Annotated in this window: 53 protein-coding genes (1 of these 53 running past the window's edge); 22 read left to right on the top strand and 31 right to left on the bottom strand. The window is 33.0% G+C overall.

The features are described from left to right. Positions 1-505, bottom strand: partial view of an ABC transporter ATP-binding protein gene (locus tag LPB88_RS18320; RefSeq protein ID WP_230717091.1) — the start only. 1,274 nt of this gene lie to the left of the window's left edge; the window shows 505 of its 1,779 coding nt (coding positions 1-505); it begins with the start codon at positions 503-505; its stop codon lies off the left edge, out of view. Between the two features lie 203 nt (positions 506-708). Between LPB88_RS18320 and LPB88_RS18315 the strand changes: the two genes are divergently transcribed. The 3 genes from LPB88_RS18315 (at position 709) to yajC (ending at position 3,338) form a co-directional block, all read left to right on the top strand. Continuing rightward, positions 709-1,815, top strand: a complete 1,107-nt coding sequence (locus LPB88_RS18315; protein WP_305070314.1) for a Glu/Leu/Phe/Val dehydrogenase — start codon at positions 709-711, stop codon at positions 1,813-1,815. Between the two features lie 253 nt (positions 1,816-2,068). Next, positions 2,069-2,980 carry a transcription antitermination factor NusB gene (nusB, locus tag LPB88_RS18310; RefSeq protein ID WP_230717089.1) on the top strand — a complete coding sequence of 304 codons (912 nt, stop codon included), beginning with the start codon at positions 2,069-2,071 and terminating at the stop codon, positions 2,978-2,980. 82 nt (positions 2,981-3,062) lie between these two features. Next, entirely contained in the window at positions 3,063-3,338 is a 276-nt protein-coding gene (yajC, locus tag LPB88_RS18305) for a preprotein translocase subunit YajC (RefSeq protein ID WP_089353841.1), read from the top strand. A gap of 380 nt (positions 3,339-3,718) precedes the next feature. Here yajC and LPB88_RS18300 read toward each other — a convergent pair whose 3' ends face one another. The 5 genes from LPB88_RS18300 to LPB88_RS18280 form a co-directional block, all read right to left on the bottom strand. Beyond that, positions 3,719-4,312 carry a YdeI family protein gene (locus tag LPB88_RS18300; protein WP_230717088.1) on the bottom strand — a complete coding sequence of 198 codons (594 nt, stop codon included), beginning with the start codon at positions 4,310-4,312 and terminating at the stop codon, positions 3,719-3,721. 1 nt (position 4,313) lies between these two features. Then, entirely contained in the window at positions 4,314-5,591 is a 1,278-nt protein-coding gene (gene pepT / locus LPB88_RS18295) for a peptidase T (protein WP_230717087.1), read from the bottom strand. A gap of 301 nt (positions 5,592-5,892) precedes the next feature. Beyond that, complete coding sequence (locus LPB88_RS18290; protein WP_230717086.1) at positions 5,893-7,026, bottom strand: formylglycine-generating enzyme family protein; 1,134 nt, start codon at positions 7,024-7,026, stop codon at positions 5,893-5,895. A 97-nt stretch (positions 7,027-7,123) separates the two neighbouring features. Beyond that, positions 7,124-8,068 (bottom strand): DUF6515 family protein, encoded by a 945-nt coding sequence (locus LPB88_RS18285; protein WP_230717085.1) that lies wholly within the window; start codon positions 8,066-8,068, stop codon positions 7,124-7,126. Between the two features lie 162 nt (positions 8,069-8,230). Further along, positions 8,231-9,451, bottom strand: a complete 1,221-nt coding sequence (locus LPB88_RS18280; protein ID WP_230717084.1) for an OprO/OprP family phosphate-selective porin — start codon at positions 9,449-9,451, stop codon at positions 8,231-8,233. A gap of 462 nt (positions 9,452-9,913) precedes the next feature. Between LPB88_RS18280 and LPB88_RS18275 the strand changes: the two genes are divergently transcribed. Next, on the top strand, positions 9,914-10,948 hold the full coding sequence (locus LPB88_RS18275) for a quinone-dependent dihydroorotate dehydrogenase (protein ID WP_230717083.1): 1,035 nt from the start codon (positions 9,914-9,916) through the stop codon (positions 10,946-10,948). Here LPB88_RS18275 and LPB88_RS18270 read toward each other — a convergent pair. Further along, complete coding sequence (locus LPB88_RS18270) at positions 10,934-11,650, bottom strand: DUF3307 domain-containing protein (RefSeq protein WP_230717082.1); 717 nt, start codon at positions 11,648-11,650, stop codon at positions 10,934-10,936. The genes LPB88_RS18275 and LPB88_RS18270 overlap by 15 nt on opposite strands. Further along, entirely contained in the window at positions 11,647-12,261 is a 615-nt protein-coding gene (locus LPB88_RS18265; protein ID WP_230717081.1) for a SatD family protein, read from the bottom strand. The genes LPB88_RS18270 and LPB88_RS18265 overlap by 4 nt, the downstream gene beginning before the upstream one ends. A 215-nt stretch (positions 12,262-12,476) precedes the next feature. Here LPB88_RS18265 and LPB88_RS18260 point away from each other — a divergent pair, with 215 nt between their 5' ends. The 4 genes from LPB88_RS18260 to guaB all read left to right on the top strand — a co-directional run bounded on the left by LPB88_RS18260 (position 12,477) and on the right by guaB (position 17,090). Beyond that, entirely contained in the window at positions 12,477-13,343 is an 867-nt protein-coding gene (locus tag LPB88_RS18260; RefSeq protein ID WP_230717080.1) for a hydroxymethylglutaryl-CoA lyase, read from the top strand. 81 nt (positions 13,344-13,424) lie between these two features. Continuing rightward, positions 13,425-13,976: a hypothetical protein gene (locus tag LPB88_RS18255; protein WP_230717079.1), complete on the top strand. Its 552-nt coding sequence runs from the start codon at positions 13,425-13,427 to the stop codon at positions 13,974-13,976. Next, the gene (locus LPB88_RS18250; protein ID WP_230717078.1) at positions 13,973-15,373 is read left to right on the top strand and encodes a DUF5723 family protein; all 1,401 of its coding nucleotides are present in this window, start codon (positions 13,973-13,975) and stop codon (positions 15,371-15,373) included. The genes LPB88_RS18255 and LPB88_RS18250 overlap by 4 nt, the downstream gene beginning before the upstream one ends. 244 nt (positions 15,374-15,617) lie before the next feature. Continuing rightward, positions 15,618-17,090: an IMP dehydrogenase gene (guaB, locus tag LPB88_RS18245; protein ID WP_230717077.1), complete on the top strand. Its 1,473-nt coding sequence runs from the start codon at positions 15,618-15,620 to the stop codon at positions 17,088-17,090. Positions 17,091-17,149: 59 nt separating this feature from the next. On the opposite strand, the gene LPB88_RS18240 is transcribed toward guaB, so the two are convergent. The 20 genes from LPB88_RS18240 to LPB88_RS18145 all read right to left on the bottom strand — a co-directional run bounded on the left by LPB88_RS18240 (position 17,150) and on the right by LPB88_RS18145 (position 38,248). Next, positions 17,150-17,446 carry a DNA-directed RNA polymerase subunit alpha C-terminal domain-containing protein gene (locus tag LPB88_RS18240; protein ID WP_230717076.1) on the bottom strand — a complete coding sequence of 99 codons (297 nt, stop codon included), beginning with the start codon at positions 17,444-17,446 and terminating at the stop codon, positions 17,150-17,152. Positions 17,447-17,493: 47 nt separating this feature from the next. Beyond that, complete coding sequence (locus tag LPB88_RS18235) at positions 17,494-18,639, bottom strand: NAD(P)/FAD-dependent oxidoreductase (RefSeq protein WP_230717075.1); 1,146 nt, start codon at positions 18,637-18,639, stop codon at positions 17,494-17,496. Positions 18,640-18,711: 72 nt separating this feature from the next. Continuing rightward, positions 18,712-19,302, bottom strand: coding sequence for a TetR/AcrR family transcriptional regulator (locus LPB88_RS18230; protein WP_230717074.1), 591 nt, complete (start codon positions 19,300-19,302; stop codon positions 18,712-18,714). Between the two features lie 356 nt (positions 19,303-19,658). Beyond that, positions 19,659-20,528 carry a L,D-transpeptidase gene (locus LPB88_RS18225; protein WP_230717073.1) on the bottom strand — a complete coding sequence of 290 codons (870 nt, stop codon included), beginning with the start codon at positions 20,526-20,528 and terminating at the stop codon, positions 19,659-19,661. Between the two features lie 106 nt (positions 20,529-20,634). Continuing rightward, positions 20,635-21,540, bottom strand: coding sequence for an amidohydrolase family protein (locus tag LPB88_RS18220; RefSeq protein WP_230717072.1), 906 nt, complete (start codon positions 21,538-21,540; stop codon positions 20,635-20,637). An 81-nt stretch (positions 21,541-21,621) separates the two neighbouring features. Further along, on the bottom strand, positions 21,622-22,203 hold the full coding sequence (locus LPB88_RS18215) for an NUDIX domain-containing protein (protein ID WP_230717071.1): 582 nt from the start codon (positions 22,201-22,203) through the stop codon (positions 21,622-21,624). A gap of 56 nt (positions 22,204-22,259) precedes the next feature. Further along, complete coding sequence (locus tag LPB88_RS18210) at positions 22,260-23,531, bottom strand: adenylosuccinate synthase (protein ID WP_230717070.1); 1,272 nt, start codon at positions 23,529-23,531, stop codon at positions 22,260-22,262. Between the two features lie 95 nt (positions 23,532-23,626). Next, positions 23,627-24,085: a Fur family transcriptional regulator gene (locus LPB88_RS18205; RefSeq protein WP_026981862.1), complete on the bottom strand. Its 459-nt coding sequence runs from the start codon at positions 24,083-24,085 to the stop codon at positions 23,627-23,629. 184 nt (positions 24,086-24,269) lie between these two features. Then, complete coding sequence (locus LPB88_RS18200; protein WP_230717069.1) at positions 24,270-24,812, bottom strand: hypothetical protein; 543 nt, start codon at positions 24,810-24,812, stop codon at positions 24,270-24,272. Positions 24,813-24,850: 38 nt separating this feature from the next. Beyond that, a complete protein-coding gene (locus LPB88_RS18195) occupies positions 24,851-27,073 on the bottom strand; it encodes a bifunctional (p)ppGpp synthetase/guanosine-3',5'-bis(diphosphate) 3'-pyrophosphohydrolase (RefSeq protein WP_230717068.1) in 2,223 nt (740 codons plus the stop codon). A gap of 334 nt (positions 27,074-27,407) precedes the next feature. Continuing rightward, entirely contained in the window at positions 27,408-28,946 is a 1,539-nt protein-coding gene (locus LPB88_RS18190) for a serine hydrolase (protein WP_230717067.1), read from the bottom strand. Positions 28,947-28,961: 15 nt separating this feature from the next. Beyond that, on the bottom strand, positions 28,962-29,753 hold the full coding sequence (locus LPB88_RS18185) for an RNA methyltransferase (protein WP_230717066.1): 792 nt from the start codon (positions 29,751-29,753) through the stop codon (positions 28,962-28,964). Between the two features lie 215 nt (positions 29,754-29,968). Continuing rightward, positions 29,969-31,054 (bottom strand): phosphoglyceromutase, encoded by a 1,086-nt coding sequence (locus tag LPB88_RS18180; protein WP_230717065.1) that lies wholly within the window; start codon positions 31,052-31,054, stop codon positions 29,969-29,971. A 130-nt stretch (positions 31,055-31,184) separates the two neighbouring features. Beyond that, positions 31,185-32,516 carry a DUF58 domain-containing protein gene (locus LPB88_RS18175; protein ID WP_230717064.1) on the bottom strand — a complete coding sequence of 444 codons (1,332 nt, stop codon included), beginning with the start codon at positions 32,514-32,516 and terminating at the stop codon, positions 31,185-31,187. A gap of 33 nt (positions 32,517-32,549) precedes the next feature. Beyond that, positions 32,550-33,158, bottom strand: a complete 609-nt coding sequence (locus tag LPB88_RS18170; RefSeq protein WP_230717063.1) for a hypothetical protein — start codon at positions 33,156-33,158, stop codon at positions 32,550-32,552. A 63-nt stretch (positions 33,159-33,221) separates the two neighbouring features. Further along, positions 33,222-34,235 carry a MoxR family ATPase gene (locus LPB88_RS18165; RefSeq protein WP_230717062.1) on the bottom strand — a complete coding sequence of 338 codons (1,014 nt, stop codon included), beginning with the start codon at positions 34,233-34,235 and terminating at the stop codon, positions 33,222-33,224. Between the two features lie 121 nt (positions 34,236-34,356). Next, positions 34,357-35,577 (bottom strand): DUF4350 domain-containing protein, encoded by a 1,221-nt coding sequence (locus LPB88_RS18160; protein ID WP_230717061.1) that lies wholly within the window; start codon positions 35,575-35,577, stop codon positions 34,357-34,359. Further along, on the bottom strand, positions 35,570-36,343 hold the full coding sequence (locus LPB88_RS18155) for a DUF4129 domain-containing protein (RefSeq protein WP_230717060.1): 774 nt from the start codon (positions 36,341-36,343) through the stop codon (positions 35,570-35,572). Before LPB88_RS18155 ends, LPB88_RS18160 begins: the two co-directional genes overlap by 8 nt. Next, the gene (locus tag LPB88_RS18150) at positions 36,336-37,283 is read right to left on the bottom strand and encodes a hypothetical protein (RefSeq protein WP_230717059.1); all 948 of its coding nucleotides are present in this window, start codon (positions 37,281-37,283) and stop codon (positions 36,336-36,338) included. The genes LPB88_RS18155 and LPB88_RS18150 overlap by 8 nt, the downstream gene beginning before the upstream one ends. Continuing rightward, positions 37,283-38,248, bottom strand: a complete 966-nt coding sequence (locus LPB88_RS18145; protein WP_230717058.1) for a stage II sporulation protein M — start codon at positions 38,246-38,248, stop codon at positions 37,283-37,285. The genes LPB88_RS18150 and LPB88_RS18145 overlap by 1 nt, the downstream gene beginning before the upstream one ends. Positions 38,249-38,268: 20 nt before the next feature. Between LPB88_RS18145 and LPB88_RS18140 the strand changes: the two genes are divergently transcribed. The 7 genes from LPB88_RS18140 to LPB88_RS18110 all read left to right on the top strand — a co-directional run bounded on the left by LPB88_RS18140 (position 38,269) and on the right by LPB88_RS18110 (position 45,339). Next, a complete protein-coding gene (locus tag LPB88_RS18140; RefSeq protein ID WP_230717057.1) occupies positions 38,269-39,012 on the top strand; it encodes an RDD family protein in 744 nt (247 codons plus the stop codon). A 139-nt stretch (positions 39,013-39,151) separates the two neighbouring features. Further along, positions 39,152-40,015, top strand: coding sequence for a hypothetical protein (locus tag LPB88_RS18135; protein ID WP_230717056.1), 864 nt, complete (start codon positions 39,152-39,154; stop codon positions 40,013-40,015). Positions 40,016-40,065: 50 nt separating this feature from the next. Further along, entirely contained in the window at positions 40,066-40,668 is a 603-nt protein-coding gene (locus tag LPB88_RS18130; protein ID WP_230717055.1) for a trimeric intracellular cation channel family protein, read from the top strand. A 132-nt stretch (positions 40,669-40,800) separates the two neighbouring features. Continuing rightward, positions 40,801-41,751, top strand: a complete 951-nt coding sequence (locus tag LPB88_RS18125; protein ID WP_230717054.1) for a GNAT family N-acetyltransferase — start codon at positions 40,801-40,803, stop codon at positions 41,749-41,751. 194 nt (positions 41,752-41,945) lie between these two features. Then, positions 41,946-43,103, top strand: coding sequence for a DegT/DnrJ/EryC1/StrS aminotransferase family protein (locus LPB88_RS18120; RefSeq protein WP_230717053.1), 1,158 nt, complete (start codon positions 41,946-41,948; stop codon positions 43,101-43,103). 3 nt (positions 43,104-43,106) lie between these two features. After that, positions 43,107-44,600, top strand: coding sequence for an oligosaccharide flippase family protein (locus LPB88_RS18115; RefSeq protein ID WP_230717052.1), 1,494 nt, complete (start codon positions 43,107-43,109; stop codon positions 44,598-44,600). After that, positions 44,593-45,339: a transferase gene (locus LPB88_RS18110; protein ID WP_230717051.1), complete on the top strand. Its 747-nt coding sequence runs from the start codon at positions 44,593-44,595 to the stop codon at positions 45,337-45,339. The genes LPB88_RS18115 and LPB88_RS18110 overlap by 8 nt, the downstream gene beginning before the upstream one ends. A gap of 120 nt (positions 45,340-45,459) precedes the next feature. Here the strand turns inward: LPB88_RS18110 and LPB88_RS18105 are convergent, their stop codons facing one another. Continuing rightward, on the bottom strand, positions 45,460-46,365 hold the full coding sequence (locus LPB88_RS18105) for a glycosyltransferase (RefSeq protein ID WP_230717050.1): 906 nt from the start codon (positions 46,363-46,365) through the stop codon (positions 45,460-45,462). A 48-nt stretch (positions 46,366-46,413) separates the two neighbouring features. Here LPB88_RS18105 and LPB88_RS18100 point away from each other — a divergent pair, with 48 nt between their 5' ends. From LPB88_RS18100 to LPB88_RS18090, 3 genes are read left to right on the top strand one after another with little or no spacing between them, the layout of a single operon-like run. Then, complete coding sequence (locus LPB88_RS18100; protein ID WP_230717049.1) at positions 46,414-47,511, top strand: glycosyltransferase; 1,098 nt, start codon at positions 46,414-46,416, stop codon at positions 47,509-47,511. A 4-nt stretch (positions 47,512-47,515) separates the two neighbouring features. Then, positions 47,516-47,920, top strand: a complete 405-nt coding sequence (locus LPB88_RS18095; RefSeq protein ID WP_230717048.1) for an FdtA/QdtA family cupin domain-containing protein — start codon at positions 47,516-47,518, stop codon at positions 47,918-47,920. Next, positions 47,917-49,011, top strand: coding sequence for a glycosyltransferase family 4 protein (locus LPB88_RS18090; RefSeq protein ID WP_230717047.1), 1,095 nt, complete (start codon positions 47,917-47,919; stop codon positions 49,009-49,011). Before LPB88_RS18095 ends, LPB88_RS18090 begins: the two co-directional genes overlap by 4 nt. 118 nt (positions 49,012-49,129) lie before the next feature. Here the strand turns inward: LPB88_RS18090 and LPB88_RS18085 are convergent, their stop codons facing one another. Both LPB88_RS18085 and LPB88_RS18080 read right to left on the bottom strand, forming a co-directional pair. Next, the gene (locus tag LPB88_RS18085) at positions 49,130-49,987 is read right to left on the bottom strand and encodes a glycosyltransferase (protein ID WP_230717046.1); all 858 of its coding nucleotides are present in this window, start codon (positions 49,985-49,987) and stop codon (positions 49,130-49,132) included. After that, positions 49,987-50,670, bottom strand: a complete 684-nt coding sequence (locus tag LPB88_RS18080) for a cell division ATP-binding protein FtsE (RefSeq protein ID WP_230717045.1) — start codon at positions 50,668-50,670, stop codon at positions 49,987-49,989. Before LPB88_RS18080 ends, LPB88_RS18085 begins: the two co-directional genes overlap by 1 nt. Before the next feature lie 311 nt (positions 50,671-50,981). Here LPB88_RS18080 and LPB88_RS18075 point away from each other — a divergent pair, with 311 nt between their 5' ends. The 4 genes from LPB88_RS18075 to LPB88_RS18060 all read left to right on the top strand — a co-directional run bounded on the left by LPB88_RS18075 (position 50,982) and on the right by LPB88_RS18060 (position 57,472). Then, a complete protein-coding gene (locus LPB88_RS18075) occupies positions 50,982-53,996 on the top strand; it encodes a tetratricopeptide repeat protein (RefSeq protein WP_230717044.1) in 3,015 nt (1,004 codons plus the stop codon). A gap of 83 nt (positions 53,997-54,079) precedes the next feature. Next, positions 54,080-54,943: a PhzF family phenazine biosynthesis protein gene (locus tag LPB88_RS18070; RefSeq protein ID WP_230717043.1), complete on the top strand. Its 864-nt coding sequence runs from the start codon at positions 54,080-54,082 to the stop codon at positions 54,941-54,943. Between the two features lie 148 nt (positions 54,944-55,091). Continuing rightward, the gene (locus LPB88_RS18065) at positions 55,092-56,843 is read left to right on the top strand and encodes a TonB-dependent receptor (RefSeq protein ID WP_230717042.1); all 1,752 of its coding nucleotides are present in this window, start codon (positions 55,092-55,094) and stop codon (positions 56,841-56,843) included. A 179-nt stretch (positions 56,844-57,022) separates the two neighbouring features. After that, positions 57,023-57,472, top strand: a complete 450-nt coding sequence (locus LPB88_RS18060) for a GreA/GreB family elongation factor (RefSeq protein ID WP_230717041.1) — start codon at positions 57,023-57,025, stop codon at positions 57,470-57,472. Positions 57,473-57,671: the final 199 nt, after the last annotated feature.

The raw sequence follows: 57,671 nt of genomic DNA, 5'->3' as shown, positions 1-57,671 counted from the left end.
CATTATACATATATATAATAACAATGGCAAAACGGATAAAAGTATTAATGGTGTACATAACCGCCGGGCCAACATACATGCGGACTTTTGAAACGTCTTCGCTGATACGGTTCATTAAATCTCCAGTACGATTTTGTTTGTAGAAATTCTGCGAAAGATTTTCGTATTGCTTGAAAACTTCATTTTTCAAATCAAATTCAATATGACGCGACATTACGATTAAAGTCTGGCGCATTAAAAATGTTAGGAAACCCGCTACGATCGTAGTAGCTATGATTAGCAGTACGTTATGAATTAAACCTTCACGATAAGTATCAATAATCACCTGCGATGTCTGATCTGATTTTGGTAGTTTATCAAACCTTTCGATCGCGTTTAAAGACTTGCTAATGAGCTTTGGAGTAAATAAAGAGAAGATTTGTGCGATTATGGTGATTAAAATTCCTAATGAGAAACTATATTTATATTTGATGAAATATTTGTTTAAATAGCTTAATTCTTTCATTTTTTTAAGAGATTCAATGTTGAATTGTTTTGATTTTGTAAATTATTATCAATTAAAAGTAATGGAATATATAATTTTGTCAGAACAAATTGATTGTTATATTGTTATTTTAAAGATAAAAAATTAGCACATGTGTATTTTTTATTTAAGTTTGAGAAGTCTTTTTGACAAATTCATAATTTTAACTAACAAATACTATCGCTATGGATGCAACTTTCGCAACTGGAAAGGAACTTCAAAAAATGGATCCTGTTTTTGGTCAATTATCTTTTGACGATCACGAACAAATTGTTTTTTGCAATGACAAAGATACAGGTTTAAAAGCAATTATTGGTATTCATAATTCGGTTATGGGGCCAGCTTTGGGAGGTACTAGAATGTGGAATTATAATACTGAATGGGAAGCATTAAACGATGTTTTGCGTCTTTCAAGAGGTATGACATACAAATCTGCAATTACCGGACTTAATATTGGTGGTGGTAAAGCAGTAATTATTGGTGATGCAAAAACGCAAAAAACTCCTGAGTTAATGCGTAAGTTTGGTGAGTTTGTTCACTCTTTGGGCGGTAGATATATCACTGCAGAAGATGTTGGAATGGAAACTAAAGACATGGACACTGTTAGAGACGTAACGCCTTATGTTACGGGTATCTCTGAAGAAAGAGGTGGTTCTGGAAATCCTTCTCCAATAACGGCTTACGGTGTTTATTTAGGAATGAAAGCTGCTGCTAAAAGTCAGTTTGGTACTGATGTTTTAGACGGTAAAAAAGTTTTGGTTCAGGGTATTGGTCACGTTGGTGAAGCTTTGGTTGAGTATTTGACTAAAGAAGGAGCGATCGTTACAATTACTGATATCAACGAAGAAAAATTATATCAGGTAGCTCAAAAATACAATGCAACGATTTATACAGGTGAAGATTTGTATACTGCAGATGTTGATATCTATGCGCCATGTGCAATGGGAGCAATCATTAATGATGATACAGTAAACAAAATTAAAGCTAAAGTTATTGCAGGTGCTGCCAACAATCAATTAGCTGATGAAAATGTTCACGGTCAGAGATTACAGGAAAGAGGTATTTTATATGCTCCGGATTTCTTAATCAACGCTGGTGGAATCATCAATGTTTATGCTGAATTAGAGCATTATGGTAAAGCTGAAATCATGTCTAAAACAGAAAATATCTATAATACTACTTTAGAAATTATTGATTATGCTGTGAAAAACGGAATGACAACGCATAAAGCTGCTCTTACAATTGCTCAAAATCGTATTGATTTGAGAAAAATTGAAAACAGCAAAAAATAATATTTGTTATTCTTATAAAAAAGCCTGATAATTCAGGTTAGTTTTAAGTCAGAAAATATTCAAAATCACAATAAAAGGCCTGAAAAATCTATAAAAGTATTTTTCAGGCTTTTTTAATTGTAAAAACTTATCAAATTGATATACTTTTTATCACTTTAAATTTTATTATCACCTGTTAAATTCTTATTTTTGCAGACTAATTTTTAAATGTTCTTACAAGGTGGTAAATAGAAGACACATACGCGTTAAAGTAATGCAATCCATTTATGCAATGCATCAAAGCGGTTCTGATAATATGGAAAAAGAAGAGAAATTTCTTTTTTACAGTATTGATAATATTCAGGACTTATATCTTATAATGCTTTCTTCATTGATTGAAATTTGTAAAAAAGAATCTGTTTTTTTACACCTTTCAAGTAAAAAACATCTTGCAACTGCTGCAGAACGTAATCCGAATGAAAAGTTTGTCAAAAACAAAATTTTTCAACTTCTTGCCGAAAGTAATTCTCTAAGTATTGCTTTAGAAAATCGTAAAATCAACAACTGGTCTTTAAATGATGATTATATCATTTTGCTATTAAATGATATTAAAGCAAGCGACTTGTATGTAAAATACATGAGCACTACCACAAATACTTTTGAAGAAGACAGACAATTTGTAATTGATTTGTTCGCCGAAGTAATTGTTCCCAACGAAAAATTATATGAGTATTTAGAAGACGATAAATTAACTTGGGTTGATGATATTCCGGTTGTAAATACACATATTATCAAACAATTGAAAGCAATCAAAACTGAAGATCCTGACGATTTTAGAGTGCCAAAATTGTATAAAGATGTTGAAGATAAAGATTTTGCTAAAGACTTGTTCAGAAGAACCGTTTTAAACGAATCTATTTTAGCAAAAGAATACGATGATAAAACTCCAAATTGGGACAGCGAAAGGATTGCTGAGATTGATACTATTATCTTGAAAATGGCAATTTGCGAATTTTTAAAATTCCCTTCGATTCCAGTAAAAGTAACTCTTAACGAATATTTAGAAATTGCTAAAGAGTATTCTACACCAAAAAGTAGTATTTTTATCAACGGAATTTTAGATAATCTTGTTAAAGAGCTTACTGCTAATAAAAAGATGATTAAAGTTGGACGTGGATTAATGTAATTGGGTAGAAATTCTAATTTTTTTAAATTCCAAATTCCAAAGAAAACATAAATATTAATAACAAAAATAAAAACTGAATACTATGCAAGATTTATTAAAATTTGCCCCTTATTTACTAATGTTTGTCGTGTTGTATTTCTTTATGATCAGACCACAACAAAAAAGAGCAAAAAACGAAAAAGAATTTGAAAGCGGCCTAAAAGTAGGTGATAAGATAATTACAAAAAGTGGTTTTCACGGTAAAATTGTTGAGCTTGCTGAAACTAGTGCAGTAATCGAAACAATGTCTGGAAAATTAAAAATCGAACGTTCAGCTATTTCTATGGAAATGAGCGCAGCTTTGGCTAAAAAAGCGTAATTTTTTTTAGAAATTCCAATAAAATATAAATTCCAAATTCCAATGTATAATTGGAGTTTGGGATTTTTTTTGTTTTGAAATTAGGCGCATTGTGTGTCTTTGCCTTTACTTTGGATTAGTTTTAAAAAAGAGTAAATTTATTCAAAGGAAAGCAGAGGTGAACTATAAAGTAACCCCAAAGTATGTCATCCCAAGGAACGAGGGATCTCCGCAAGAAACTCTGTATAGTAATTCTTCAATCTTTGTCGAGTTACTTCGTGAGATTGCTTCGTTCCTCGCAATGACGCGCTTTGTGTAATAAAAAACCTTTGTCAAAGTTTTAAACTTTGACAAAGGTTTGTGTCCAGAATTGGAATTTGGAATTTAATAGATTGGAATTTCTAATTCTTCCTATATTTATCATTCAATCCAATATTCTCTAAAATCATCGGAATCACTTTTTCGATTCTCGTTAGTTTAGTTTTTTCTTGTTTGGCAGTTTCAATATATTCCAGAAACTCATATTGTTTATATGGAGCGAATTTTTGAAAAGCTTCTGCTAAAGCTGGGTTTTGATCCATTTCTTTTTGAAGAAGTTCAGAAACTATTGCTTCTTTTTTAGTCGGTTTTATGATTTTTCCCTGCTTTTCGTTTTCAATTGCTTCATTGATATATGCTAAAACTTCTTTTTCGTTTACTTCTTCTTTTGAAGTAAAACGCCATTGGCGCAAGGATTTTGTTTTGTCTTCCTGAGCGTTTACGAGTTTCTTTTTCTCATCTTTCAGAAAAACACCATTGAAGAACCAGATCGTAAAATAATCTTTAAAACCACCAATTCCGATAACATTTTTGTTGTTGAAAACATAAACCGGGCCGCCCCATTTTATAGTTTCAACCAGTTCCGTTTTGTCAATAATAGACTTAAGAAGAAGTAATTCTTCTTCCCATAAATGGTTGCTGTTCCAAAGGTATTTTTTATCAGAATTCGGTTCCAATTTATTTTTTTCTTTTAGGTTTTTCAGGTGCGTCAAAAATGCCTGGAATTGCTGTTAATTCTGCAATTTTTACAATAACATCAGTTGCTTTTTGAATACTTTCTGCAGGAACATATTCGTATTTTCCGTGAAAGTTATGTCCACCAGCAAATATATTCGGACAAGGTAATCCCATAAAAGATAATTGAGAGCCATCAGTTCCGCCGCGAATAGGTTTAATGATTGGTTTGATGTTTAATTCTCTCATTGCTTTTTCGGCAATATCAACAATATGTTTTACAGGAAGTACTTTTTCTTTCATATTGTAATACTGGTCTTTTACGACAGCAGTTACAATATCTTCGCCAAATTGTTTAGCGTATTTCTTGTTGATTTTCTTGGTAATTTTCCCAATTAAATCTTTTCTTTTTTCGAATTTAATCTTGTTATGATCGCGAATAATTAATTCTAAAACGGTTTCTTCGATGCTTCCGGTTAAGTGGTGAACGTGAAAGAATCCTTCGTAACCTTTAGTTTCCTGAGGAGTTTCTCCTTTAGGAAGTTCGTTGATAAAATCGTTGGCAATCAACATTGAATTGATCATTTTTCCTTTAGCATAACCTGGGTGAACGCTTTTTCCTTTGAAAGTAATTTTGGCTCCAGCCGCATTAAAATTTTCATATTCTAATTCACCAATCTGGCTTCCGTCCATTGTGTAAGCCCATTGTGCACCAAATTTTTCTACATCAAAATGGTGTGCCCCACGACCAATTTCTTCGTCAGGAGTAAAACCAATTCTGATTTTTCCGTGTTTAATTTCAGGATGCTGAACAAGATATTCCATTGCTGAAACAATCTCTGTAATTCCTGCTTTATCATCGGCACCTAATAGAGTAGTTCCGTCAGTTGTGATGATCGTTTGTCCTTTATATTGCAATAAATCTTTAAAGTAATTAGGAGACAAAATAATGTTTTTCTCAGCGTTCAAAACAATGTCTTTTCCGTCATAATTTTCAACGATTTGAGGTTTTACATTTGCTCCGCTAAAATCCGGCGAAGTATCAAAATGCGACACAAAACCAATTGTTGGTACTTCGTGAGCTACATTGCTTGGCAAAGTTGCCATGATGTAAGCTTTGTCGTCTATAGTAACGTCTTCTAAACCGATTGTTTTTAGTTCTTCGACTAATTTATTGGCAAGATTCCATTGTTTTTCAGTACTTGGTGTAGTTTGTGAATTTGGGTCTGATTCGGTATCAATTGTTACATAACTGATAAAACGATCTATAATATGTTGCATTTGTTTATTTTTTAGCAAATATAAACAATTATTTAGGCGCTTGAGCGATGTAAATTATGGAAATCGGAAAAAATATAGATTGAAAAGTTTGCCACGAATTAGAAGGTATTCTGAAAAAAAGTTTGCCACGAATTTCACTAATTTTCACTAATTGCTAAGTGTCTAAAAAAAATCCAATTTCACGAATTTACATTCATAAAATTGGATTTATAAGTTGTGAATAGTATATTTTAATTCGTGAAATTAGATTTTATGTTTTAAAATAATTCGTGCTAATTCGTGGAATTTGTGGCTAAAAAAATTATTGCTGTACACATCTAAAACCAATATGATTGGCTGGTGATTGGTAATCTCCTTTTCCTCTTGTACCAACCATATAGCGGGTACAATATTGATCTGTACATAAAAATGATCCACCACGTTGTACTTTTTTAGGTAAATTAGGTTCTCCCGGATCATAAGAAGATTCAGGTCCTTGAGGGTTTTTGACAACCTGTCCGTTTTCACTTATAACCGAATAATAATCTGCGGTGTACCAATCGTTTGTCCATTCCCAAACATTTCCGCCAACATCGTAAAGTCCATAAGAATTTGGTTCAAATTGAGCAGTAGGAGCGATGCCAATATAACCATCTTCACCGCTATCTCCTTTTTCTATAGGAAAGTGTCCCTGATAGATATTGGCCTGAAATTTTCCTTTAGGTTTTAAAGTGTTTCCCCAAGCGTATAACTGACCTGATTTTCCGCCGCGAGCTGCAAATTCCCATTCCGCTTCTGTTGGTAATCTTTTCCCTGCCCATTTTGCGTAAGCAGCGGCATCATCATAAGAAACTTGTACAACAGGATAATTGCCTCTTCCTTTTATAGAGCTTGTTGGGCCTTCAGGATGTCTCCAGTCAGCGCCACCAACATAACTCCACCATTGCATGTAGTTATTCAGATTTACGTTTGCCGGAGTAGGAGTAAACACAGCCGATCCTGCAATTAGGTTTTCTAATGGAGCATCAGGATAATCTTCATGTTTTGGTTTTTTTTCGGCGAATGTTACATAACCAGTAGCTTTTACGAAGGCTTCAAATTGGTCATTTGTAACTTCGGTTTGATCCATATAAAAACCATCTACATAAACTCTGTGTATTGGTGTGGCATCTTTTGTAACGCCTTTTATACTGCATAAACTTTCGTCTTCGACATTGCTTCCCATAGAGAATTCTCCACCGGGAATCCAAACCATTCCTTTAGGAGTTTTACCTGTGGGTTTGTTTTTGTTTTCAATTGTTGGTTTAAACAAAGAAGCTTCTGAAGCGTTTGGAGTTTCGGCACAATCCATTGCGGTCAATTTATCTTTTGGTACAATAAATTTTGTGTAGCCGTAAGCAATTGAAATAATGGAGATTGTGAGTATTGCAAAAATCCAGTACGTTTTATTTTTCATTATGGTTAATTTTAATCGGGTAGAGGTTATTAAATAAGGATAAAGTTAAAAAAATAACCTTATCAAATTCTATTTATTTGATAAGGTTACTATAGTTTTATTTATCTTCTTGAACATCAACAACTTCGTATTTATTTTTTCCGTCAACTTGAACTGGTTGGTAATAAGTTTCTCCAAATTTCACATATTTAGCATCTCCTATTGTAACTTCTTCACCACCTTCTGGTAAGTTGTCTACAAGAGTTCCTGCGGTTGGCGCAACTACTTTATACGAGCTTCCGTCTTTTTCATAATAGGTTCCTCCGTAATAATAATTATTGACGGTTCCGGTATTGACGGTTTCTGCCCCGCTTGGGATATTGTTTACGGTTCCTCCAACTGGTGCTGGTACAGCTGTATAACCTCCGCTTGTTCCGGTATACCAAACTCCCTGATCATAATGATATTGAGTGCTTTCTACACTTACTACAATTGCTGTTACGGCCAATGTTGCTACGAAAAATCCCCATGGATGCCAAACTGGTCCCCAGTAAAATGGGTGGTACGGACGTGGATAATAAGGATGGTAGCAGTTGTATCTGTAACCTCCATAACGGTAAGGAGGACGTGCATAAGGTCTTACTCCTGGTCTAACTACTGTGTTACGGTTGTTGCGAACATGTACACTATTGTTTACATTGATGTTCACGTTGTTTTTATTTCTGTTAACTGTATTACCACTAATATTGGTGTTTCTGTTGCCAACGTTATTTCTGTTTACAGTGTTTGTATTTCGGTTATTGACTGTTTTATCTCCAATTTTTGAATTTGTAGATGGTCTGGTAACTTTATTATTGGTTGTGGGTCTTGTAGAAGTAGTTGGTCTTTTAATTCCTGAACCACCAGATCCTGGTCTGCTGACTTTTGCAGCACCTCCACCTGCTCTGTGCCCGCCGCCACCTCCACCATGACGTTGTGCGATACTATCAATTGAAATCAAAAAAAATGATCCCATTAAACACATAAGTGCTAATTTTCTAAGAGTTTTTTTTATGCTTTTCATTTTCAGTGTTTTATGTTCATTAAAATTATTAAAAAAAAATAAGAATAGTAATAAAAAGTTAAAAACATTTAACTTCAAAAAGATCTATATACTGCAGTGATAATTTTCACAGAAATACGATACCTTATTTTGTAATTTGCTGTTTTTCAGTGTTTTTTTTTGTTATAATGAGATGTCCCATTGTACTCTAAATCGCCACCCTTGTTCTAGTGGTAAAGACTTATCCTGAAAGCTGAAATAGCTAAACTCTGAGGTAAGTTTGTTTTTATGTCCTTTAAAAAACCAGTTAAAAGCAATCGTTGTTTCGTCTTGCAAATTTTGTCTAATTGCATTATCAGGACGATATGCAGCATGTCTTGCTGCCATTTCTAAATGTTGTGGCCACCAGTCAAAAGCATTATGAAAAAAATACCCCGCCTGAACATAGTATCCTTTTAAGGTTGTTGTGTCGTTATTATTTAGTTTGTCTATAACATCTTTAGTATGCCACTCGCTTTGCCATGAAAATCCGCGATACATAAAAGCGCTTTCCAGATTCCATTGATTTACCCGATATTGTCCCGGAGCCCCATTTTCGTATCCTTCAAGAGAACCTCCGCCGGATTGCGAGAATCGGGTATAAGGACTTCGGTTTGTAAGTGCTGAAAAAGCAATAATAGGCGTTGGTTTTTCATGAAACTCTATATCACTGCCTTCAAAATCAAGGAATCTTCCCAAGAAATTCCACTGAGCCCTCCCAAAATACATTAAGTTATTATCGTCATTTGTAGTATTACCTCGTCCGGTTCCGGTAAGAGCGGCGGCCCAATAATTAAAATCAGCAATTCCTTTACCTTTAAGATGTCCGTAAACTTCAACACCCATTTGTCGGTCTGCCGTAAAAGGCCTATTGATTAAAGATCTGTCTACGGTTTGCTGTTCGCCTGAACTTATAAAACGTTCTCTGGTGTATTCTACTTTCCATTGTCCAACTTTAAAACTTAACCATTTCCATTTTTCAATCATAAGCCTAAAATCCAATAAATTAGATTGGCTCAATTCATATTCCCAATAATACTTCAGCCAAGGTTCAAAAGCATGGCCACCGACTTTTAATCTGGCACGATTGATTTTGAAAGTAGTTTCCTTTTTCTGGCTATAATCATCATAAGTCAATGGATCCTGATCGTTTGGGGTAGAAAAACGAAACTGTAAACGGCTTTGCAATTGAAAAAGAAACTTATTGTCTTTCGTTTTCAATTCGATCCCCTTATTGCCATAACTTATATTAATCAATTTGGTAGTGTCTTTTATTTGCTGCGCAGTAACAGATAAACCAATAAGAAAAAATAAAGGCAGGAACCAGTATTGTATAATAGGATTTATGATTTTGATTCTGTGCATAGGCTTTGTTGTAAATGAAATTTGTTTCCTGGTCAGCTTGATTATTTCCGCCAAAGTTTTTTGCAATTCCTAGTCCGATTCCCCAACTATCATAAGCATTCCATTTAAAATCAAACAATTCCGAATATTCCGAAACAAGAATTTTCTTAACATTCATTCAATAACTCAAAAATAAGTATTAAATGATCTAAAAAGCCTTCTGGAAGCCGTGACGTTGTTTCATTTTATAATTTGGAACGTTAAAAATTAGTTTTTGCGTAGGAGATTATATTTATAAATGCGCCAAGGTTTTTAAAGATTACTAAACTTGATTTTATAATCGTTTTATTTTTAGTGCTTTATAAGACTCCTAGATTTAGATACGTTGATTTAAGAGGCCTAATGATTTGTTTTTTGTAAAAATGATTCATTTACAAGTATTATAATTAAATTTGCAACCGAAAAAACAACAACACAACTCTTATGTATAAATTGATAATTCGTCCGATACTTTTTTGGTTTGATCCAGAAGAAGTACATTATTTTACTTTTTCATTTGTTAAATTCATTTCAAAAATTCCAGGAGTTTCATCAATAATCAAATCGATTTACGAAGTAAAAGACAGTCGTTTAGAGCGTGAAGTTTTCGGAATTAAGTTCAAAAATCCGGTTGGACTTGCAGCAGGATTCGATAAAGATGCAAAACTATACAAAGAGCTTTCTGATTTTGGTTTTGGATTCATAGAAATAGGAACCGTAACGCCCGTAGGTCAGGAAGGAAATCCTAAGAAACGATTATTCCGGTTAAAAGAAGATCAGGCGATTATTAACCGAATGGGTTTTAATAATGGTGGAGTTCTGGAAGCTGTAGAGCGTTTGAAAAAAAATTCAGGTGTTTTAATTGGAGGAAATATTGGGAAAAACAAAGTAACGCCAAACGAAAATGCGGTTGACGATTATATCATTTGCTTTGATGCTTTGTTTGATCATGTAGATTATTTTGTTGTGAATGTGAGTTCGCCAAACACTCCAAATTTAAGAGCTTTACAAGATAAAGAACCTCTGACAGCTTTGTTGCAAACGCTACAAAACAGAAATGTAGAAAAGCAGAAAACAAGTACTCAAAAAATAAAACCAATTCTTTTAAAAATTGCTCCGGATCTTACAGACGAGCAATTATTAGATATTATTGATATTGTAAAAACAACTCAAATTGCGGGTGTAATTGCAACCAACACAACGATTTCAAGAGCCGGATTACAATCTGTGAATCAATCTGAAATGGGTGGATTATCAGGAAAACCATTAACAAAACGTTCGACTGAAGTGATTCGTTTTCTTTCGGAAAAAAGCAACAAAGCATTCCCGATTATTGGAGTAGGAGGAATACATTCTGCAGATGATGCGATCGAAAAACTAAATGCAGGCGCAAGTTTAGTGCAATTGTATACCGGTTTTATTTATGAAGGTCCGGCTTTGATAAAAGCGATCAACAAAAAAGTTTTACAGCAATTGTAATAACAAAACCTGCACGATTAATCCCGTTGCAATAGCAGTCCCAAAACTTATCAGAGTACCAATTAAAACGTATTCGGTAAGTTTTCGGTCCTTGGCTTCTTTTAAATCTCCAAACCTAAAAATAGATTTGGCTGCCAATAAAAATCCGATAGCTTCAAAATGTCCTGTTAAGATAAAACAGAATACAAACAAACGTTCTAATACGCCAATGTAGTTTCCGGCCTTGGCAAGAGAATTGTCATCGTGGCTGTTTTGAGTTTCCGGATTCCAGATCGAAATAATCGTTTTAATGATAATAGAAGTTGGTTTTGTGATGAATAAAACTCCCGTTAGCAAAATCCAAAATTGATTATTGAACCAAAGAAAGTTTATCGTTTCGCCTTTATAAAGAAACACAACCCCAATTAAAACTAAAACATGCATCATTTGGTCTACAACAAACCAAGTGCGTTTTGTGTTTTCTTTCTGAAAATTTAGTTTGATTAAATCAATAATTCCGTGCGTCACGGCAATCAATATAGCATAAGGGATAAATTGAATTTCTCCAACCAAAATTGCGGCTAAAACGCCATGCAGAAGTATATGGAGATAGAGGTAAATACTTTTGTGTTTTTTGGCTTCTTTATCAGCCACCCAGGAATTAGGCTGCCAGATAAAATCTCCCAGTAAATGCGCTAAAACTAGTTTTATAAATAAAATCATGGGGCGGTAAGTTGTTTTATTTGTTTTCTAAAATAACGATCTAAATTCAGTACCAAATCAAACTGAGCTCGTTTTTGTCTTCGGCTTACAGCAGCTTGATTAACACCTAATTTTTGTCCTAATTCTTCTTGTGATAAAGTTGGATTTTCTATGGCAACAGCTACAAATTCTGCCGATTGTGCAAGCCAATTGTCCATAAATGTCAAAGCCAATTGTATCATCAAATTCAATTTCTCATCAATAGCAATATCACCGGTTCGCATGGCAAGAGTTACTTTTTGTTTTTTTAAAGTTTCAAAAAGCTCTCCCGAATGTATAAAAGCAGTGCCGTTACTTTCTGATATTTTTTCGGCATCGTGTGTTTTGTCTCCAAAACCAATACTCATTCTGGCATCTAATTTTATAGCTCTCAAATGTGCTTTTATCAAAATAGCAGACCATAAAGCATCTTCAGGATTTTTAATTTCAACTTGAAATTCGTCACCTCTGTAGACTTCCCATTGGCTTGGTGTTTCTCCAAAACGAGCTAAAATATTCTTCAAGCCTTCAACCCAATCTTTAGATTTTTGTTGTCTTGAGTCAATTATATCACCTGTAATTACGCTAGTCATAATAATTCAAATATAATTAAAAATAAATAAACTTAATATTACAAATATAGGTAATATTTTTTATTATTACGTTTTTTGGTAATAATTATGTTTATTACGTAATTAGGTAATAATTTAAGTATTTGATTTTTTTACTGATACAAAAATTAAAAGAAAATTATAACTTTTATTTCTTTAAAAAAGAAACTAACTTAGCCATTACAAAAGAATAAGCTTTGAACAAAGAAATCAAAATTATCGAATGTCCACGTGATGCTATGCAAGGCATTAAAACTTTTATTCCCACAAAAAACAAGGTCACATACATACAGGCTTTGCTTCGTGTAGGTTTTGATACCATTGATTTTGGAAGTTTTGTATCTCCAAAAGCTATTCCGCAAATGCACGATACGGCAGAGGTTTTGGCACAACTAGATCTTTCGCAAACCACTAGTAAATTGCTTGCTATAATTGCTAATACACAAGGAGCACAATTGGCAGCAGAGCATGAGCCTATTCAATATTTAGGATTTCCTTTCTCTATATCTGAAAATTTTCAGATGAGAAATACTCATAAAACCATCGCAGAATCATTGGTAACACTCGAAGAAATTCTTGAAATTGCCGATAAAAAAAATAAAGAAGTCGTAACCTATCTTTCAATGGGTTTCGGGAATCCTTACGGAGATCCTTGGAATGTTGAAATCGTAGGCGAATGGACCGAAAAACTTGCAGGAATGGGTGTAAAAATATTGTCACTCTCGGATACAGTTGGTAGTTCAACACCGGAAGTGATTACGTATCTTTTTTCGAATTTAATTCCCAAATATCCACAAATCGAGTTTGGAGCACATTTGCATACCACACCAAGTAGTTGGTTCGAAAAAATTGAAGCAGCATCAAATGCAGGCTGTACACGTTTTGACGGTGCTATTCAGGGATTTGGAGGCTGCCCAATGGCAACTGATAAATTGACGGGAAATATGCCAACAGAAAAATTGATTTCTTATTTTACAGCCAATAAAAAAGCAACAGGTTTAAATTCATTAAGTTTTGAAAGTGCTTATAACGAAGCATCAAAATTATTTGGTAAATTTCACTAGAAAAAACTTACATTTACTTATGAAAACAGATAATATGTAATTATAAAATAACGTTATTTATTATCCAAATATAACTTAGTCATGAAATTAAATTTCATCAGCACGATTTCTAAAATCTTAATTTTGGTACCTTTATTTTTTTCATGTTCAAGTGATTTAGATTTTGATCAGGTTAACGATCTCAAATTAAAACCCGTTTTTGTTGCAAATCTGGCTTACTTTAATGTTCCTGCAAATCAACTTATTAATGATGGAAGTATACAGCCGTATATTGATGTAACCGAATTTAATGCATTCAAAGACAAGTTTTTTAGAGGTAATCTGGTAAAAGCAGAGCTTAATTTTGAGGTTGAAAACACTATAATCAGGTCTTTTACAATACAAATAATGTTGTTGGATGCCAATGATCAGGTACTTGAAACCGATTCTTATATGGTTCCTGCTTATTCGGGTACTTCAAATATTATAAAATATCCAACCGAAGTTTTCGAAAATCAAAGATTAGATCTTTTAAAAAAAACAGCTAAACTCGGTTTTATTGTTACAATGGCGCCTGGACCTCCATTAGACGCAAGTAGTACAGGAAGTTTAAAATTTCGCTCAGGTGCAACCGTTTATATGGAAATAGAATGAGAAAAGTATATCTAATTGTAATGGTAGCTTTTCAGTTTTCCTGTTTTGCTCAAAATAAACAAGTGTTGTATAATTTTACATCAATCCCGCAATCGTCATTAGTAAATCCGGGAGCCGATGTTTCGTATAAATTCTATTTCGGAATCCCAATTTTATCCGGAGTTTCGGCAAATTTAGGTTCGAGTAGTTTCTCAGCCTATGATTTGTTTGCTAATAACGGAGTAGATTTCAATGATAAAGTTCGAAATGTAATCAATAATTCTTCCAATAGAGATAAAACTCAAGTCAATCAACAACTCGAGATTTTCTCAGGAGGATTTAGAGTAGGCGGGCGAGAAAGCCAGTCGTATATTTCGTTTGGAGCGTATCAGGAATTTGATTTCTTAATGTATTTCCCCAAAGATCTTGCTATTTTAACTGTTGATGGAAATCAAAAATATATAGGTAAATCATTCAATCTGGCCGATCTGAATCTTAGAGCCGAAGTGCTTTCGGTATTTCATGTGGGATTTCATAAAAAAGTTAGCGAAAAGCTGGTTTTGGGGGGACGAGCCAAGATTTATTCCAGTGGAGCCAATGCCACATCAACCCGAAATTCAGGATTTATTTACACAGGACAAAGTGTAGGGACGCCTAATCTTTACGAGCAGATAATTTCCTCAAATCTGGAATTAAGAACTTCCGGGCTTAGTAAGTTTACAAAAGACGAATACGAAGGCAGTGTCCCGAGTGATATAGCGCACAATACTTTTTTTAACGGAAGTTTAGGTTTGGGTTTTGATGCCGGAATTACCTATTATTTCAAAGAAAATCTGCAGTTTACAGCCAGTATAATTGATGTTGGTTTTATAAAACAGTCAAAAGACGTAGAAACCTTAACTTACAAAGGGACTTATAATTACAAGGGAGCAAATCCAAGTTTTAGTACCACAAACGAGCCGGAAGATGTTTTTGATGAATTTGATAAAGCGATTCCGCGTGACACATCATACAATAAATACACTACTTGGCGACCAACAAAATTTTACTCATCAATTCAATATTCTTTTGGAAAAACCCGACCTGATGACGGTTGTAATTGTAAAGGAAGCGTTAATGGAAGATATGTTAATGCAGTTGGCGCACAGTTGTTTGCTATGACAATGCCAAACGAACCCTTTGTAGCGCTGACAGCTTTTTACAAGCGAAGTATTTTAGAGAAATTAGATTTCAAAGCCACTTATACAATCGATCCATATTCGAATAAAAACGTTGGTTTGGGGCTTTCAGGAACCCTCGGAAAACTAAATATGTATGTCCTTGTTGACAATGTCTTTGAGTATAAAGACGTCTCCAAAGCCAATAGTTTAGCATTTCAATTTGGTTTCAACTTTGTTTTTCAGGATTCCGAAGATTAAATCTTGAAATTCCAATATTTTTAAAATTCAAAATTCCAATTTGAATATAATTAATTTATTTTTTTAGACTTTAAATTCAGTTAGAAACCTCCAGAGATTCCAATCTACATTGGAATTTGGGGCTTAAAAGTTGGAATTTACTTTTATAAGATCTTTCTTTTAAATACAAATTTATGAATAAGTTAGTATCCAAGTTTCCAATTTATTCACTATATTTGCACGCAATTCAACTAGAAATTGCACCATGATAGCACACAACTCCAAGATTATCGGCGAAGGTTTAACTTACGACGATGTATTATTAGTACCTAACTACTCGAATGTGCTTCCCCGCGAAGTGAGTATCAAATCAAAATTTTCACGAAATATAACGCTAAACGTTCCAATAGTATCAGCTGCTATGGATACCGTTACCGAAAGTGCAATGGCAATCGCTATGGCGCAAGAAGGCGGAATTGGTGTTTTACATAAAAACATGACCATCGAGCAACAAGCTGCGAAGGTACGAAGAGTAAAACGTGCTGAGTCTGGAATGATTATCGATCCGGTAACATTACCAATGAACTCAACTATTGCAGACGCAAAAAATGCAATGAAAGAATTCGGAATTGGCGGAATCCCAATCGTTGACGAAAACAAAATCCTAAAAGGAATCGTTACAAACCGTGACTTACGTTTCGAAAAAAACGGAGCAAGACCAATCGCTGAGGTAATGACAAGTACAAACTTAGTAACTGTTGCCGAAGGAACTTCATTAGAACAAGCCGAAGTAGTTTTACAAGGCCACAAAATCGAAAAATTACCAGTAGTAAATGCCAATTATGAATTAGTTGGTTTAATTACTTTCAGAGATATTACAAAACTGACTCAAAAACCAATCGCCAACAAAGATGTTTTTGGTCGTTTAAGAGTAGCTGCAGCCATTGGAGTTACCGGTGACGCAGTTCAAAGAGCAGAAGCATTAGTTGCTGCAGGAGTAGATGCAATTATCATCGATACCGCTCATGGACATACAGAAGGTGTTGTAAATACCTTAAAAGAAGTAAAATTAAAATTCCCGCAAATAGACGTAATTGTTGGAAACATTGCAACTCCGGAAGCTGCTAAATATTTAGTAGAAAATGGAGCAGATGGAGTAAAAGTAGGGATAGGGCCAGGTTCTATTTGTACAACTCGTATCGTTGCAGGTGTTGGTTTTCCACAATTCTCAGCAGTTCTTGAAGTAGCAGCAGCTATCAAAGGAACAGGAGTTCCGGTTATTGCAGATGGTGGAATTCGTTACACTGGAGATATTCCTAAAGCAATCGCAGCAGGAGCAGATTGTGTAATGCTAGGTTCATTATTAGCAGGAACAAAAGAATCTCCAGGAGAAACTATCATTTTTGAAGGAAGAAAATTCAAATCATACCGCGGAATGGGTTCTGTTGAAGCTATGCAAACAGGTTCAAAAGATCGTTATTTCCAGGATGTTGAAGACGATGTTAAAAAATTAGTTCCGGAAGGAATTGTTGGTCGTGTTCCTTACAAAGGAGAATTAAACGAAAGTATGCTTCAATTCATTGGAGGTCTTCGTGCAGGAATGGGATACTGTGGATCAAAAGATATTCCGACTTTACAAGAAACAGGACGTTTTGTTAGAATTACGTCAAGCGGAATTACTGAAAGTCATCCACACAATGTTACAATTACAAAAGAAGCTCCAAATTATTCAAGATAATTTTTAGTTTTCTACATAAAACAAAAGGCATAGGATTTAGTTTCTTATGCCTTTTTTATTTAATCTTCTCTGAAATTTATTTTCTTTTTTTCTAATTCTTCTAATAATTTAGGAATCGAACTGGGACCAATTCCGTGTAATGATAAAATTTCTTTTTTAGAATATTTTGATAAATCTGTTACAGATTGAATTCCTTTATTTTCTAAAGCGCGTCTTGCAGGAGCAGATAACGAAGCTAAAATCCCTGACTGAGGTTTTCTTTCCTTCTCGCATATTGGGCAAGTTGGGCACTCACTTGTTTTAAAATAAGAATGCCCTTTTTTACAAGTTCTACTATTTTTAGATGTTGAGGTCATTTCAAAAAATTTACTTTTAACTAAATTATAAAATTAATTCTTTATAATTAAACCCCACCGCGACTATTCAGGATTTTTTCAGTTGTAACATCTGAGTGTAATAATTCTTCCATTTGATAAGTTGTACGTTGCGCTTCTAAAGCATAACCAAACATTTTATTTTCGTAATCATCAATTGCATCCTGAAGACTCGTAAATTCTCCGTTAGTCAGATTCTCCGTTAATTGATAAGCATCCATCAATCCCATGTTGACACCTTCACCTGCAAATGGAGGCATTAAATGTGCTGCGTCGCCCACAAGTGTGATGTTTGTATGTTTTTTCCAGGGCTCTTCCAGAGAAAATAAACGTAATGGTAATCCTGAAAAATCTGTAGAAGCATTAAAAAACGCTTTATAGTCATCACTCCAATTTTCAAATTTTTTGTTTAGAAATGCTCGTATAGCATTATTATCTTCAAAATCGAGATCATTATTCAAAACCCAAACTTCATTTGCTTTAAACGAAACGCCAAAATGTATAGAACCATCGCGCAACGTATGAGTGTAAAACATCTTTTTTTCTCCCATTGCCATTACATTTCCGTTGCCATATTTAGGTTTAAATTCAGGATAATCATGCTCTGGATTTTCAATTTCCCCCTGAATAATATAAGTCCCTGAAAGTTGAGGTTCTTTATCAGTAACAAATTTTCTCGCATTAGATCTTCCACCATTTGCAACGATAACAAAATCAACAATTGTTTCAAAACCATTTTTAAATTCTAAATGATAATGTTCTCCAATTTTTTCGATTTCTGCTAGATGACTGTCCCAAACAACTGTATTTTCATGAAGGTTTTCCAGCATAATTTTTCTTAAATCATTTCGATCAATTTCGGGGCGTGAATAAGTATTTTCTTCAGTAGGTATTTCGCTGGACGTTATGTTTCCATGCATATCTGCCATTTTTTCGCCAGTTGGTCGTGCATATTTATAGAATTCGTCCATCAAATCAGCCTTTTCAATTGCTTTTTGTCCGGAATCTGAGTGAATATCTAATGTTCCGCCCGAAGTTCTGGCTTCTTTATTTAGGTCTCTTTCGTAAACTGTTACATCGGCACCATTAATTTGTAAAATTCTAGCTGTTGTCAATCCAACAGGACCACCGCCAATGATGGCGATCTTTTTGTTTTTTATAAGTGATGTATTCATTTGATTTTTATTTAATTGAAGTTGTTTTATATTTAAAATGATATTACAATTAGTATTGAACTCAGAGATTTGTTAAGGCGTTAAAGCTTTTATAACCAAATTAAATGCTTCATCTCTAATTTCATCAGTAAAGACAAAAGGTTTTCCGGACATTGATTTTCCTTCTCTGTGTAGTTCTATAAGAGAGTAAAGTGATCCATAAGCAATGCTCCAAAAGACTTCGAAAGTAACAGGAAGGAGTTCTTTTTTTTCGATGGCTTTGGTAATGAATTTTGTCATTTGATCTTTAAAATCAGAAGTGATTTCAGATAAAATGGCATCACCGTAACTAGAATGTTTTAAGAGTTCTAAACAGGTGGTTTGCAAAGAAAAATTGATTGCAAACCTGGAACGGTTTTCCCATTGTTTTTGCAAACCTTCTACAAAAGACATCCCTGAAGAAAATCCAACAAGCATTTCTTCAAAGAAATTTTTGCCAATTTCGATTCCAATTTTACGAATAAGATCTTCTTTGTCTGAATAGTAGATATATAATGTCGCTACAGAAACACCGCATTCTCTGGCTAATCTGTTCATTCCAAAACCTTCTACACCTTGTGAAACAAGCATTTCGATTGCTTTTTGTTTTACAATTTCTTCCTTGTTTGTATCTCTCGTTCTCATAATTTAAATTAATTATGGTACAAAGATATTAAAAATAAATGAACGTTCGCTTAGTTATTTTTTTAAGGTTCAAAGTTGCGGAGGTTCTGAGGTGCTAAGGTTTATTTTCTGACATGTAATTGTTTGTGTTTATTGTGAAGGTTTTGAGGTTTTTAACCTAGAGACGCACAGCAGTGCGTCTAACTTATGGTGTGTAATATTTAAATCTAAATTATTGAATAGCCTTCAGCTTTAGCTGGAGGTTTAAAAAGGTATTAATATTGGCTTTAGCCAAATTATCTTCAATAAAAAATCAGCTAAAACATGTTTAAATATGCTTTAGCTGATTTTATATATATATATATATATATATATTCTTAGGGAGTGGTCGTTTGCTTCGCTTCTCTGACTTTTTGATTGTCTAAAATCTTCTGTAAAAAAGGTTTTACTTGATTTTCAATTTCAGCTTCAGATATATCTAAAGCCTTTGGATCTTCAACTAATGCGAGCCAGGGTTTTGGACTATCAAAATTGTAACTTCCAAAAACAATTACCGGAGTTCCTTTTACTTTTACATTTTCACTGTCTTTCAAAATCCATTCATCGGCCCATTTATAAAGATATTTTGCATCTTTTTCTTGTAGTCGCAAGCAGGAATGTGAGGCGGGATAGCCTGGTAATTCGTATTGGTGAAAGCCAACGCCGAGTTTATTTTCAATATTAAAATTCCATTTTAAATCCCATTCGTCATTAAAAGTACTGGTTGTTTGTTCGGCTTTCCAATTGGTAAAAAATAATCCGGTTGGAGTAGGATCTTTTTTTCTTCCCATATTGGTTGGTCCTGTGTAAACCAATTGACCATTTTCGTAAGCTGCAAAAACCTGAGCGGGGTAGGAGAAAATTAAAACTTTTGAAACTTCTGCTAAAGCTGCGACATGCAACGGAAATGGAAGGTAATAAACCAAATCTCCGCTAAAATCAGCAGGAATAAGTACTGAATCTATTTTAGCAAAATTTGCTTTATCGGTTCTGTTTATAGCATAAGCTATACTAAGTTTAGCCGAATCATCTTTATTGATTTTAAGCCATTGTTTGGTGTTTTCCAGATGAAAGCCAATAGATTTCGGTTTTTTGTATTCAATTGTTTTTTTTGCTTTCTCAGGTTTACTATTTTCTTGTTTTTTACAAGAATACAAAACCAAAATAGCCAAAATAAAATACGTCAATGTGTAATATAGCTTTCTCATAATAAGATTTTATAGTAGTAAAGTTATTTGTTTTATTACAGAAGTAATTACACAATTTTCTTATTTGGTTATTGGATTTTCATTTCAAAATAATAGTTAATTTCCATTATTCGATATTGAAAAATTTTGCGGCGTTTTTATAGAAAATTTTATCTTTTTGGGAATCACTTAAAAATGGGGCTTCTTCAATAGTTTTGATCGTTAAAGGAATTACATCTTCCCAAATCATTTGATCTGAACCATACATAATTCTATTGTCGAACCCTGCGGTTACTAGTGATTTTAGATAATTGTAAAATTCTTCTTTTGGTACTAACCAATCAATAGCGGATACGTCTGCGTAAACCTGTGGATATACGTACATCAATGCTTTTGTTTCGTCTAAGAATGGAAATCCCATGTGCATTAATTGAATTTTTAATTTTGGATATTTTATTAAAATGGGTTCGAGAAGCAGTGGTCTTCCTGCTTCAATTCTAAAGTTAGGACAACAGGTGTAAGGTGTATTTGGTGCTGCGATTCCGGTATGAATTGCTACTGGAATTCCGAATCTTTCACAAATTGCTAAATAGGGCTGATATTTTTTATCATTTAAAGTTTCTCCTTCATATTGTAACGCAAGTTCTCCAAAGGCGACAATTTTATGTTCCTCACATAGTTTTTTAAAAGCTATGGTGTCCGGTAAAGCATTGTTTTGGTGATCTGGATATTCTAAAGAGCTTAGAAATCTTGCCGGATCTTTTGAAATGTAATCCGAATTTCTTTTCAGTGTTCCGGAGCAGATTGCTTTTACAACATTATATTTTTTAAGGAGCGCAATATTACTATTGAATATTGCTTCATTAGTTTGTGCTTCAGGTACTTTTCCTGTTATGGGATTTGGAGGAGGGATTTTTCCATAATCTCCGGCAGAACGGGTATGAAAATGTACATCAATTATTTTTCTGTTTTGAGCAATTATATTTTGAAGAAACAAAATAAGGAGCAAAAATAATAGTATACGTTTATTCATTTTAGCCTGTTTTAATTGTGATTACTCCGTCCTGATTTGAGAATCAGGACATTATTAGTAATCTAAAGTACTGAAAAAGAATTATATAAGTCCTTTTATCTTTGCATGTTGCAACAACATAATAGTTTTGGCATCTGTAATTTCACCAGATTCGATCATGGTATACGCTTCATCAAAAGTATATTCCAGAACCTCAATATTTTCCTGCTCAGCATCTAATCCGCCGCCATCATTTACTTTCATGGTTTCGTCATACGCTCCAACAAACAGATACAAAATTTCAGTTACAGATCCCGGAGACATATAAGTTTCTATAACTTTCTGAACTTTGCTTAAACGATAACCTGTTTCTTCTTCGGTTTCGCGAATGATAGCTTCTTCTGGATTATCCTGATCAAGAAGTCCGGCGCAGACTTCGATCATCATTCCGGTTTTGTTTCCGTTAAGATAAGTTGGTAAACGAAATTGTCTTGTTAGAATAACTGTTTTTTTAGATGAATTATATAGTAAAATAGCGGCACCATTCCCACGATCATAAACTTCGCGAATATGAGATTCTACTTTACCATCTTTCTTTTGATAATCAAAAGTTACTTTGTTTAGTATATACCAATTGTCTGATAGTAACTTGGTTTCGGTAACTTTAATTTCAGGATTTTTCATAATTGGAAATATTTTGTATAAAAAAACGCTCTGGTTATCAGAGCGTTTAGTGTTTATTATTTTGTTATTGTTTGCTTTCTGTCTGGTCCAACAGATACAATCTTAATTGGCACTCCAACTTCTTTCTCAATAAACTCAATATATTCTTTTAGCTCGATTGGTAATTGATCATAAGTGGTCAATCCAGTTAGATCAGCATGCCATCCTTTAAATTCTTTATAAACTGGAGTTACATTTTCTGGCTCGATGTTATAAGGAAAGTGAGAAATGTTTTGACCTTTATAGTTGTATTCTGTACAAACTTTTAAAGTTTCGAATCCTGAAAGAACGTCGCCTTTCATCATCATTAATTGTGTAACACCGTTTACCTGAACAGCATATTTTAATGCTACTAAGTCTAACCATCCACAACGTCTTTGTCTTCCTGTAACAGATCCAAATTCGTTTCCAACTCTTGCCATAGTTGCACCAACTTCGTCAAAAAGTTCAGTAGGGAATGGTCCGCTACCAACACGAGTTACATAAGCTTTAAAAATTCCGTAAACTTCTTTGATTTTGTTAGGAGCAATTCCTAAACCAGTACAAGCTCCGGCAGCAGTAGTGTTTGATGAAGTTACGAACGGGTAAGTTCCAAAATCAACATCTAGTAAAGATCCCTGAGCTCCTTCGCATAAAATAGATTTACCTGCTTTTTGAGCTTGGTAAATATATTCTTCACTGTCAATAAAATCTAATTTTTTTAATTCTTCAATAGCTTCAAAAAACTCTTTTTCAAGTTCAGCTAAGTTGTATTGAATCGCTACATCATAAAAAGCAATCATTGCTTCATGCTTGTCAGCTAATGCTCTGTAACGTTCTTTAAAGTCTTCTAATTCGATATCTCCAACACGTAAACCGTTTCTACCAGTTTTGTCCATATAAGTTGGACCAATTCCTTTAAGAGTAGAACCAATTTTCGCTTTTCCTTTTGATGCTTCAGATGCTGCATCAAGTAAACGGTGCGTTGGTAAAATTAAATGCGCTTTTCTAGAGATGATCAATTTACTTTTGATATCAAGGTTAAATTTCTCTAAACCTTCAATTTCTTTTTGAAAAACTACCGGATCTATTACAACACCATTACCAATGATGTTTATTGATTTTTTATGAAAAATTCCAGAAGGAATGGTTCTAAGTACATGTTTAATTCCGTCAAATTCTAATGTATGTCCTGCATTTGGTCCTCCTTGAAAACGTGCAATAATATCATAATTAGAGGTAAGAACGTCAACAATTTTCCCTTTACCTTCATCTCCCCATTGTAATCCTAGTAATAAATCTACGGTCATTCTGTTTTAATTTGCGTTGAGGCAATCTCAATTGCCCTACTGATTAATGTAGTTAATTTTCTTTTTTTTATTTTCTAAATAATTCCCTTTCCGGATTATTGTTTTTGCTTTTTGTTTCCGTAGAAATAAAGTGAATGATTCGTAATTTCGATATCAAATATTTCTTCGATTGTTTTTTTGATGGTCTGAATTCTTGGATCGCAAAATTCAATTACTTCGCCAGAGTCAGTCATGATAATATGATCGTGCTGTTTGTCGAAATACGATTTTTCGTAATAAGCCTGATTTTGTCCAAATTGATGTTTTCTAACCAAAGCGCAGTCTAACAATAACTCGATCGTGTTGTATAACGTAGCTCTACTCACACGATAGTTTTTGTTTTTCATTTTGATATATAAATTTTCTATGTCAAAATGCTCTTCGCTATCGTAAATTTCCTGAAGTATAGCATAACGCTCAGGAGTTTTGCGATGCCCTTTTTGCTCAAGATACATTGTAAAAACGTTTTTTACAATTTCTTGATTTTTAGTGTTGTCAGTTGAAATGAGTGTCATATCCGGCAAAGATAATTTTTTATTTTTAATGAATAAAAGTTTCGGGTTTAAAGTTTAACTTTCCTGTTTAGATTTGATCAGCAATAATGTACCAATTTAAGGCTTTTGCGGTGACAAAATTTAAAGAACCCGAATGAACTTAATTAACATAATTATTTTTATTTATGATAAAACTAACAATTTTTTAGCTAGTTTTAGACATATACATGTACCAATTCCATTCCCAGGTTTTCCCTTTGTCGTCTGACATTGCCTGACTCCAAACTGGATTATTTTCATTTCTGGCATCCCAACGAAATACTTGCAATACATTTTTGCTTTCAAAAATATCTTTAGAGAAAAAATGCCCGACTTTGTTTTCAAAAGAACCAATTACTGGTTTGTCTAAAGTTCCTGTATTTGAATCTGCCCAATAAATGCTCCACAATTTTGTTACAGGATTAAATAATCTAACGGTCATTCCTTCAAAAGGTTCTCCATCAAAAGTGGCCAGAAAATTATCGATATTTCCAATTCCGTTCAAAATCTTGTACATTTCCTGAGTCGAAGGAAATTCGATCCATTCAGTACAATTTGCAAATCGTTGTTTTAATTTTTTGTTTCGAATAACCGATTTCCCTTGAAAAAAATCAAAATCATCTTTTGAAGAAGATTCAGAGGCAACAATTAAAAGTTCGCCGTTTTCATCAAAATGTATTTGAGGTATTTCCAAAGAATCATTTTTCATTATTAAAAATATTTACGTTTGAATTATTTTAAAAGAACTTAAGTCCTGTACTCACGGGTTACTTTGTCAACACCGTCGATTTTTTTGATGGCATTAATCATTTTCTTCAAAATAGTGTTGTTTTTGACAATAACCGCAATCTGTCCGTGGAAAATTCCGGCATCAGTACTCAAAGAAATACTTTGAATATTCACGCTCATATTGTTCGAAATTACCCTTGTCAATTGGTTTGTAAGTCCTAAAACGTCCATTCCGGTAATGTTGATAATGGCTTTGAATTCTTCTTGCGAAGAGTCGATCCATTTAGCACTCATAATTCGGTACGCATAATTCGACTGCATTCCAATCGCATTAGGACAATCTTTTTTATGTACTTTGATTCCTTCGTTTATAGTTACAAATCCAAAAACATCGTCTCCCGGAATTGGGTTACAACATTGCGAAAGTTTGTAATCGAGTTTGTCATGTTCAGTTCCAAAAACCAACATATCATAATTACTGCTAATAACAGGTTTATGAATGTCATCGGCAGCGGTATTATCTTTATTTCGTTTAATTTTATTTTTAAAGAAATTGATAAACGTATTACCTTTTTGGGCTGCGTAATCTTTTAATTGCTGATTTTCGATTGCACCAATACCAACTCTGTAAAATAAATCTAAACTTGTTTTAAGTTTGAAAAAGTTTACCAATTCGTTGATAACTTGTTCATTGATGGTTATTTTAAGATGTTTAAGTTTTCGTGTAAGTAATTCTTTTCCTTCCTCGGCAATTTTTTTAGTGTTCTCGTTAAGAACGTTTTTAATTTTATTTTTGGCTCTTGAAGTTGTTACATACTCCAACCAGTTAACTGTTGGTTTTTGATTTGCAGAAGTTATAACTTCGACCTGATCACCACTTTTTAATTCGTGATTTAACGGAACTAAACGTCCATTTACTCGGGTTCCTCTGGTTTTAATCCCAATTTCTGAGTGAATACTAAAAGCAAAATCAAGAGAAGTAGCACCTTTTGGCAACGATTTAATTTCTCCTTTTGGAGTAAAGACAAAGATTTCTTTCGAATATAAATTCATTTTAAAATCTTCGACAAAATCAACCGCATTGGTTTCCTGATTTTCTAAAGCTTCACGAAGTAAATTCAACCAAACGTCCAGACCACTTTCTTCAGTAGCTCCGTTTTTGTATTTGTAATGTGCTGCGTAACCTTTTTCGGCAATTTCATCCATACGCTCACTTCGAACCTGAACTTCGACCCAGCGGCCTTTTGGTCCCATAACGGTAATGTGCAGAGCTTCGTAACCGGTTGATTTTGGAGATGAAATCCAGTCACGCAAACGACTCGGACTCGGTCTGTAATGATCTGTAACGATAGAATAGATTTTCCAGGCGACGAATTTCTCATCATGCGCATCTGATTTGTAGACAATTCGAAGTGCGAATTTGTCATAAACTTCATCAAAACTCACATTTTGAGCACGCATTTTTCGACGAATCGAATAAATAGATTTCGGACGCCCTTTTATAATATAATCAACGCCTTCACTATCAAGAGATTTCTTCAATACGTCTGAAATATCTTTGATATAAGCATCTTGTTCTTCTTTTGTTTCTCGAATTTTGCTTACGATATCATTGTAAACTGTTGGTTCGGTATATTTTAGACCTAAATCTTCCAGTTTGGTTTTAATATTGTAAAGTCCTAAACGATGGGCGAGTGGGGCATAAATATAAAGCGTTTCTGAGGCGATTTTGGTCTGTTTGTATTCCGCCATCGAATCCATAGTTTGCATATTGTGCAAACGATCCGCTAGTTTGATCAAAATTACACGAACGTCATCGTTCAGTGTCAGAATCATTTTTCTGAAATTCTCTGCTTGCATTGAAGCATTTAAATCTTTTTGAACTAATGATATCTTGGTTAAACCTTCAACCAATTGTGCTACTTTTGGGTTGAATAAACGCTCAATATCTTCGACCGTCATTGGGGTGTCTTCAACTACATCGTGTAATAAGGCCGCAGCAATAGACGTCGCTCCCAAACCAATTTCTGAGGCAACAATTTTTGCAACTGCAATAGGATGAAAGATATACGCTTCACCAGATTTACGTCTTTGTTCTTTGTGTGCATCAACAGCAACATCAAATGCTTTACGGATAAGTTTTTTGTCGGTTGGACTTAAAGTCTGGTAACTAATTCGAAGTAATTCTTTATACTCTTGCGCAATTGCTTTATTTTCTTTTTCAATATCTATTTCTATCATAACGGCATGGTTCAATTCCTAAAAATAAGAATAAGTTTGAATATACGCAAGGGAAACGGGTGTTGATTTCTGAATGAAATTATTTTGTTTCAAGTTTCAGGTTTCAAGTTTTTGACTGCAATTTACAAAGGCAGTTTTCGATTTGTCAAATCGAGCAGAGTCGAGATTCTTTTATGTTAAAAAGGACTTCGACTTCGCTCAGTCTGACAATGTAAAAATTTTACTGTTGATGTATTATCGCGTAAAAAAAAAACGCTCGTAAGAAACAAATAAACTACTGTCTACAAAGGTAGGTTCGATTTGAAACTTGAAACTTGAAACTTGAAACTTGAAACTACTCTTTTACAAAATCCAGATCCTGAAAATCATAACTAAAATCAGTTAATTCAGAGATTGGAAGCATTTTTAAGTTGATTACTTTTCCACTTTCATCGTATTTGAAAAGTAAATGTGCATCGGCGTGGAAAAAGGCGTTATTCCATTTCACTACATAGTTTCCATCTTTATAGAAAAAGACTTCGCCAGCAAGTTGCGGAGAACGTTTTGAAGCAAAATATACTTTCCCTTTTTTCTCGGTAATTGTAACTTCTCCAAACCAATTGTCTTTGTAAGTTCCTGTAATTTTAGAAAAATCAACTTTTACTTTGTCTTTTTTGTTTTTGGCAACAGTTGCCCAAACTTCGTCACTTACTTTATCAGCAGATTCTTTATATGCTTTCATTCTGTTGCTGTAAACTGTTACATAATCATCAGATTTAATGCCTAAATAACTGTCTTTTATCGTGTTTGTAATGGCGCTAAAAGCCGCTCCTGATTGTTGGTTTGTTAAAACAATAATTCCTAAACCTAGTTCCGGAATCAAAGTAGTTTGCGTTACATTTCCTTCTAAACCGCCTGTGTGCGAAACTTGTTTGTATCCTTTTACATCACTTAAAAACCAGCCTAAACCATAGCCTGAAAAATGAGTATTGTACGGTGGTTTTGTTGTTGCAGGAATAATAGTTTGCAATTGCCACATTTCGTCGTGTTCTTTCTCAGAAAACAATTGTTTATTATCTCCGTATTTTCCGTTATTGATTTGCAAAATAGCCCATTTACTCAAATCATTTACACTTGAATAAATTCCGGCTGCACCATCAAAAAGCTGATTTTCGTAACGTTTTATGGTTTTTAATTTTCCATCAATCGGGACGTGCGGAGTAATTACGTTACTAGTATCTTTTAAACGTTTAATCGAAGCAACACTATTGTTCATTTCCAGAGGCTTCATGATACGTTGTTCGACGAAATCTGCCCAGGTCAGGCCAGTTACAACATGTACGATTTCGCCTGTGATGATGTACATTAAGTTGTCATAATCGTATTTAGTCCTAAAACTGGAAACAGGTTTTAAATATCTTAAATTATGAATGATATCCTGCGCTTTAAAATCACTTCCGTCAGGCCAGATCATTAAATCTCCGGCGCCAAGTCCAAGGCCGCTTCTGTGCGTTAATAAATCACGAATCGTAAATTCACGAGTCACATAATCATCAGACATTTTAAAATCCGGAAGATATTTGGTCACTTTATCATCCCATTTAACTTTGCCTTCATCAACAAGCATTGCAAGAGCAGCAGTTGTAAAAGCTTTACTATTTGAAGCGATTCCAAAAAGGGTATTCGCATCTACTTTTTGTTGCGTTAAAACTGATTTTACACCATAACCTTTTGCCAGAACTACTTTTCCATCTTTTACAATGGCAACAGCAATTCCCGGAACGTCAAATGCTTTTATGGTACGATTCACCAATTCATCTACTTCTGGATTGGTTATTTGTGCCGAAACGGTAAAACTAAATAATAATACTAAAAGAGATAATTTGTAATTCATAATATAAAGTTTGGTTTAGTTAAATCCTCTTTGTCTTTTGGCTTCAAAAATTAAAATAGCCGCTGCAACCGAGACATTCATGCTGTCGATTTCGCCTTGCATCGGGATAATGATATTTTGTGTAGCAGCATCACGCCAGTCTTGTGTTAATCCTGTGGCTTCTGTACCAACAACTAAAGCGGTTGGAGTTGTAAAATCTTGTGTGTGATAAGATGTTGAATTTTGTAAAGTAGCGCAGTAAAAATCAATCTTTTTTTCTTTTAAAAAAGCAATGATTTCGGCCGTAGTTCCCGTTGCAATTTGGTTGGTGAATAAACAGCCAACACTAGAGCGCACAATATTTGGGTTGTATAAATCACTTTTTGGATTTGCGATCAAAACAGCGTCTAAATTAGCTGCATCTGCAGTACGTAAAAGGGCCCCAATATTTCCTGGTTTTTCAGGTGCTTCGGCCACTAAAATTAAGGGATTGTCAGATAATTTTAAATCAGATAATTGTAGCGATTTTGTTTTGGCTATAGCCAAAATTCCTTCGGTGGTATCGCGATACGCTAGTTTTTGATAAACTTCTTTATTGATTTCGATTAATTGAACTGGCGAATTAACCAATTTATTAATTTGACTTTCAGTAACCAATTCCGGTAAAAATAAAACCGTTTCTACTTCGTAACCGCCTTTTATGGCAAGTGAAATTTCGCGTAAGCCTTCAATTAAAAATGTTCCCGTTTGTTTGCGGTTTTTTGCCTTTTCCTGTAATAAAACAAGCGATTTTATAAACGGATTTTGTATTGAAGTAATTTGTTTCATTTTTTTTAAAGGTACTGAGTTTCTAAGGTGCTAAGGTACTGAGATTTTTTTTAAAAGTGACAAAGGTTTAAAGGTTCAAAGTAGCAAAGGTTTAGCGGTTCAGGCTAAAAAAAGGTTGCCACAAATTTCACGAATTTTCACGAATTAATATTGTGCGTTATGCACATAAAAAATTAGTGAAAATTCGTGAAATTTGTGGCAAAAAAACTTTTCCTTTATTTTTTTAATACTTCTGAAATTTCTTCTGCAACAGGATGTGATGTTGTAAAAGTGTAGCCCATGATTTTTGCGATGGTTTGTGCAACTTGTTTTTGATACAATTGAGAATCTGTTTTTACTTCGCCTTTAGGTGCGATTTCAGGTCCCATTGCAGCAAACCAAATTTGTGATGCGCCTGGAACATCAGATCCGTGATCTGTCCATTGTGCTTTTGTTTTGTCACCGCGACCGTGATCTACCGTGATTAGTAAAGTAGTTTTGTTTTTGTATTGCGGATCATTTTGTACAAAATCCCAGATTTCTTTAATCCATTTGTCTACTTGATTTGCAGCGTCAAGATAAGATTTGTAATGTCCAGCGTGTGCCCATTCGTCCGTTTCTCCGTAAGCGATATAAAGTACTTTTGGTTTCTTGGTTTTCAGTTCGTTTAAAGCTTCATAATGTGTGAAAACATCCAGACATTCATCTCCATGAAAAGGCTTAAACGAATTATTACGCATTTCATTTAATAGTTTTTGAGTATCCGTTGGTTTATTTCCTCCAACATTATCAAAGGCAGAAATTACAGGAAAATCGCTTCTTTCTTCATTTAAAATTCGATCAAAAGCATCCCAGGCACCAAAAGCAGCAACTTTTCCTTTTAGTTTTGATTGCTGATTTAAAAATTCCAAAACATTCACATTTGGATTCGCTTTGTAACTATTAGAATTTACAGCAACATCAACATTTCCGGTCATAATTTCGCTATATCCGGGATAACTAAACCAATACGGATTCGAAACATCGACTTTATTTCCTAAATCACGATTGCCATAAATTTGACCTTTCGTTGCTATTTCTGACCATAAAAAAGGCATGATTTTTTTGCGTGATTCTTTGAAATCTGAACTGGAATATTTTTTATAAATATAAGTGCTATCGCCCTGATTGAATTTTTTATCATTGGCAATCGCCGAATCCATTCCTTTAAAAATTTCCTGCCATCTAAAACCGTCTGTGGTTATAACGATGATGTTTTCTGTTTTTTGTGCATTGGCAAAGAAGCTTGCGAAAACGAATAGAAGTAGAAGTAGTTTTTTCATTTTTTTTTGGAGTTACAAAGGTTATAAGGAACAAAGGTTCATAGATTTTTGATCATTCTTAAATTTAACTTATGAAATTGATAACTAAATAATATTCATTTTACATTTTCACAACATACATTTCACGTTGCTACAAAATCCCTCTCGCTTTAATCTCCAAATATTTATTAATCGTATCCAAAGTCAGGTTTTCAGGTTGCGTTAAAACCGAATAAATTCCGTATTTCTTGAGTTCGTTGGCAATAAGTTTTTTCTCGAACATAAATTTTTCGGCAATTACTTTATCGTATATTTCCTGAATTGTATTTGTTTTTTTGTTGATAATCGCATTCAATTCGGTATTACTAAAGAAAACAACAACTAACAAATGGCTTTTTGCAATTCCTTTTAAATAAGGTAATTGGCGATTTAAACCATCCATTGTTTCAAAATTAGTATATAAAATAATCAAACTTCTCTGATTGATATTTTTTTTGATATCGACATACAAACGACTGTAATCACTTTCGAAAAAGTCAGTTTTGATGTTGTATAGTGTTTCGAGAATTTTCTGCATTTGCGAAGATCTTTTCTCTGCAAAAACCCTGTTTTCTACTTTTTTGGAAAAAGAAAAAATCCCTGCTTTGTCATGTTTTTTCAAAATTACATTTGATAAAACCAAAGTCGAATTAATTGCATAATCCAATAAACTCAATCCGTCAAAAGGCATTTGCATCACGCGGCCTTTATCGATTGCCATATAAACCGATTGCGATTTTTCGTCCTGAAATTGGTTAACCATTAAAGAGTTTTTCTTCGCAGTAGCTTTCCAGTTTAAAGTTCTAAGATCGTCGCCCTGAACATATTCTTTAATTTGTTCAAACTCCATCGTGTGACCAATTCGGCGGATTTTTTTGATTCCGTATTGGTACAAATTATTCGAAAAAGCCAATAAATCATATTTTCTCAATTGAATATAAGAAGGATATGTTGGCACCATTTGATCTTTATCGAAAGTAAATCTTCTCGAAATTAATTTTAAAGGTGAAGAAACGTAAAGGTTTAGATTTCCGAAATAATATTCGCCGCGTTCTGTTGGACACAAATCATATCCTATTTCTTTTTCGGCGGAAGCCTTAATAGTTTTTACAATTTTAAAATCACGAACCTGAAACTGAAACGGAATTTCGTCAATAATTTTCACTGAAATTGTAAAGGTATAGTGGTTTTTAATACTGATACTTATCGGATTCAAATCGCCATTCGAAAGTTTTTCGGGAGTATTTCGAGTTGCCTCAATTCCGGTTCTGGCAAAATACAAAAGCAAAATATCAAGTCCCAAAAATGTAATTAAAATCAAAACAAGAAACCAGACAGCATTATATAAATTCGGAAAAATAAAAGCACAAACAAATAGTCCTATAATGCTCAAAAGCACATAGAAAAAGAAGTTGTTTAAGTATAGACTTTTTATGAATTTCAATTTTAAAAAGATTTAGTGTTCAGATTAAATTATTTAGAAATATATTTTTGAATCAAAGCCTTCTAAATGGGCTATTTTCCAGATACCATTTTCTTTAATTGCCATTACTTTATATTTAGGAGTTTCTTTCCATTCAGTCCAGGTCCAGTAAAAAGCAGCTTTATTGTTTTCGATTTTTAAGTTGTTTAGTTTCATGGTTTTCCAAAATGCTTCCGGATTGTCCTGACAATTGCACCACGGGTTACTGTCATTGCCATACGGTGGAAGTTCACCAACAAAATATTTCACCTTATTGGTTTTAAGATTATCACCAATTTTTAGACCTATTTTATTATAATTGTCAATAAATTGTTGCGCAAAAAAGTTAGATTTTTTAAGTTCTTCTACTATTTTGTCGTGTGTTTTTAAATTTAAACCAACATATCTATCGCCTTTTTTGTTTTCAACAACATCAAAGTCATTTTGCGTTTTTTTTGTTTCGATCCATTCATAAGCTTTTCTCATCAATGATTCAAGTTGTTGTTGATCGCTTGCAAAATAAATTGATGTATTTTTATTATTCAGAGGTTTAGTGCTTATTGGTCTAAAGCTTACCAATGAAATCGATATAAAAGATAAAAGGAAAAATTTAGAAAATTTCATTTAAAAAAAGGTTAATATTTAATTTAAAGGTTGAGAACTGAAAACTGCCGCTGTGACTGAAAATTATCTTGGTATTTCGACAGTTTCAATAATTTGTTTAATGATTTCAGGACTTGTAATTCCTTCCATTTCGCGTTCAGGAGTTACAATAACACGGTGTTGTAAAACCGGAATTGCAGCTTCCTTAATATCTTCAGGCGTAACGAAATCGCGTCCGCGAATGGCTGCAAAACCTTTGGCAGCGTTCAAAATTGCAATCGAAGCACGAGGCGAAGCTCCAAGATATAAAAAGGCATTTTCGCGTGTGTTTACTACGATTCTGGCAATATATTCCAGTAAATTTTGTTCTACTCTAATTTGTTTTACAAGAGCTTGATAATCTTTTATTTCTGCCGCAGAAAGGATCGTTTTTATAGCTTCTAATTTTCCGTGATCCTGCAATAAATGCTCTCTTTGGATAATTAAAATCTCCTCGTTTAATTTTGGATAATCAATCGTAATTTTGAATAAAAAACGGTCTAATTGTGCTTCCGGCAAACGATATGTTCCTTCTTGCTCAATTGGGTTTTGTGTTGCAATAACCAAAAAAGGAGTTTCAAGTTGATAAGCAAAACCGTCAATTGTGATCTGACGTTCTTCCATAACTTCAAAAAGTGCCGCTTGTGTTTTGGCAGGAGCACGGTTGATCTCGTCAATCAAAATTAAGTTCGAGAAAATTGGACCTTGCTTAAACTGAAATTCAGAAGTTTTAAGATTAAAAATCGAAGTTCCTAAAATATCTGATGGCATCAAATCTGGTGTAAACTGAATTCGGCTAAAGCCAATATTCAGCGTTTTAGACAATAATTTGGCCGTAATCGTTTTGGCAACTCCGGGAACACCTTCAAGCAAAACGTGTCCGTTTGATAGAATCGCAACCAAAAGCTGATCGATCATTTTGTGTTGTCCCACAATTACCGTTTCAAGCTCTTTCTTGATGCTGTTAACATGCTCTAAAAGTGGTGCTAAATTTATTCGGGTCTCAAAATTCACGTTTTCATTAGTGATTTCAGTTGTTGGTGTATTGATATCGTCCATGTTAGTATGTTTTCTTTAGATTGGTTATTTTCTTTGCCACGAATTTCACGAATTTACACCAATTAATTTGGCTCAATTTGAATTGGAATTAGTGAAAATTAGTGAAATTCGTGGCAATATTTTAATTTAAAATCTTTTCGATTGCATTATTAATTCTGATTAAATCTTCTTCGAGACTTCCGTGATAACTCTTTCTGTGTTCGTTGATTAAGAATACAAGTTCCTGAATATCGGTTTCGCTTTTCCCTGTTTTATAATGCAGTTTTTTGATAAAATCGTCGTCCAGTTTTGTTGTATCCATTAAATATTCATTTCGGATTCGCTCCAGAAAATAAATAATTTTTTTATCAATAATATTGTCGTGATCGCCTTCCTGATAATATAAATTCCCGATGGTTTTGGTAAAATCAACGGTTAAATTTGGCAAAGGTTTCAGGATTGGAACGATGCGTTGTTTTCGTTTAGCATTAAAAATTATAAAAATCAATATCCCAATTAGAGATAAATACCAAGCCCATTTTAAAGCTGGCTGGCTAAAAATATAACGCAATGGCGATTGCGAAATTCTCTCATCATTTATTGCTTTGGTATACCAAAAAACATCTCCTTTTGGTAAGTACGACAATACACTTTCGGCATATTGTGCATGATCAGCTTTTAATAAATGAAAGTTTGTAAAAGCTGCTGGTTGCGTATGCAAGTAAAAATAACCGTTTTTATAAGGAACTTTTATAAAATTGATGTCTTTTTGTTTAGGTTGATTTTTGTTTCCCTGATAGCCTAACACGATTGTCTTTAGTGTGTCAATTTTAGAGAAATAAATATCACCCATTCCTTCTGTTAAAGTATATTTTTTTGGGTTTACTTTTTTATTTGCCAGCCAAAATTGGGTTGTATAATTATGAGCATTCTGAAAATCAGAATTACATTCAATTTTTAAGCTGTCTAATAGTTGTTTCGGGAAATCTTTCATGCTCAAAAAAGCATTGTTTCCGTGCGATACAAAATAAAAAAGCTCCGTTACAGATTGATCGTCAATTGTACTGGCTTCTGAGATGTTTAAAAAAGTGCCTTTTATTTTATAATTTTCTACTAAAGTATCGTCATCATATTTAGAATCCAAAAATTCGTACGGAGTTACAGTGGCAATTTTTTCCACTTTTTGATGTTTTAAAACACCATGAATTTCTTTGTCAAAAACATACAATCCAAGCGGGATTTTGTCATTAACAGAATACGTTGGACTCCAATCGATAGGTTTTGCCTGATCACGATCGGCAATTAAAGTTAATGCCAAAACAAAAACCAGAATAGCGATATAAATTTTGATATTTTTATCCATGGTTAAACATTTTTATGGCATTCTTAAATCTATTTTCGGCTTTACTGAAAGAGGTTTCGTCAATTGCAAATTCTCCGTACCAGATATAATTGTACAGGTAGGATAAATACGTGAATTCCTCTCTATGTGCAGGTCTTTGAAGCTCGTATAAATAATCTGAATTTGTTTTTTCGATATCCCATTCGATATAATGGTTTTGCGCCATGACTTTTAGCAACCAAAGGTAATAATACCGAATAGCGATTCTTTTTTCGCCGGAATTTATGCTTTCTTTTATCAATTTTTCGAAATCTAAAAGATGTATGTTTTTTTCGATATCAGTATAATAGATGGTCTTTTTTTGTGAGTTTTTGCCAAAAATCCATTGTCCTTCTTTATCAATCAATGCTTTTGCAATCAAATAAATTACAACGATAATTACCAAAACGGCAATAACTCTAATTAGAATTGACACCAATTTTATTGAGGTTTCGTTGTTTTCGAAACTAAATAATTCTCTGAAAATACTGGCCAACCAATCGTTAAAACGATCCCATGCATTTTTTTCAGGCGTTTTATATTCATATATAAAATCAGAATCAGTGTATTTTTTTTTGAAGTTTTTCTCAAAAGTTTTGGCTTCAACTGTGCTCGAATCGATCTCAATGTCTTTCTCTGTATATTTTATCGAAGCAATTTTTGGAGGTTCGGCTGTAGCCAAAGAATCCTGAGCATGCGAGATACCGGAGAAGAAAAGAAAAGATAAAATAAAGAAAATTCTATTCATTATTGGTTCCAATTAATTCGATTTCACGCGTCGAAGTTTCCTCTTTTCCTCTTAAACTGTAATACATAATTCCCTGATTTATCATAATCATGTTGTTGAATATATTACCTAATGTAAGTAATAAAACAAATATTAATGTGATAAAAATAATCAGAATTGGAGAACCTTCAAATGGTGTTACATCGAAGTTGGGATTTCCTATTGCCGTTGCAAAAAAGAAAAAGATTCCGATAAAGTAAAAAAACATCGTGATAGATCCCTGTATCATCTGAATCATTATTAATACTAAAAAAGTAGCACCAATGGTAGACCAAAAATCTTGTTTTAGTAAAAGATGAGCCTGATTTAAGGACTGAAAAAAGCTTTTTTCTTCTGTAAGATAAATATAAAAACTAAAATTCACCCATGTAAATAAAGTAGGTATAGCAGTTAGCAAAAGAGGAAAACCTACGATAACAAAACACAAGAGAAATAATAAAATAATAAGTACAATTAAAACTGGAGTTACCAAGAATATTAAGCCAATGCAGAATTTTATTATTTTCCAGATATTTTGTCTAAAGGTCTTTAGAAGATCATCAATACTAAAATCATTGTTGTTTTTTTTCGCTACCAGCTTTAAATATAAAATTGGATAAGAAGAATTGAATAATGATAAAACTAATATTACAATCGAAAAGACTACTATAAAACCGACTAAAGCTCCATGATTATCATTAAAATAATGCAGAAAATTGGATTCGTTTTGTAATAAATTATTATTTGATGCGGCTTGAAAACTAATTTTCAAAAACCAATATACAAGTGCAGCAACTATAATTAAGAAAGCTCCATTGATAATGAAGAAAATCTTAAAAAAGTGTTTTCCAAAAACTTTTAAAAATGAAAAAGTGTCTACTATATAGTCGCCTAATTGCCGTTTTTTGAAGAGTTCAAACATTATAATGAAGTTGTTTTTTTGTGGACTATAAAAGGATAAACCAGATAATAGAATGAAATTATTGCTAACGTAAATAATATGATAAAAGAGCTTAACCAGTTTGGCATATCTATAGAATATCGGGTAATAAAACCTTCAAGAAATCCAGCGCTAATCGTAAAAGGAAAAGTACTCAGGAATATTTTGAAACTATTTTTAAAACCAATTTTAAAAGAGTTCATTCTTGAAAAAGTTTTAGGAAACAAAATCGAAGCTCCAAGAATAAATCCCGCAGTAGTTTCGATTACAATTGCAAAAATTTCCATAGAACCGTGAATCCAGATTCCGCGAACGCTCTTCCAGAAAACTCCCTGCTCATAAAAAAAATATTGAAAAGATCCCAGCATAATAGAGTTTTGAAGGAAAATATAAAAAGTTCCTATACCGCCAAGAATACCATAAAAATAGCACATCGCACCAACGTGAAGATTATTTACGGTAATACCAATAAAACTTCCCCAATTGGTTCCGGAACCATAAACAGCCATCGGATTTCCCTTTTTGATGTTCTCCAAAGTCATGTTTACATACGAATCTCCCAAAATTAAGCGAACAAAATTAGGGTCGTATTTTGCCGAAACAACACCAATTGCAACGGTGACAAAAAATAAAATAAAAGCATACATCAAGTATCTCTTGTATTCGTAAACAAGCAGCGGAACTTCAATTTTGAAAAATTCTACTAATCTGTTCTTTTCTGTTCGTTTCGTTTTGTAAATCTTTTGATAAATCTGCGATGCCAAATGATTTAAGTAAATAACCGTTTTACTTTTGGGATAATAAGTTTGGGCATACGACAAGTCATTCATCAATTGAATGTACAAATTAGCTAACTCATCAGGATTTTTTTTAGCTTTACCAAAAATAGCTAGTTCAAATTCCAGCCATTTTTCTTTATTTTGTTTTATGAAGGCGACTTCTCTCATTGTAGGCTAAAATATAAAATATGTCAGAATTATCTATTAACACAACACAAAATGTTAAAATAAATTTTATAGCGGCATCAGTTGGTGAACGGTTAGGCTCCTATTTCATTGATTTACTTATAAAAATCTCGTATGTAATAGTGGTCTTATTAGTGTTCTTTTACTGGCTGCATTTCGATAAATTGTTTGATAAATTAGATTCCTGGTCCGTAATGTCGATCATTTTACTTTTTTATTTACCAATTATGCTGTATTCAATTACCTTAGAAAGTGTTTTTGAAGGACAAACCATTGGAAAAAAACTGGTAAAAATAAAAGTGGTAAAAATTGATGGTTACCAAGCCGGTTTTGGCGATTATTTAATTCGTTGGTTTTTTAGAATAATCGATTTTACACTACTTTATGGACTTGTAGGTTTAATTGCTGTCGTGACAAGTAAAAAATCACAGCGATTAGGCGATATGGCAGCAGGAACGGCAGTTATTACCTTAAAAAACAAAATTGATATCAGTCATACGATTTTAGAAGAAATAGGAGATGCTTATGTGCCAACTTATCCTTTGGTAATTAAGTTATCTGATAATGATATGCGAATTATTAAAGAAACATTTCAAAAAGCAGAAGCCAAAAACGATCATGAAATGATTTATAAGCTCGTTGCTAAGATTGAAAAGGTTACAGGAATTAAAAATCAATCAGGTAACAACAGTGACTTTATTCGTGTTATTCTCAAAGATTATAATTTTTATACGCAAAATATGTAATTAAATCGATTTTATAAGGGTGTTAATTTAGGATTTCGTAACTTTGTGTATGCTTTGAAAGTTAATGAATTTAAAAGTTGATTTTTTGTAAAAGGCGTAACCGAAAAGCCTAAGAGTAGGAAAATTTAATTTAAATACCATGAAAACTAATAAAGTAATTGTCGTATTAGTATTGTTGCTTGTTTCTGTTTTTTCTTTTGCCCAAGGAGGAAAAAAACTAGATAAAATAATTAAAAGAGATTACCAGATAATAGAATGTACAATTGCAAAAATGTCTGATAAGACAGTTGAATATTCTTTGCCGGGAGAAACACTTCAAATTTCGCTTGATGTTTCTCAAATTGCCAGAATAGATTTTGCCAGCGGACGTTCACAAATATTTGATGTGTCTGCGAGTACAGCTCCTTCAAATAATGTTGCCACAAATAGTTCAGATCAGGTTATTTCCTCAGCAGATATGAAACCAAATACGATTGCAGTATTGCCAATTCCGTTTTTGAATTCAGCTACTCAGGAAAGCTCTGAAGAAATGGCGAAGTTTGCACAAAATGATATTTATAACAAATTGTTAGACAAATCGGCTAATATTTTCCCACTTACCGTTCAGGATTTAAGAGTAACAAACAGTTTGTTACACAAAGCAGGAATCGATTATAAAAACATTGATGAAACTCCAATCGAAGATCTTCAAAAAATCCTGGGAGTTGATAATATTATAGCTTCAAAAGTTTCGTATACCATTACCGAAGGTTCAACAGCCTCAACATACAATAGCGGAAATGCTAAAGTGAGTAACGATAACAAAAAACTAAAAACAAACGATTATTCAACCACAAATACCAGTACACAAACCTATTATAACTATATGGTTTATTTTGACATGTACAAAAACAATACAAAAATCTACTCACAAAGCCGTAAACCATTCTTAAATATAAAAGACAGTTGGGTAGATGCAATTTCTTATTTGTTAAAAAGAAGCCCGATTTACGTAAAAAGATAGAAAAAAACTCAGCAACTTAGAATCACAGAACCTTAGAACCTAGAAAAAAAATGTTTCATCTATTAGATCTTATCGGTACAATGGCCTTTGCCATGTCCGGCGCTTTAACAGCAATGCACAAAAAACTCGATCCGTTTGGGGTTTTCATCATAGCCTTTGTTACAGCTGTTGGTGGCGGAACGCTGCGAGATGTCTTAATTGGGAGAACTCCGGTGGGCTGGATGAAAGATTTGCAATATGTTTACGTGATTACCTTAGGTTTTTTGCTGGCTATTCTTTTTAGGAAAAAATTTGACAAACTAAGAACTTCCTTGTTTCTATTTGACACGATTGGACTTGGAGTTTTTACCTTAATCGGACTCGAAAAAGGAATTTCGATTGGTTTACATCCTGTTATTTGTATTGCATTAGGAACCATGACAGCCTGCTTTGGAGGCGTAATTCGCGATATTTTATGTACTGAAATTCCAACTATTTTTAGAAGGGAAATTTATGCTACTATTTGTATTTTTGGAGGAGTAGTATTTTTTGGCTTGAGAAAGCTGAATTTAGAAGATGACCTTTTATATTTGGTAACATCAGTTGTAATAATCACAGTTCGATTAATGGCCGTAAAATTCAAATGGTATTTACCCGCATTTGAACACAAATAATATATTCAGCAATATTAGCTGAAAATTTTTCGCCACAAGTTCCCGAGTTTATTTGTTTATATTTAACGAAAATTCGAGAATTCGTGGCGAATTTTTTTAATTTAGAAGATAGAAAAAGAAGTAGCCGAAAAAATGACAAAATTCATTGTAAAAAAATACCATCAAAACGATTATAGCATTTGGAACGAGTTTATCGCTCAGGCCAAAAACGCTACCTTTCTATTTCATAGAGATTTTATGGAATACCATCAGGATCGTTTTGTAGATTTTTCACTTTTGATTTTTGAAGAAGAGAAGCTAAAAGCAATTTTGCCGGCCAATAAGTCTGAAAATTCTGTTTATTCGCACCAAGGATTAACGTATGGAGGTTTAGTTTTTTTGAATAAATTGAAAGCCGAAAAAGTAGAATCAATTTTAGATGAAATTTTAGTTTTTCTAAAGGAAAACGCCATTGAAGCTTTTTATTATAAGCCAATTCCAAGTTTTTATTTCCCCAATGGGAATCACGAAACCGACTTTTTTTTGTTTAAAAGAGGTGCCATTTCAGAACGAAAAGAAATGAATTTGGCAGTTAATCTTGAATTGCCATTACAGATTTCTAAAAGTAAGTTAAAACACTTTAGAAGAATCGAAAACCTTGATTTAGATATTATCGAAGAAGAGGATTTTGAACCCTTTTGGGATTCCATTTTAGCTCCAAGATTACTGGAAAAATTCGATACAAAACCAGTTCATACAAAAGAAGAAATTTTACTGTTAAAAGCTAAGTTTCCAGAAAAAATCAGACAATATTCCGTTTATCAAAATGATGAGATTGTTGCCGGAATCACTATTTTTGAGACCAAAAACGTAGTCAAATCGCAATACGGAGCCACATCTGAAAAAGGAGAAAAAGTAAGAGCACTCGATTTTTTATTCATTAATCTAATTCACAAATACAAACGAAAAGGCAAACGCTTTTTTGATATGGGAATCGTAAATGAAGAAAACGAAAGCGGATATCACCCAGGACTTTTAAAACAAAAAGAAGAGTTAGGCTGTACCGTTTACAATCAGGATTTTTATAAAATAAATATTAAATAACGACCTGATTGAAGTAATCTTTTTAACACATAGTCCCGAAGTTTCGGGATTGATTTATTAGTGTTAGAAAAAGAAAATAAAAAGAAAAATATTTCTATCACATAGCTATGTGTGTTTAAATAAGTAAAACGCCTATTTTTGACTTGCAAAATCTATGATTCTATGTGTTAGAATCTTGAGCAAAATAAAAAAACATGATTCTATTTCTTGATCTAAAAAAAATAAACCAACCTTATGAAACTGCATTTCAGCAAAAACTGAAAACGATTTTAGACAATGGCTGGTATATTTTAGGAAAAGAAGTGGAAGCATTTGAAAAGGCTTTCGCCGAATATTGTCAAACCAAATATTGCATAGGAGTAGGGAATGGTTTTGACGCTCTGGTTTTGATTTTCAAAGGATATATCCAGTTAGGAAAACTCCAAAAAGGCGACGAAGTTATCGTTCCTGCAAACACTTATATTGCGAGTATTCTGGCTGTTTTACAAGCAGATTTAGTTCCGGTTTTGGTCGAGCCAAAGTTAGAAACCTACAACATCAATCCAGATTTGATTCAGGAGAAAATAACTCCAAAAACAAAAGCCATTTTAGCTGTTCATCTTTATGGACAATTGGCTGAAATGGAAAAGATAAACGAAATTGCAATTCAAAATAATCTGATAGTTGTAGAAGATGCTGCACAATCGCATGGAGCAGTTGCAAATCCCAATAATCAAAAATCAAATTCCAAATTCCAAGGAGAAGAAAATCTAAAATCTAAAATCAACAATCTACAATCAGCAAAGGCTTACAGTTTTTATCCAGGGAAAAATTTAGGTTGTTTGGGCGATGGCGGTGCAATTACCACAAATGATTCTGAACTTGCAAAAGTGCTTTTTTCGCTGCGGAATTATGGTTCAGAGCAAAAATATCACAACGAATATATTGGTGTGAATTCAAGATTAGACGAACTTCATGCTGCGTTTTTGAATCTGAAATTGCCAAATTTAGATGCTGGTAATGACAAACGTCGTATTATAGCAAAACGATATTTATCTGAAATTAAAAATGATAAAATCAAACTTCCGTTTTGGGATTTTTCAGAGAATCATGTTTTTCATTTGTTCGTTATCCGAACTGAAAATAGAAATGCTTTACAAGAATATTTAACCCAGAATAATATTCAAACTGTAATTCATTATCCAATTCCGCCACACAAGCAAAAAGCATTTTCTACTGAAAGTTTGGGTTGGAATAAACTATCATTTCCAATAACAGAAAAGATTCATAACGAAGTTTTGAGCTTGCCTATAAGCCCCGTTTTGACTGAAAATGAAGTAGATCTTGTTATCAAAATTTTAAATCAATATTAAGTAGTGTCTGATAGTAAAACATATCAGCAGATTCTAAAAACGACTTCACTTTTTGGAGGCGTACAGTTTTTTACGATTTTAATTTCGATTATCAGAACCAAATTAATTGCAATTTTTATTGGTCCCGCCGGAATGGGAATCATTGCTTTATTGAATTCAACTTTAGGAGTTATTAGCGGTATTTCAGGTTTAGGAATGGAAACCAGCACTGTAAAAAACATTTCGGAAAACTATAAAAACGAAGATTTAAAAACGGTTTCCAACACAATTCAGATCATACGAAAGATTGTTTTTTTTACCGGAATATTTGGAATGTTGCTCGTAATAGTTTTTTCAAAAGCATTAAGTATTATTACTTTTGGAGATTCAAGTCAAACCAATTCTTTTATATTTTTAGCAATTACACTATTATTTAAACAATTGTCTACAGGGCAATTGGCCGTTTTGCAAGGTTTACGACAAATGCGATTTTTGGCAAAAGCCAATTTGTATGGGAATTTGTTTGGATTGCTTTTTTCGATTCCGCTGTATTATTTTTTGAGGATTGACGCTATTATTCCTACCATAATAATTGCTTCTTTATCGGCCTTGATATTTTCTTTTTATTATTCGAATAAAATCAAAATCAATGAAGAAAAAATTTCAAAAGAAGTATTTTTAACTGAAGGAAAATCGATCGTAAAATTAGGTTTTATGCTTACGATAAGCAGTGTTTTAACGCTTTTGTCGACGTATTTAGTTCAGGTTTATATTGGTAAAAACGGAAGTTTAGAACAAGTTGGTTTTTACAATGCAGGTTTCACCTTATTGAATTCTTATGTTGGAATTATTTTTACAGTGATGAGTACTGATTATTTTCCGAAATTAGCTTCTGTGAATTCTGATAATGAAAAAGTTAGATCAAGTGTAGAACAGCAAGCATTTATCTCGATTATCATCATAACGCCAATAATTGTCTTATTTTTGACTTTCATCTCAATAATAATACAACTTATTTACACGCCAAAATTCAATGAAATTATTCCAATGGTTTGTTTCGGAATTTTAGGAATGTTGTTCAGAGCCGTTTCGTGGTCAATGGGATTTATTTTAATAGCCAAAGGCGATTCTAAAATGTTTGTGAAAACTGCGATCGGGTTTAATATTTTGTCCTTAATAATGAATATTCTGGGTTATTATTTTTATGGTTTGCAAGGTTTAGGTTTTGGTTTTTGTCTGTATTTTTTATTTCATTTTATTGGATTAAAAATCATCACAAAAAGAAGATATAATTTTTATTTCGATACCGAATTTTATAAAATATATTTCATTTGTTTTGTGTTATGTATAACTACATTTTTGCTTCGATACATTGAGATTCCGATTTTAAAATATAGTTTAATGATGGTAATGGTTTTAATTTCAATAAGTTTTAGTGTGTTTCAGATCAATAAAAAAATGAATTTAAAAGAAATGTTTGCATCATTAACTTCAACTAAAAAGAACGAAAATGATTAAAAGTAGTTATAGAAAATACCGTTCTTTTTATCACAAACTTCGGTTTTACTATTCGGTAAACTGGACGAAAACATTGTATTTTAATTTTAAGAAATTCCCCTTTGAAACGGCTAAAAAACTTCCTGTTTTCTTTTACGGAAAAGTTAGATTCACGTCAATAACCGGAGAAATTCAAATTGATGGAAATATCAAAAAAGGAATGATTGGTTTTGGCCAGCCTTACGAATTAAACAAAGCGTATAAAGGTATTGGAGAAATCTTTATTTTAGGGAAATTAACCTTCAAAGGAAAGTTTCAATTTGGAAAAGATTGTTTTGTTTTTGTTGGCGAAAATGCTTCGTGCGAACTTGGGAATATGGCTTCGATGGCATCAAACGGAAAATTAATTTGTACCGAAAAAATTGTCTTAGGCGATTATGCCCGTTTTGGTTCAGAGTCTCAGATTATCGATACCAATTTTCATGATTTGATAGATACGCAAACAGGTGAAAAACTTCAAAAATCGGCTCCGATTTTTATCGGGAATTATAATTTTGGTAGCAACAGAGTTTCAATCTTAAAAGGAACTCAGATACCTGATTTTTGTACAATTGCATCAAACAGTTTATGTACAAAAGATTACACCACTTTAGGCGAAAATATTCTGATAGGAGGGATTCCGGCCAAATTAATTCGGAATAATATTTCAAGAGACTGGCAAGGCGAAAAACAGCAATTAGATGATTTTTTGACGATTTAAAAATTGGCACGCGGATGACACGGATTCGCTAAAGCGAAAACACGGATAAAAACGGATTTTTTTAAATGGATTACTTTAAAAAATCCGTTTTTATCCGTGTCTTTACGAAGTAAATCCGTTTTATCCGCGTTCTTTTATTATGTGGAAACGTTGTTTTATTTCAAGTAGAACATACTTCAAAAGCAATTTAAAATCAGAAGTTTTATGCGCTAAAATCATTTCGAAATGCATTCTTTTCAAAATCGTTTTATGTTCGATTTTAGTTTTATTTAATCGAATTGCTTTTTTGATAATCAGATAAGTCGAATAATTTATTTTCCTGGATCTCGCATCGTTTTTGATGAAAAAATGAGTTCCTAAAGAAGTTGTCGAAATTCTTTTTTTAATTAAAATTTTATCAATATAATCGAAATCATAACTACGCGAAGCCCGAATCCAAATGTCTAAATCTTCATAAGCCAGATTTTCATCATAACCATTCAAAACATCAAAAACCGATTTCCTAACCATCGACGAAACAGAACAAATACTGTTTCCGCCAGAAAGAACACTCAAATAAATATCTCCGGTTTCTCTTTTTTCGATTGTTTTTTTATTGAAATCAACTGTAAAATAATACGAATCAAAGTCACCATTTTCGGTGATTAATTCAGCATTTCCATAAACAACACCAAGATTTTTATACCGACTTTCTTGAAAGGCTTTTATTTGTAGAGAAACACAATTCGGCACCAAAATGTCATCTGCGGCGAGATCAATTATAAAATCGCCTTTGGCAAGTTTTAGTGCTTTGTTGAATGATTTTGTACTTCCAAGATTTGTTTCGTTTGCAATAAGTTGAACTTCAGGATAATCAATAAGCCATTTCTTAATAGTTTCTCTGGAATTATCGGTACTAAAATCATCCACAACAATCAATTCTATAAAAGGATAATCCTGATGTAGGACCGAAAGTAAACTCTCAACAACATACTTTTCGTGATTATAACACAAGCAAATAATGGTCACTAATGATTTATCTTGCATATTGTTTTTAAAGAGTTATATATTTGATACGAAAATAAGAAATCACGAATGATATTGTCTCACAAAAAAAAGAAAATTGCTTTAATTGGTTATCGCTTAAGCGGAGGCGGAAGCGATAAAGTGATGGCAAATTTGTCACTTTTTTTCGAAAAACAAGGTTTTGAAGTCGATATTATTATTGTTCTCGACGAAGTTAGTTTTCCGTATTCCGGGAAATTAGTTAATCTTGGTTTGCTCAAAAACAAAAGCAACGGATTCTTTAACAAAGTCAAAAGATTAAAAGCTTTACGAGATTATTTGAGCCAAAATAAGTTTGATTTTATTATTGATTTTCGTTTTCGAACTAAAGTGATTCAGGAATTAATTTTGGCACGTTTTATTTATAATACCAAAACTATTTTTACCGTTCACAGCTTCTTGATTGATCATTATATGCCTAACAATTCGTGGCTTACACGATTAATGTACAATCATTGTTATGCGAATGTTGCAATTGTCGAAGAAATGAAAACGTTGATTGAAACGAAGCATAAATTGCAAAATGTAGTTACAATTCATAATCCAATTTACTTGGATGAAATTCTCGAAAAACAACAAGAAAATATAGAAATCAACTTCGATTATATTATTGCAGTCGGGCAATACGAGAACGAAATTAAGCAGTTTGATAAGCTAATTTCAAGTTATGCCCAATCGGTTTTGTCACAAAAGCAAATTCATTTAGTTATTGTTGGAAATGGCAATAAATCCAGTCTTGAAAGAGTGATTTCAGAAAATAATATTTCAGGATTTGTACATCTTTTAGGGTATCAAAACAATCCGTTTAAATATCTAAGCAAAGCTAAATTTTTAGTGTTATGCAGTAAAAATGAAGGATTCCCGAATGTGATTTTAGAATCTTTGGCTTGTCAAACTCCCGTTGTATCTTTTGATTGTGATTTTGGCCCTCGAGATATGATTACAAGTTTAGAAAATGGACTTTTAGTAGAAAATCAGAATTGGGAAAAGTTGACAGAAGCTATGAATCTTTTTGTTTTAGATGAAACTTTGTATCAAAATTGCAAAAAGAATGCTTTTGAAAGTATTCAGCTTTTTTTATTGGATAAAATTGGGCAACAATGGTTAAATTTGATGCAGGTACATTAAAAATATGACAACAATTCAAGATATAAACTTACTGAAAATTCCGGTTGTAGAAAACTTAAGCGGCAATTTGGCTTTTATTCAAAATGATATTTTGCCTTTTGAGTTCAAGCGGGTTTATTATCTTTTTGACGTGCCAAGCAATGCTTTTCGCGGCGGACATTCGCATATTGAGCAACACGAAGTTTTAATCGCTTTAAGCGGAAGTTTTGAAGTAACGGTAAATGACGGAAGTACTAAAAAAAGCTATTTGCTCAATAAACCAAATGTTGGATTGCATCTTCCAAAAGGCATTTGGCGCGAATTAGAAAACTTTTCTTCCGGTGCGGTTTGTTTGGTTTTTGCTTCAGATATCTTCGAAGAATCAGATTATATCAGGAATTATGATGTCTATTTGAGCTCTAAAAAATGAGATTGCTTTATGTCGTTCCCAAAATAAAAAGTGCTGGCGGTGTTGCCCGGGTTTTGGCTATTAAAGCCAATTATTTTGTGGAGCATTTTGGTTATGAAGTTCATATTTTATCTCAAAATGAAGAAGAAGGTGAACCTTTTTACAACTTCAATTCTAAAATTATATTCCATAAAATGACTTTAAACGGAAATGTTTTTAGTTTTTTTACTTCTTTCCAAAAACAAATAAATCAAAAGATTACCCAGATAAATCCGGATGTTGTTTTAGTGGCAGATAATGGTTTAAAAGCCTTTGCTTTTCCGTTTATTGTCAAAACAAAAACTCCAATTGTATTTGAATGTCACGGATCAAAATTTATCGAAGAGAAAGAGCAAAAAAATGATTTACTTTCAAAATTCGTTCAGAAATTAAAATATCAATTTAAAGATTTTGGTGCTCAAAAATTCACTAAAATAGTTGCATTATCAAGTGAAAGCTTAAAAGAATGGAACGCCAAAAATGGTGTTGTAATTCCGAATCCTGTTTGGATAAAGACTGAAGCAACTTCTAATTTACAGCATGAAAAAGTTATTACAATTGCCCGAAATTCTTACGAAAAAGGATTAGATCGATTGTTGTTAATCTGGAAAGAAATTGCAAATAAACACCAGGATTGGTTGTTAGATATTTATGCGGATGATGTAGATTTTGTAGAAAAAGCAGTTACTGATTTAGATATAAATTTGAAAGTAAATGTATTTCGGTTTGTAAAAAATATTGAAGAGAAATACCTGGAAAATTCTATTTATGCAATGACTTCCAGATCCGAGGGATTTCCGATGGTTCTGCTCGAAGCTATGGCTTCCGGTTTGCCTTGTATCGCTTACGATTGTCCGATAGGCCCAAGAGCAATTATTACCAATGCCGAAAACGGATTTTTGATTCCGGACGGGAATTTAGAAATGTATGTAGATAAACTTTCTTTTTTAATCGAAAATGAAGAGGTAAGATTGAAGTTTGGAGCCGATGCAAAAGAAACTTCTAAAGATTATGCTGTCGAAAAAATAATGGGACAGTGGAGGCAGTTTTTAGAGAATCTGGTTGAAGTTTAGTTTGTCCTGCAAGGTTTTCAAAACCTTGTAGGTTTAGAATCGGCTTTATGGGAATTTTTAAATTTTTAGAGAGAAAAAAAATACCTACAAGGTTTTGAAAACCTTGCAGGAAAAGAATTCAAGTTTTTAAATCACAAAAATATCCCAATTTATAAAGGTCAAATAAAAATAAAGAGGGCTTTTGTGAAAGCAAATTTCGTTCGATTCTGGTTTGAATTTTTCTAAATATAAAAGCCGAAAATTGCGTTAATTTTAGTTTTCTCAGAAATTCAAACGAAGCTATAATTTTACTTTCTTCTTTCATTATTTTCTTTGAATTATATAGAAAGACAAGATTTTCTAAAGCTGTTTTGGTTTTATTTAAAAACTGAATTGAAGTTTCTAAATTCAAATGAAAAGTTGGATTTTCAATTTGAGAAATCTCAAAATGATTGGCTTTCAAAACAGAAAAAAAGCGCAAATCTTCATAACCATATTTTGTAATGGATTCGTCAAAAGGAAATTGAAGGAAAACTTCTTTTTTGATTAATAAATTCGAAGTTAAAATAGCTGAAGTTTCTCTTTTCTGCCCATAAATCCAGCGCAAAAGTTGTTCTTTTTCAGGTTTTTTATTCTCATAAATGATTCCGCCAAAAACGATGTTGTTTTTCAAATCTGAAATAATATCAACATACTTTTTTACAAAGCTATTTTGAGCCGGAAATGTATCACAATCTAAAATTAGCAACCAATCGTGTTTTGCTTTTTGAGCTAACGAATTGATGTTTTTTCCTCTTCCTAAATTGGTTTCGTTTATAAAAAACGAACAATTATAAAGTTGATTAATTTCTTGATTTATAGTGTTTTCCTGAGAGTTTGAAGCGTCATCCTGGCAAAGAATTTCGAAGTTAATTCCATTAAAATTACATTGTTTTACAAGCTCGTTAACAAGAGGTAAAGCATTATAATTATAAACCGGAATTAAAAAGGAAAGCATTACACGTTACGTTGCACTACTTCAAAAATTCTTTCGTCTTCACATTTTAATGTTTTAGACGGGAATTTCATCAATAAAGCATAATCGTGAGTTGCCATGATAATGGTTTTGCCGTTTGCATTGATTTTTTTCAATACTTCAAGAACCTCAGAACTTGTTTGTGGATCAAGGTTTCCGGTTGGTTCATCGGCCAAAATAAATTCAGGATCGTTTAACAATGCTCTTGCAATAGCAACACGTTGTTGTTCTCCTCCTGAAAGTTGGTGAGGCATTTTGTTTACAAATTCTTTCATACCTACTTTGTCCAGAACTTCATCAATTTTGTGCTCCATAGCTTCTTTTTCAGACCAGCCTGTAGCTTTTAGTACAAAAAGCATATTGTCTTTTACAGAACGGTCCGGAAGCAATTTGAAATCCTGAAATACGATTCCGATTTTACGCCTCAAATACGGAATTTCGTTTTCTTTTAAAGCTGCCAAATCAAATTCAACAATATGGCCTTCACCTTCAGATAAAGGTAAATCTCCGTACAATGTTTTCATGAAGCTACTTTTTCCGGAACCAGTTTTTCCAATTATATAGATAAATTCACCATGCTGAACATCTAAATTAATATGAGATAAAATTTTTCTTCCTTCCTGATATATAGTTACTTCTTTAAGAGACAGTACGATTTGTGACATAATAAAATTGATTTGATTGGTAAAAGTAATAAGATAACGGTTGGATTCAAAATAAATTTCAATCATTTCTTAAGAAAACTTGTAAATAAAATGATTTAAAAATTTAAACCATGTAAGGGATTTAAGTTCATTTTAGTAAATGTACTTAAAGCGCCTAACTTATAATTACTTATATCACTTATATGGTTAGACTTAATCTTTTCAGAAGCTGTTAAATGTGGGCTGTTAAAATTTTTGTTCATAATAAATGCTCGAAACGTTTCGTTATAGACGGTATAAAATGATACATTTGAATACTAAATATAATTAAAATGCGTAGACTTTCCTGGTTCTTTTTACTCCCTATAATCCTTATTTCGACCATAGTTTCGGCACAAAAATCAGCTATATATACTTACGACTTAAAGGATTTTGACAAAGCACTGGCTTTATACAATGACAAACAATATGCTTCGGCTCAACTTATTTTCGAATATGTAAAAAACAATGCAACGACTGAAGAAGTTCAGTCAGATTGTGCTTATTATATCGCCAATTGTGCCATTAGAACCAATAAAGCAAATGCCGATGCTTTGATGGAAAAATTCGTAAACGACTATCCAACAAGTACAAAACAAAATCAGGCCTATATTGAAGTGGCTCAGTTTTTCTTCGAACAGGGCAATTATCCAAAAGCTTTGCAGTGGTTTGATAAAGTGGATGAAAGTTATATGAGCAAAACTGAATCTGATAAATTTAATTTCCAGAAAGGATACAGTTATTTTAATGCCAAAAAGAAAAAAGAAGCTACAACGTATTTTAATAAAGTGGTGAATTCTCCTGAATTTGGTTCTCAAGCCAAATATTATTTAGGATTTATGGCTTACGAAGGCGACGATTATAAAGAAGCAACTAAATACTTTGATGAAGTTTCGGGCGAAGAAAAGTACAAAGAAAAGCTTTCTTACTATCAAGCTGACATGAATTTCAAATTAGGGAATTTCCAGAAAGCAATCGATTTGGGACAAAAAGCAATGGCTAAATCAAATGAACTTGAAAAGTCGGAACTGAATAAAATTATTGGAGAAAGTTATTTTAATTTAAAACAATACGACAAAGCGATTCCGTTTTTAGAGCAATACGCAGGTAAAAAAGGAAAATGGAACAATACTGATTTCTACCAATTAGGATATGCTTATTATGAGCAAAAAGAGTATGAAAAAGCAATTTCTCAGTTCAATAAAATCATTGAAGGAAAAGATTTCGTAGCTCAAAATGCGTATTATCATTTAGGTTTGGCTTATTTAAATACGGGCAAAAAACAAGAAGCTTTAAACGCTTTCAAAAATGCTTCTGAAATGGATTTTAATGCTCAAATTCAGGAAGATGCTGCTTTAAATTATGCTAAAGTGAGTTATGATATCGGAAACGCTTATCAAACTGTTCCTGCTATTTTACTTGATTTCTTAAAGAAATATCCAAATAATTCAAGTCGATCTGATATAGAAAAACTATTAGTAGATTCTTATATCTCTACGAAAAATTACAAAGAAGCTTTGGTTTTATTAGAGAAAAACAGATCACCGGAGAATAAAGCGGCGTATCAAAAAGTGCTTTTTTACAGAGGTTTGGAATTGTATAATGAATCAAATTATCAAGAAGCTGCCAAGATGTTCAAAAGCGCTATCAGCGAACAAAAAACACCTGAATTTACTGCTCGTGCAACTTTCTGGAAAGCAGAAACGGAATATTTGAGCGATGATTTTCAGAATGCTTTATTAAGTTACAAACAGTTTGCAGGTTTGGCTGCTGCTAAAACTACTGACGAGTATAAAAATATCAATTACAATATTGGATACACCTATTTTAAACTGAAAGAATACGATCAGGCAGGAAATTCATTTCAGGCACAAATCGATAATGCTAAAGAAGATAAAGTTCGTTTGAATGATTCGTATTTGCGTCTGGGAGATTCTCGATTTGTGAGTGCAAAATACGGTGCTGCAAATGAAGCTTACGCAAAAGCGATCGAAGCGAAAGGTGTTGATGCTGATTATGCTCAGTTTCAAAAAGCAATTTCGTACGGTTTTATGTCTAAGAATGATAAGAAAATTGATGAATTGAATAATTTCCTTCAGATGTATAAAAAATCATCTTATCGTGATGATGCTTTATTCGAATTAGGAAATACGTATGTAGCTGAAAAGAAAAACGATCAGGCGCTTAAAACCTACGATCAGTTAATTTCTGAATATAAAAATGGTTCGTTTACATCAAAATCAATTTTGAAACAAGGTTTGATTTATTACAATTCAGATCGTGACGAACAAGCTTTGGTTAAATTCAAAAAAGTAGCGGCAGAATTCCCAAAAACTCCAGAAGCTTTAGAAGCAGTTTCTACAGCAAGATTAATTTACGTTGACTCAGGAAAAGTGGATGAATATGCAACTTGGGTTCGTACGCTTGATTTTGTTTCGGTTACAGATGCTGAATTGGATAATGATACTTATGATGCAGCTTTTAAACAATACAGTCAAAACAACAGTAAACAGGCTATTACTGGTTTTGCAGGTTATGTGACTAAATTTTCGACAGGACTTCACGCACTTGAAGCTAATTTTTACCTGGCGCAATTGTATTTTGCTGAAGGTTCAGAAACTAAATCGGTTGCAAATTATCAATATGTAATTGATCAGCCTAGAAACGAATTTACAGAACAATCTTTAAGCCGATTGTCACAGATTTTCTTAAAAGCAAAAGATTGTGATAAGTCGATTCCGGTTCTGGCACGTTTAGAAAACGAAGCCGATTTCCCTCAGAATAAAAGCTTTGCACAAGCGAATTTGATGAAATGTTATTACGACAAAAAAGATTATGACAATTCTGTAGTATATGCAGACAAAGTATTGCAAAACGCAAAAGCTGATGCAAATGTAAAAGCTGATGCACAAATTATCGTAGCACGTGCAGCAATGCAAACTGGTGACGAAGCTAAAGCGAAAGCTGCTTATGCGAAATTATCAGCAACATCTAAAGGAGAATTAGCGGCGGAAGCGTTGTATTATGATGCTTATTTTAAAACTAAAGAAGGCAAGTTTGATGCTTCGAACGTTTCAGTTCAGAAGCTGGCTAAAAACTATTCGGCTTACAAATATTACGGAGCGAAGAGTTTGGTTTTAATGGCTAAAAATTTCTACGGATTAAAAGACAGTTATCAGGCGACTTATATCTTGGATAACGTAATTAACAATTTCACCGATTATCCGGATGTTGTCGAAGAGGCTAAAAAAGAATTAAGTGCGATAAAGTTAGAAGAAGCAAAAACGAATTCGTCGATTACGAAGTAAAGATGAAAGAGGCAAGATGCTAGAAAATAGATTTTTCTTGTTTCTTGCATCTTGCCTCTTTTTCAAATAAAACAAAAAGAAAAATGAGTTTACCTTTTTATATAGTTGATGTTTTTGCAGATAAAAAATATGCCGGTAATCAATTGGCGGTTTTTTTAGATGCGGGAAATTTAAGTTCTGAAGAAATGCAGCAAATGGCGCGCGAAATTAATTTTGCAGAAAGCACTTTTGTAACCAAGCTTGATTTAGATAATAATAAAGCCGAGATTAAAATTTTTACTCCGGCGCATGAAATGCAATTTGCAGGTCATCCAATCATTGGAACTTCGTGGGTTTTGATGAATAAGATTTTTAAAAACGAGCCAAAACAGATCACTCTGAATGTTCCAATTGGGCCAATCGCAATTCAGAAAACTGAAGAGTTGATTTGGTTAAAAGCGGCACAGCCGAAATTTTGGGATATTTTTTCGAAAGAAGATTTTACATCATTCAGTAATCTGGAAAGACAGGATTTTGAGAATCAATTCCCAATTCAGGAAGTTTCAACCGGAAGTGCTTTTATAATGGTTGGGTTAAGTAGTAAAAGAGCGTTGGAAAATTTGGTTTTAGATAAAGATAAAACAGATGAATGGCTGAAAAGGAATTGCAAAACAGATCACAGAGCTTTGTATTTCTATTATTTAGAAGGCTCAAAATTGTTTAGCAGAATGTTGTGCATTGAACACAATCAATTGGTTGAAGATGCCGCAACAGGAAGCGCAAGTACTTGTTTACAAGCTTTTTTATTAAAATATCATAAACCTGAATTTGAATTGATTAATTATCAGGGAGATTATATTAATCGTCCGTCTCAGATTTATTTCAACGGAAAACTAACTGATAATCAATTTGATATCAAAATAGGAGGAAAAGCTCAGTTTGTTGCAAAAGGAGAATGGGAAGCTTAGTTTTAGATAATAGAAGAAAGAACAAAGAGAATAGAGTCAAGAGAATAGAACAAAGATTTTAGAATATAGAAAATAGAGAAAATTTAGAAATAAGAGAGAAGTTTTTCTTCTTTGCTCTTTTTTCTTATTCTCTTAAAATAAAAGAAATATGAAAATTAATTGCCAGAATAAAATCATCATTTTACTAGTAATGTTTGTTGTCCAGCTTTCGTTTTCGCAAAAGAAAAATGAAAGTATTGGTACTGAAACGGTAAATGTGGTTAAACCGTATTCGCCAACTATTTCAGATGCTTTTAAGGTTAAAGAAACTCCTTCGCTTGACGATACAGGAAATCAGCCTAAGGAAACGATAAAATATAGCATTTTGTCTGTTCCGGTAGCGTCTACATTTACGCCTTCAAAAGGAAAGGCAGAAGGTGTTGAAAAATCTAAAAGAGAAAAATTGTTTAATAATTATGCAACTTTAGGAGTTGGGAATTATGGAACTCTAAATGCTGAATTGTTCGTAAATCAGGATTTAGGAAATAATGATTATGTGGCAGGAATGTTCCGTCATCATTCTTCACAAGGCGGAATAAGCGGAGTAGATTTAAATGATGAATTTTATGATACTGCATTAAATATGGGTTATGGCGTAAACAATCGCGATATGTCGTGGAATGTTGATTTAGGATATCAAAATCAATTGTACAACTGGTATGGCTTACCAGCTGATTTTGGGATGACTTTACCTCCAGAACAGCAAGAAGATTTGATCAGAGGAATTAATCCGAATCATTCTTATAATACGATTACTTTAGGTGGAAATGTGGAATTTAATGAAAGCATTTTTAGTAAAATAGGAACAAAATTCACGCACTTTTCAGATAGTTTCTCCTCTTCAGAAAATCGTTTTTATGTAAAACCGACTTTCAAAGTGGATGTAATGGATCAATCGATAAATACGAATGTGATTATAGATCACGTAAGCGGATCTTTTGAAAATAATTATGCTCGTGATAATACTGAGCCGTTAAAATATAGTTTAACTAATTTTGGAATTGAGCCTAGTTTTGTAATTCATGAAAACGATTGGACTTTAGAATTAGGAGCTGGATTGTACTATGGTTTAGATTCTGAAAACAGCGGAAACAAGTTTTATATTTATCCAAAAGTAAATGCATCTTATAAATTAGTAGGCGATTTAATGATTTTCTACACGGGTGTATATGGTGCTTTAAATCAAAACTCTTATGCTGATTTCGTGACCGAGAATCCATTTTTGTCACCAACTTTAAACATGAGACCAACCAGCAATCAATATACTGTTTTTGCAGGTTTAAAAGGGAAATTAGCAAATAACATCAATTATAATCTGACGGGTTCTTACCTTAACGAAAAAGATAAGGCTTTGTTTAAAAGCAATGATTATACAGAAGATTTTGCTAATGAAAACTACGCTTACGGAAACTCTTTTGGAGTGGTATATGATGACGTGAGAACGTTTCGTTTTTATGGAGAATTAAAAGCTGATTTTTCAGAAAACGTTTCTTTTGGAATCAACGGAACTTTTAATAGCTACAAATTTGATGGTTTAGAAGCATGGAATTTACCGTCTATGAAATTGAGTTCGAATCTGGATGTAAACATTACGAAACAATGGTATGCAGGTTTGAATGTTTTCTTTGTGGGAGAACGTAAGGACATGCAATCGAATTTGAATTCAGGAGTTGACCCGGTTGTTATGACGCTGAAAAGCTATTTTGATGCAAACGCACATGTTGGATATAAATACAACGAACGTTTGACATTTTTCCTGAAACTTAATAATATCGGAAATCAGGCTTATGAAAAATGGCTGAATTATCCGGTACAAGGATTTCAGGTGTTAGTGGGAGGAAATTATAAATTCGACTTTTAAGAATAATTAACCGCAAAGAGCGCAAAGTTTTACGCAAGGTTCGCTAAGTCTTTTTTAGATTCAGCGAACTTTGCTTTTTTATAATTAGTGAAAATTTGTGTAATTCGTGGCGAAAAAAATTGCAGAAGTAAAAAACCTTTGCACCTTTGTAACTTAGCACCTCAGTACCTTTAAAAAAAATGGAGTTCAAACAAAAAATACATTCTTATTATTTACAAATGGTTCAGGACCGAATAGATGTTTTTAGAGACATGATTTCGGCTTTGACCGAAGATTCTAAAAACGATGCAAAAGGTTCGGCTGGCGATAAGCATGAAACGGCTTTGTCGATGATGCATATCGAGCAGGAAAAATTAACTAATAAACTGAAAGAAGCGATAACTCAAAAAGCTATTTTAGATAAAATTGATGCCTCAAAAACAACTGAAAATATCATTTCGGGTAGTTTGGTAAAAGCCAACGGAATTTATTTGTATGTGAGTGTTGCGCTTCCTAAAATTGCTATAAACGGTATAAATGTTATTGCACTTTCGCCACAATCTCCACTTGGAGCTCATTTAATGGGGAATAAGGTTGGGTTTACTTTTGAAATTAATAAGACGCATTATACGATTGAGAGTGTTTTGTAAAGTTTATTTCACGTAGATTTTGCAGATTTAAGCAGATAAAAAAAGATATTATTCAAAATCTCTTGTCAGGCTGAGCGAAGTCGAAGCCCTGCAAAGTTTTGTCCCGTAAACCGACGGGTTTTTAAAACCTGTCGGGTTTGAATACGCATAATATACCTTTTTCAAAATTTTAAACTTTGACAAAGTTATAGACGCAATC

Source organism: Flavobacterium sp. JAS, from assembly GCF_020991455.1.
Lineage (GTDB): Bacteria > Bacteroidota > Bacteroidia > Flavobacteriales > Flavobacteriaceae > Flavobacterium.
This window is presented reverse-complemented; position numbering and strand designations above follow the sequence as displayed.

Bases quoted from the DNA above. Each gene is read 5' to 3' on its own strand.
- LPB88_RS18155 (WP_230717060.1), bottom strand. From the start codon at position 36,343: ATGAATAGAATTTTCTTTATTTTATCTTTTCTTTTCTTCTCCGGTATC.
- LPB88_RS18200 (WP_230717069.1), bottom strand. From the start codon at position 24,812: ATGAAAAATGATTCTTTGGAAATACCTCAAATACATTTTGATGAAAAC.
- LPB88_RS18135 (WP_230717056.1), top strand. From the start codon at position 39,152: ATGAAAACTAATAAAGTAATTGTCGTATTAGTATTGTTGCTTGTTTCT.
- LPB88_RS18275 (WP_230717083.1), top strand. From the start codon at position 9,914: ATGTATAAATTGATAATTCGTCCGATACTTTTTTGGTTTGATCCAGAA.
- LPB88_RS18130 (WP_230717055.1), top strand. From the start codon at position 40,066: ATGTTTCATCTATTAGATCTTATCGGTACAATGGCCTTTGCCATGTCC.
- LPB88_RS18240 (WP_230717076.1), bottom strand. From the start codon at position 17,446: ATGACCTCAACATCTAAAAATAGTAGAACTTGTAAAAAAGGGCATTCT.
- LPB88_RS18095 (WP_230717048.1), top strand. From the start codon at position 47,516: ATGACAACAATTCAAGATATAAACTTACTGAAAATTCCGGTTGTAGAA.
- LPB88_RS18270 (WP_230717082.1), bottom strand. From the start codon at position 11,650: ATGATTTTATTTATAAAACTAGTTTTAGCGCATTTACTGGGAGATTTT.
- yajC (WP_089353841.1), top strand. From the start codon at position 3,063: ATGCAAGATTTATTAAAATTTGCCCCTTATTTACTAATGTTTGTCGTG.
- LPB88_RS18140 (WP_230717057.1), top strand. From the start codon at position 38,269: ATGTCAGAATTATCTATTAACACAACACAAAATGTTAAAATAAATTTT.
- LPB88_RS18215 (WP_230717071.1), bottom strand. From the start codon at position 22,203: ATGAAAAATCCTGAAATTAAAGTTACCGAAACCAAGTTACTATCAGAC.
- LPB88_RS18225 (WP_230717073.1), bottom strand. From the start codon at position 20,528: ATGAGAAAGCTATATTACACATTGACGTATTTTATTTTGGCTATTTTG.
- nusB (WP_230717089.1), top strand. From the start codon at position 2,069: ATGCAATCCATTTATGCAATGCATCAAAGCGGTTCTGATAATATGGAA.
- LPB88_RS18110 (WP_230717051.1), top strand. From the start codon at position 44,593: ATGATTAAAAGTAGTTATAGAAAATACCGTTCTTTTTATCACAAACTT.
- LPB88_RS18170 (WP_230717063.1), bottom strand. From the start codon at position 33,158: ATGAAATTTTCTAAATTTTTCCTTTTATCTTTTATATCGATTTCATTG.
- LPB88_RS18150 (WP_230717059.1), bottom strand. From the start codon at position 37,283: ATGTTTGAACTCTTCAAAAAACGGCAATTAGGCGACTATATAGTAGAC.
- LPB88_RS18180 (WP_230717065.1), bottom strand. From the start codon at position 31,054: ATGAAAAAACTACTTCTACTTCTATTCGTTTTCGCAAGCTTCTTTGCC.
- LPB88_RS18280 (WP_230717084.1), bottom strand. From the start codon at position 9,451: ATGCACAGAATCAAAATCATAAATCCTATTATACAATACTGGTTCCTG.
- LPB88_RS18070 (WP_230717043.1), top strand. From the start codon at position 54,080: ATGAGTTTACCTTTTTATATAGTTGATGTTTTTGCAGATAAAAAATAT.
- LPB88_RS18125 (WP_230717054.1), top strand. From the start codon at position 40,801: ATGACAAAATTCATTGTAAAAAAATACCATCAAAACGATTATAGCATT.
- guaB (WP_230717077.1), top strand. From the start codon at position 15,618: ATGATAGCACACAACTCCAAGATTATCGGCGAAGGTTTAACTTACGAC.
- LPB88_RS18290 (WP_230717086.1), bottom strand. From the start codon at position 7,026: ATGAAAAATAAAACGTACTGGATTTTTGCAATACTCACAATCTCCATT.
- LPB88_RS18210 (WP_230717070.1), bottom strand. From the start codon at position 23,531: ATGACCGTAGATTTATTACTAGGATTACAATGGGGAGATGAAGGTAAA.
- LPB88_RS18065 (WP_230717042.1), top strand. From the start codon at position 55,092: ATGAAAATTAATTGCCAGAATAAAATCATCATTTTACTAGTAATGTTT.
- LPB88_RS18100 (WP_230717049.1), top strand. From the start codon at position 46,414: ATGATATTGTCTCACAAAAAAAAGAAAATTGCTTTAATTGGTTATCGC.
- LPB88_RS18235 (WP_230717075.1), bottom strand. From the start codon at position 18,639: ATGAATACATCACTTATAAAAAACAAAAAGATCGCCATCATTGGCGGT.
- LPB88_RS18220 (WP_230717072.1), bottom strand. From the start codon at position 21,540: ATGAATAAACGTATACTATTATTTTTGCTCCTTATTTTGTTTCTTCAA.
- LPB88_RS18120 (WP_230717053.1), top strand. From the start codon at position 41,946: ATGATTCTATTTCTTGATCTAAAAAAAATAAACCAACCTTATGAAACT.
- pepT (WP_230717087.1), bottom strand. From the start codon at position 5,591: ATGCAACATATTATAGATCGTTTTATCAGTTATGTAACAATTGATACC.
- LPB88_RS18205 (WP_026981862.1), bottom strand. From the start codon at position 24,085: ATGACACTCATTTCAACTGACAACACTAAAAATCAAGAAATTGTAAAA.
- LPB88_RS18255 (WP_230717079.1), top strand. From the start codon at position 13,425: ATGAAATTAAATTTCATCAGCACGATTTCTAAAATCTTAATTTTGGTA.
- LPB88_RS18285 (WP_230717085.1), bottom strand. From the start codon at position 8,068: ATGAAAAGCATAAAAAAAACTCTTAGAAAATTAGCACTTATGTGTTTA.
- LPB88_RS18145 (WP_230717058.1), bottom strand. From the start codon at position 38,248: ATGAGAGAAGTCGCCTTCATAAAACAAAATAAAGAAAAATGGCTGGAA.
- LPB88_RS18315 (WP_305070314.1), top strand. From the start codon at position 709: ATGGATGCAACTTTCGCAACTGGAAAGGAACTTCAAAAAATGGATCCT.
- LPB88_RS18185 (WP_230717066.1), bottom strand. From the start codon at position 29,753: ATGAAACAAATTACTTCAATACAAAATCCGTTTATAAAATCGCTTGTT.
- LPB88_RS18080 (WP_230717045.1), bottom strand. From the start codon at position 50,670: ATGTCACAAATCGTACTGTCTCTTAAAGAAGTAACTATATATCAGGAA.
- LPB88_RS18060 (WP_230717041.1), top strand. From the start codon at position 57,023: ATGGAGTTCAAACAAAAAATACATTCTTATTATTTACAAATGGTTCAG.
- LPB88_RS18085 (WP_230717046.1), bottom strand. From the start codon at position 49,987: ATGCTTTCCTTTTTAATTCCGGTTTATAATTATAATGCTTTACCTCTT.
- LPB88_RS18190 (WP_230717067.1), bottom strand. From the start codon at position 28,946: ATGAATTACAAATTATCTCTTTTAGTATTATTATTTAGTTTTACCGTT.
- LPB88_RS18250 (WP_230717078.1), top strand. From the start codon at position 13,973: ATGAGAAAAGTATATCTAATTGTAATGGTAGCTTTTCAGTTTTCCTGT.
- LPB88_RS18160 (WP_230717061.1), bottom strand. From the start codon at position 35,577: ATGGATAAAAATATCAAAATTTATATCGCTATTCTGGTTTTTGTTTTG.
- LPB88_RS18075 (WP_230717044.1), top strand. From the start codon at position 50,982: ATGCGTAGACTTTCCTGGTTCTTTTTACTCCCTATAATCCTTATTTCG.
- LPB88_RS18105 (WP_230717050.1), bottom strand. From the start codon at position 46,365: ATGCAAGATAAATCATTAGTGACCATTATTTGCTTGTGTTATAATCAC.
- LPB88_RS18230 (WP_230717074.1), bottom strand. From the start codon at position 19,302: ATGAGAACGAGAGATACAAACAAGGAAGAAATTGTAAAACAAAAAGCA.
- LPB88_RS18165 (WP_230717062.1), bottom strand. From the start codon at position 34,235: ATGGACGATATCAATACACCAACAACTGAAATCACTAATGAAAACGTG.
- LPB88_RS18195 (WP_230717068.1), bottom strand. From the start codon at position 27,073: ATGATAGAAATAGATATTGAAAAAGAAAATAAAGCAATTGCGCAAGAG.
- LPB88_RS18090 (WP_230717047.1), top strand. From the start codon at position 47,917: ATGAGATTGCTTTATGTCGTTCCCAAAATAAAAAGTGCTGGCGGTGTT.
- LPB88_RS18265 (WP_230717081.1), bottom strand. From the start codon at position 12,261: ATGACTAGCGTAATTACAGGTGATATAATTGACTCAAGACAACAAAAA.